Raw genomic sequence first — 57,671 nt, forward strand, 5'->3', positions numbered from 1 at the left:
AACGCTCGGTGAGTCCCCCGTGGTCAGGGATCACGGAGCTCCCGCCGACAGGGTGGCCGCGACGCTCTCGGCCAGTGGGTCGATGACATCGCAGGCGGCGGTGCTGGTCTCGCTCTCCGCGCCCAGGGACACGTAGCCCGCGGAGTCCGAGGAAAGGATGACCTGGCACCAGATGTCGTCCGTGATCCGGTACCCGCGCAGCCCCCCCACCGAGATGTCGACGACCGTGTACTGGTCGAGGTTCAGGCTCTCGGCAGCCTCCCCGACGGCCACGTCGACGATCACCCCCGGATCGCCGCGCTCGGTGGCCAGGAAGTCGCAGGAGTTCAGGACGCTGGAGTACTCCCCGGATGCGGGGTCCAGCCCGACATCACGCAGTTCGTCCTCCGTGAACAGCTCACAGGGATCCAGCGATGCCAGCCGGCCCGCACCGGGAGCACCACCGGCCGCGCTCGTGGCGGCCGGGCCGCCCGAGCCCCCGGGAGCGATCGCGGCGGGCGCGTCGACGGGTGCGGCGGTTCCCAGTTCGACCGCGCCGCACGAGGAGACGAGGAGCACCGAGACCGCCAGGCAGGACAGTGCGGCGGTCGTGGTGCCGGCGCGGCTCGCATCACGCATCGCCTCCTCCCCTGATCGTGTCAAGGGAGGACTCGACGGCCTCGTCGGTCTCCTGGGTGTGGCGCACGGCCGCGCGGACGGCGGTAGCCAGGTCGCTGATGAGGCCCTGGAACGTCGTGAGGATGTCTCTCGCGGAGCCCATCCCACCGCTGGCGACGAGCTCGTCGTGACGCGACATCCACTCGGCGGCCGGCCCGGAACCGAGCGGGACCTTCTGCTCCACCCGTCGAAGCTCGCGGAGCATTCGAGCCACTGAGTCCGCGATGTCGTCAAGCCTGGCTGCGGCGGCCTCCGCGCTCCGCTGTTCCACGTGGACCGAACCCGAAGCCACGCTCGTTCCGAGCTGGTCGACCTGGTTGGTCACCGCCGCCCCGACGGGTGCCAGGCGGGCGCCGCCGGCTCCGAGTGGTGTCGTCATCCCAAAGACCCCCGCACTGATCTCCCCGGACGAGTCGCGACTGGTCGACTCGTGCCCAGGGGCAAGCCGATCGAAAAGTAGCAGCGGTGATCAAGATTCGGAGAGTGTTCGACTCACTACCACCCGTGTGTAGTAGGTGGTTGCCGTCAGGCACCACGACGGAACACGGACCCGTCAGGCGCGTGGGTGCTGATCACGGCAGAGGTGCCGTCGTCGGGTGCCGCTGCTCGTCAGGGGAGCACGTTCCCCAGCCCGGGCCGTTGCGGCGGGAAGCGCTGTCGGAGAGCGCATCACCTGACGCTGGTTGCCGGGAGGGGCCGGGGCTGGGCCGTTCTCGGCGGTGGTCCCCGGTGGTCGCCCGGGCGCGTGCGGCAGGACGGCAGCGCGGCCGGGGGCCGTGTGCCGGACGCGGCGCAGCGACTCAGCGGGCAAGCGGCGGGGGCGAGGTCGCCGCCAGGCGGCTGACGACGGCCGGCGGCGGGAGGTGGGTGGTGTCGGCAGGCTCGAACACCGCGCCTGAGGGGCGCGGCCGGGGCCTGCCGGACGACGTGCCGGGCGGCCGCCCGACGGCAGGAGGGGGTGGCCGCTGTCGCGGCCACCCCCTCCGTCAGCGTGACGCGGGCTCAGGCGCTCTCGATGGCGTCGGCCTCGTCGCCCTTCTCCCCCTCGCGGCCCTTGCCGCCCTTGCGGGTGGCGCGGCGCTGCTGCCGGGGCAGCGGGGTGGGCGGTGGCGGCGGCGTGGGGGCCCCACCGAGGATCAGCTCGGCGAAGGTGGCCATCGCCTCGTCGAGCTGGGTGGCGTTGCGCCGTTCTGACTCCGCGTTGGCCTCCCGCACCATGCTGTTCACCGCGCCGGTGTCCGGGCGGTCGGCGAGGGTGCCGTCGATCCGGTCGAGGTGCGTCTCGACGGCGCGGTTCAGCTCGGAGATCTTCGACAGGACGTCGGAGTCGACCTCGCGCAGGCGGGTGTCCACGGCGTCGTTCAGTTCACCGATCCGGCCGAGGACGCTGTCATCGACCTTCTCCACCCGGCTGTTGACGTCCTGCACGCGGCGGGAGAGCTGTTCCAGGCGTTCGGCGAGGGCGTCGAGCTTCTCGGTCGGGTCGACCGCCGGGCGCTCCAGCAGGCTGTCGAGCTTGCGCTGGACCTCGTCCCGCGTCTCGCGCAGCTGGTCGCCCAGTGTCTCGCGGCTGGTCTCCACGCTCGCGCGCACGGCCTCGGACGACGAGGTGACCTCGCCGCGCACGGTCTCCGCGGACTCCGTGACGTGCCGCTGGAGGGCTTCCTTGGTCCCGTCCAGGTGCTCGTGCACACCCTCGTCGACCTCGTCGATGCGGCTGCGCAGCGACAGCTCCAGGCCGTCCATCCGCTCCCGCACCGGGCCGTGCACCGCGGCGGGCATGTTCTCCAGCCGGGTGTCCTGCTTGTCCAGGTGCAGGCCCAGGTCGTCCAGGCGCTTGTGGATGTGGCCGAGGCGGTCCTCCAGGCCGTCCATCCGCCCCGCGACGCCGTCGAAGCGTCCGGAGACCCCGTCGAGGCGGCCGTCGAGCTGGGCGAACGGCTTGGCCAGCTTGTCCACCAGGCCGTCGACCGCGTGCAGCAGCCCCGAGATAGCGGTGTCCTGGGACTCCAGTTTCGAGAGCGCCTCGTCCAGTCTCTCGGCCAGGACGCTGACCTCGGTGCGATCGGGCAGTTCGGACAGTCGCTTGCGGACGGAACCGAGCGACTCGAGGGGGGACAGTCGAGCGTGGATCTCGTCCAACGCGTCGAAGACCTGTTGCTGCTCGCTGTCGCGGATCTCGGCCGCTCGCGTCAACATCGAGCGCATCCGGTCGAACGACAACGCTGAGTGGTTGTTCTCGTTCACGGCGTGGGTGACCTTCGTCAGGGGGCGGGGGCGACACAGCGAGCCTAACCAGTCAGTGGCACGACCGGAAAGGACCCCCAGCGATAACGCGATTACTGGGTGTAGACGACCGCGTCGTCACGGAGCGGTACCGCGACGACCTGTCTTCTTCGGTTGTGTCCTCAGTGTAAGGAACGTCCCCCGACGGATGGCGGTGCCGGCGACGTGGCAGGCATCCGTGATCAACAGCTACGCGCCGTGTCTACCACGCGGGATGGCTCCCGGCCAGCCACCACGCCGAGCGACCTCCGTTCGCGGAGGTGTCGGACCGCCTGGTGAGCGGGGGGAGCGGGGGAGTCGGCCGTCGTGGCAGGGTGACGGACGATCAACCACCCCTTCGGACCACCGCGCGCGGTCCGATCCGGCGATCCTCACCTGGCCGGGGCCGTGGGTCACCTGGCTGATCCCAAGGGGCTGAACCCCGCTGGCCCACGCCGATACATTGGGGCCATGTCGACGCCGCTGACGTCGGAGAACCTCCGACTCGCCCCGAAAGTCGTGCTGCACGACCACCTCGACGGTGGTCTGCGGCCCCAGACCCTGATCGACCTCGCGAAGGAGACCGGGTACGACCGGCTCCCGAGCACGGACGCCGGCACCCTGGCGACCTGGTTCCGCGAGAGCGCGAACTCCGGTTCGCTGGAGCGCTACCTGGAAACCTTCGCGCACACCGTGGGCGTCATGCAGACCAGGGACGCCATCACCCGCATCGCCGCCGAGGCCGCCGAGGACCTGGCCGCGGACGGCGTGGTCTACGCGGAGGTGCGTTACGCGCCGGAGCAGTCCCAGCAGAAGGGGCTGGGGCTCGACGAGATCGTGGAGGCCACCCAGGAGGGGTTCGCGCTCGGCGCCTCGCGTGCCGCCGCCGACGGCCGCACGATCCGGATCGGGACCCTGCTGTGCGGGATGCGCCAGGCGGACCGTTCGCAGGAGATCGCCGAACTCGCGGTCCGCCACCGCGACTCCGGCGTCGTCGGTTTCGACATCGCCGGCCCCGAGGCTGGCTTCCCCCCCACCCGGCAGATCGACACCTTCGAGTACCTCCGCCAGGAGAACATGCACTTCACCATCCACGCCGGCGAGTCGTTCGGGCTCCCGTCGGTGTGGGAGGCGGTGCAACGCTGCGGCGCGGAACGGCTCGGGCACGGCGTCCGCCTCGCCGACGACGTGACCGTGGGCGAGGACGGTTCGGTGAAGCTGGGCGAGGTCGCCTCCTACGTGCGCGATCGGCGGATCGCGCTGGAGATGTGCCCGTCGTCCAACCTCCAGACCGGCGCGGCGAAGTCCCTGGAGGAACACCCGTTCCCCCTGCTGGCCGCCGAGCGGTTCCGGGTGACCGTCAACACCGACAACCGCCTGATGAGCGACTGCACGGTGTCGAGCGAGTTCGGACTCCTCGTCGAGGCGTTCGGCTACGGCTGGGAGGACGTGGAGCGCTTCACGCTGAACGCCGCCAAGGCCGCCTTCATCGACTACGAGGACCGCCGCGCCCTCATCGACGACGTCCTCATCCCCGCCTACCAGGCGCTGGCCGGGGACGGCAGCTGACACTTCCCGTCCCCGCCGGGGCCGGAGGGACGCGGGAACGCCGAGGGGGACGTCCGCCACGGACGTCCCCCTCGGGTGGCTGCGCGGGCGGTCAGCCCTCGTTGCGGTGCAGGCGTTCCTCGAACCCGTCGACCAGGTCGCGCCAGGCCGCCTGTTCCTTCTCGTACGGCGGGCTGGGCGCGAGCCGGGTCGGGTCGGGACGCAGCGCGAAGGACACCAACCACCCCAGGCTGGTCGACGGGGCCAGGGCCTCGGCCGCCGAGTCGTCCGCCGCCCAGTCGGCCGCGTCGGTGAGGAGCTCCACGGCGAGTTCCAGTTGGTTGGCGTCGATACCCTCCGGGCCCTCGGCGAGTTCCTCGTCGAGACCGACGAGGGTGTAGGTGTTGTCGCCGTCGACGTCCTCGATCGCCAGTTCGCCGGCCGAGGACTTCGCGAGCACCTCCGGCCAGGTCGACACCTCGGCGAGGTCCCCTCCCACCGCGGGCGTCTCCGCGGTGTCCTCGTCGGCGGCGGGACCCGAGGAGCGGATGTGCGCCAGCAGGGCCTCGGTGGAGGGGAACACCTCGATCGTGCCGTCCGTGCCGAGGAAGATCGGCTCGTCACCCAGGTAGCAGCGCAGCGTGTACCAGTCACCGCTCGCCGTCACGATCCGGATCGGGTCGATCCCCACCCCGCGCCAGAAACCGAGTTCCCCCGGGGTGGCATCCGGTTCGACGCCGGCGCCGGCCTCCTCGGCGGGGGACAGCTCGACCGACGGGTCCTTGGGGGTCACCGGCTCCGACTCGTCGACCGTGACCTCCGCGTCGTCCTCCGACGACTCCTCGTCCTCCGAGGGGAGCTCGGCCGACGCCCTGGCCACCGCCTCGGCGTCGACGTCGGGTGTGGCGACGACACCGTCGACGGCGTCCAGCACCTCGTCCCACCGGCTGACGACCACCCGCGCCAGGTCCGTCCACAACCGTTCCCCGTCCCGACCGGAGAACTGCACCGTGCCCTGGTCCAGGACGGAGAAGCCGGGGGAGGCGTCGAGGACCTCGTCGACCACGTCGAGCTCGCAGACCGCCGCGAGCGACCGGAGGATGGAGACGATGTCGGCCAGTTCGCCCAGCACCCAGGTGTCCGGATCCTGCGCGACCAGCTCCGGCACGCCGACCAGGTCGAACTGGTGGTCGGCGTCGGGCAGCAGTTCCCGCGCCGTCAGCTCGGGAACGACGTCCCACGCCGGGTGGTCCAACAGGTCGTGGTCGGCGTCGGAACGGATGAAGGCCGCCAGCTGGGCGCTGTCTGGGAAGAGGTAGAGGTCCTCCTCGTGCCCGAGGAACGCCTCCCACTCCTCGCCGTCCTCGCGCCAGCGAGGAGCCCACAGCGTCACCATGTCGCCCTGGGTGAGTCCGAGTTCGATCGGAACGATGTCCTGCGCCATCGGCTACCTTCCGGTGCGCCGGCCGCGGCTCCAACAGCGCAGCCGGGAACGTCTCGCCTCGCGGCAGCCTACGGGTTTCCCCCGCCAGTTCGCTCACCGGTCCGGGTGCCGGGCTCGGGAGGTCCACCGGTGTGGTCCGGGCCCCGCCGGTCCTGCTCCGACGGGGGGAGCGGTGGTTGGGCCGGTTGGACCGGCGGTGGCCACCCACCCTGTCCCGGGCCGGGTGCTGGCCACCCCGGCCACCCCGGCCGCCGCGGGACGGGGGCGCCGCCACCGCCGCCCGCCGGGCGTGGCCAGCGGGGGGCGGGGGAGTGCGGGGCCCCGGGGACCGCGCGGGGGTCCGCGCCGGGCCTGCCGGGTGGCGGGGGTGGTGGCAAGGTGGGGCGGTACCCCGGCCCCACCCTCGGACCCGCCTGGTAGGGCTGACCCGGCCAGCCGGGCGGGGGCTGGCGAGGCTGAGCCGGTGGTGGGGGCGGCGCGACCCGGTGGTCCGGTGCGGGGCGCACGGGGGAGGGGAGCCCGTTGGCCGGTCCCCGACCGGTGCTCCACCCGGGGCCGCCGGGCGGTTGGTCGGCTCGATCCCGTTCCGGGTGCCTGCCCGGCGCCGGCCCCCAGCCGCCCGGCCCCCGCGCGGGCGGTTCCGCCGGCGCCGGGGTGCGAGGGAGTTGGGCGGCTTCCCGGGGCGGGGCGGGGGGACCGGTCCACCGCGCGGGTGGGCTGGACCGGGGCTGGTGCGGGGCCGGGGGGTCAAGGCCGGGCCCGAGCGGTTCCCCCTGGGGGGACGCGGACCGGTCCGGGTCGACGGCACCAGGTTCGAGGTCGGCTCCGACCTGCTCGCCCGTTCTCGCCGGCGCCGGTGAGCCCAGGTTCTCGATCGCCGACGTCAGCTCGTCACCGAGGCTCCGCGCGAGCACGTTGTAGGAGCGTTGGGTGGCCTCCGCCGCCGCCTGGGAGGCGGCCCGTGCGATGCGGGCGCTGACCTCCGCCCCACCCGACGCGAGCGCCGCCGCGTCGATGCGCAGGTCGAGCAGCGCGCCTCGGGCGTCGACCGTCACGGTCACGGTGCCGTGTTCGTCCTGCCCGGTGCCCCGCACCTCGGCCAGCGCGGCGGGGAGGCCGCTGGTGCCCGCCCTGCGTTCCTCCGCGCGGCCGCGCAGCTCGTCCACGGTGGGCGGGACCGCCCACCTGCTCGCCGGGGCGGTCATCCGCGCCTCCTGTCCAGGACGGACCAGCCGTCCTCGTCGTCCACCTGGTCGTCCGGCTCCTCGTCCGCCCGGAGGCCGAGCCAGTCCAGTCTGGACTCGACTCGCGGGTCGAGGCCGGGGGACAACGCGCCGCGCATCCGCTGGGTGGCGCGGGAGCCGGCCTGGTCGGTGAGGCGGCGGATCTCGCGGGCGAGGCCCTCCGGGCCCAGCCGCAACGCCCGGTCCGAGACCCGGACGTCGACGAGCCTGCCCCCGGGACCGGCGGTGACGGTCACGGAGCCGTCCCCGGACTCGGCGGTGGCGGTGGCGCCGCCGAGGCGGGCGACCGCCGCGTCGGCCAGCTCGGTGGTGGCCGCGATCCGCTCGACGGCCCTGCTGATGCTGTGCTCGATCCGGTCGCTCATGGCTGCGCTCATCCCGTCGGCCGGTAGAAACCCGTGAACGGCATCCCGGAGTTGGTGGTGCGCAACGGACCGACCTGCACCGGATCGCCCGCCTCCACCAGCTGACCGTTGCCGATGTACATCGCCACATGACCCTGCCAGACGATCAGGTCGCCGGGGAGCAGCTGTCCGGGTGGCACCTCGGCCCCGATGGCCTGGGCGGCGGAGTGGCGGGGGATGTCGAGACCCGCCCCCGCGTAGGCCCACTTCGTCAGGCCGCTGCAGTCCGTTCCCGAGGGTGGGCTCGACGCGGCCCACACGTAGGGCGTGCCCAGCGCGGAGAGCGCGTTGCGGACCGCGGCCGCCGCGACCTCGTTCGGGGCCTCGGCTGAGGAACCGTCCGGCAGGTTGACACCGACGCCCTCACCGGGCTGCGGCGGGATCGCCACCGGTAGGTGTGGCTTCGTGGCGCCCCCACCCGAGCCCCCGGAGCCACCCCCCGCGCTCCCGCCACCTCCCGCGCTCCCGCCGCCTCCGCTGCCTCCGCCGCCGGCCCCTTCCGCGCCCCGGGACCCCGGGGTGGCCGGCGGGGATCCGTGCGGATCCGCGCCGCCACCGGCGGAGTTCGGGCTGACCGACGGCGGTCCGGCGGACTCGGCGCCGATGGGAGCCCCCAGGGCGCGCAGCGCCCCCAGGTCGACCCGCTCCGCACCGGAGAGGCGGCCGGCCAACGCCGCCAGCTCGTCCCGGACCCGGGCCAGTTCGTCCGCGCTGCGCACCACGTAGCCGTCCGCGATATCGGCGGCCGCGCCCATCGCGGTGGTGAACGCGAACGGGTTGCCGAAGCTCTGCGCGGTGAGACCCGACCGCAGGACCGGGGTCACCGCGTCCACGCACTCCTCGACGAGCTCCTCGACGGTCCGCCGGCCGCGTTCCAGCGCGGTGACCGCCTCGGCGGCCGCGTCCCGCAGCAGTGCGCAGTTCGTGCCGACGGCGGCCAGCGCGGTGTCCACGTCGGCCGCCCGCGCCTGGAAGGCGTTCGCCTTCTCGCCGTACCAGCCGGCCAAGGCCACACCTGTCGCCGCCGTGTGGTCGGCGGCGACGGCCTCCAGTTCGGCGAACGCGGACCCGGCGGCCTCCGAGGCCGCCGTCGCGCCGCCCAGGTCGCCGTCCATCTGCTCCAGGTGCTCCCGCATGGGAGCCACCAACCCGGCGACGACGCCGGCCACATCGCTCATCAGTCCCCCCGGCGCTCCTCGCCCTCCGCGAGGAGCCAGCTCACCACTCGACGGACGTACTGGGTGGAGGAATCCGCCACCCCGATGCCCCCCGGCACGTGGTGGCGTCGCCCGTCAGGCGCGCTCCGCCGCCCTGAGGTTGGCGGCTTCGTCCTCGTCCTGCCGCAGGTACCCGCTGAGCGAGTCCCCCACGGCGCCCGCGAGCCCGCCCAGGCCCTCCCCGGCGGCCGTCACGGCCGCCGTCGTCTCCCCCGCCAGCAGCGCGAAGGCACTCGTCAACCCGGCCTGCGCGCCCAACGGGGTGAAGGCGTCGCCCGCCGTCGCCGTGGCGGGAGCCAGGGTGCCGGACGCGACAGCTCCCAGGCGGGCGGCCAGATCTCCCGCCCTGCCCTGGTAGGAGGCCAGGGCCTCCTCCTCGACACCGAAGCCGGACTCCGCCATCGACCCGGTCCTCCTTCGACCTCGGCGTGGGGCGCGGACCCCTCCGCCGCGACCGGACACGGCGTCCGGCGCACTGACAGCCTGCCCTATCGCGGTGCCGGTGCGGGCGGGAACGGCGATACCGGGCAGTACTCGTACGACGACCGGGGGTGACGGACCGAGCGCGCGAGTGGCGGCGGGGATCAGGTCCGGTCGGGGGTGGGGCGAGTGCCGGGTGACTCACCCCGAGCGCCGGGTCGGGCGGGTGGTCGCGGGCGTCCCCCGGCCGGTCGCCGTCGTGAGCCGTGTGACCCGGAGGGGACGCCCGACGTGGTGCTCCTCGGCCCTGGCCGGAGGCCGGGCGGGATCGGGCCGGCGGTGCGGGCCGGCGGGGTGCCGTGCCGACGGACGGGCTCCCAGGCTGGACCCCACCCGGGGGCGGCCGGCAACCGCTGGTCCCCGGGGCTCCAGGGCCTCGGTGCCCTGGCCGACGCGTGCGGAGGCGGGCGCCCCATCCAGGCGCCCGCCTCCTGCTGCCCGTGCTCGCGCCCGCCCACAGCCAGGCATCGCGCTGAACAGGCGGCGCGGTCCTGGGAGGTGCGCGCGGCGGCCCTCCGGCTGGCGTGGCTGCCGCCTCAGCGGAACCGGCGCCCCTCGTCCCGGCGGAACGCGACCACGGCCAACACCGCCAGCACCGCCGTCCACCCGAGCAGCACCAGCAGGGCGGTGCCGTCCACCGGGCCACCGGTGAGGGCGTTGACCACGAGGTCGCGCCCGGCGCGGGTGGGCACGGCGTGGGAGGCGGTGTCCAGCCACGACGGGAAGATCTCCGGCGGCATGAACAGACCACCGACGAACGCCATCGGGAACACCAGCAGCTGCACCACCACCAGGGATGCCTTCACGCTGAAGTGGTACCCGACGGCGAGTCCCATCAGGAGGAAGGGCACGCCGCAGCCGAGCACGACCGCCACTCCGGCCAGGATCTGGGCCGGGCTGGCCTGGGCGCTGGTGAACAGCGCGGCGACCACGATCACCGGGATCAGACCGAGCAGGCAGAAGAAGAGCCCGGTGAGCAGGCGACCGCCGAAGCGGGGGCCGGCGCCCACGGGCAGGGTCCGCACGTAGGCGTCCCAGGGTTGCGCCCGGTCCTCGGCGATGCCGGCGCCGAAGGTGTACAGGCAGACGTTGATGACGGCGAACAGGCTCAACTGCCCCGCCGCCGCCGTCGCGGCGACGGGGTCCCCGCCCACCTGGCTCTGCGGCACGACGAAGAACAGCATGATCAACGCGGGGAAGACGAGGTTCCCCACCATCGCGATGGGGATGCGCGCGGTCTCCAGCAACTGGTACCGGGCGTGGAGCAGAAGCATGCGCATCAGGCCGCTCCCGTCGTGGTCGAGGTGGGCACGAGCGACTCGTCGTCACGGCGGCCGGTCAGGCTCCGGAAAGCCTCCTCCAGGGAGGCGCCCGACACCTCCAGGTCGGTGAACTCGGCCTCCGAGAGGACCAGCTCCCGCACCAGCGCGTCGCTGTCGTTGGTGAGCAGCTCGGTCCGGCCGTCGGGTAGGACGGCCTGGTCGAGGACCCCGTCGAGCGCGGGGAGGTGCGCGGCGCGCAGCAGGAGGCGGCGGGTGGGCACCCGCGATCGGACGGCGTCGAGGGTGTCGTCGACCAGCACGCGGCCGCCGGCGATCACCACGACCCGCTCGGCGAGCGCCTCCACCTCCTCCAGGTAGTGGCTGGTGAGCAGGAGGGTGCCGCCGGTGGCGTGGTAGTCCCGCAACGCGTCCCACAACTGGAGCCTGGCGTCGACGTCCAGCCCGGTCGTCGGCTCGTCCAGGACGACCAGGGCGGGCCGGCCGACCACGGCGAGCGCGACCGTGAGCAGGCGCTGCTGCCCGCCGGACAGGGCGCCGGTCTGCCGGCGCCGCAGGGCGGTCAGCCCGAAGCGGTCCAGCAGTTCGCCCGTCGGCACCGGATCGGCGTAGTGCGCGCCGACGAAGTCGACGACCTCACCCACCCGGAGGTTCTCCGGGAGCCCGGTGCGCTGGGGTGTCGTTCCGAGGCGGCGTCTGCTGGCGGGGTTCCTCGGGTCGCCCCCGAACAGTTCGACCCGGCCCGCCGACGGCCTCCGGAGCCCGGTCAGCAGGCTGATCATGGTGCTCTTGCCGGCCCCGTTGGGGCCGAGGAGACCGACGATTCCCCCCTGGGGGATGTCGAGGTCGGCGCGGTCGAGCGCCAGGGTGTCGCCGAAGCGCCGACTGACGCCGACGGCCCGCGCGAGTAAGCCCGTCATTCATGGTTCCTTCGTGTGTGGAGCGCGCCCGTCGTGGGCCGGGGAGGACACCCGGTCGACGTGTCCGCTCGGGGTGAGCAGGTCGTGCAGCGCGGCGAGGTAGTGGTCGAAGGCACTCTTGCCGCGCGGGGTGATCTCGACGAAGGTGGTGGACGTGCGCCCGCCGCGTTTCTCCGTGTTGACGTAGCCGGCCGCCGTGAGCTTGCGGAGATGGGTGATCAGGTTCCCCGGCGTCATGTCCAGGAGCTCCTGGAGGCGGGAGAAGGTGATCTGGTCGCCGGGGCCGAGGGTGGACAACGTGGCCATCACCCGGAGCCTGGCCTGGGCGTGGATGACCGGGTCGAGTTCGGGGGGCGTGGGGATCACCCCTCCCCACGCGCGCGACCGGACCGCCGGAGGGCGGCGACGAGCGCCGCGACGAGCAACACCCCGCCGCCCAGCAGGGAGAGCAGCAGGTTGGTGGTGGGTGGGCTGGTGAACGCGCTCGCCGTCCCGAGGACGGCGAACCAGCAGCCGAGGCCGAAGTCGACCCGGGAGTCCCACAGGGCCGCGCCGGCCATGAGCAGGACACCGGTGAGGACGGCGGGCAGGGTGGCGAAGAGCATCCCGGCGAGCGGGTCCGGGAGGCCGTGCGCCCCGGCTGCCACGACGACCAACGAGACCGCCGTCATGCCGATCGGCCACGTCAACCCGTACAGGATCCCGAATCGGCGGGAATCGCCCCGCAGGCCGTGGAAGGCGCGGACCAGCTCGACACCGACGACCGCGTTGCCGACGACGAGCATCCCGAAGAAGACGGCCAGCGCGGCCGACAGGGGGAGGAGCGGGTCGGCCAGCCCGCCGAGGAACAGCAGGAGGTGACCGGCGAACCAGACGACACCCCAGGTGCCGTACATGACCCTCGGGTCGGGGGTGGTCAGGTGCTCGGTGCGGCGCTGTTGACCCTCGACCAGCGCGAGGAGCAGCTCCGGGGACGGCGGGTCCGAGGACACCACGTCCTGGGAGCGGTCAGTCATGGCAACCCCTTGACTTTGCGACACAAAGTTCCACCTCCTCTTTGTATCGCAAAGTCAGGATGGGGGGCAAGCCAGGCGCACGTCACCGATGCCGCCACCGGCCGAACGGCCCGGCGCCGGGAGGAACCCCGACGGGGGGCGATCCGGGAGCGGGGAGCGCGCGGGTCACCTCAGCGCCGCGACCGGGACGACCGCCGACGAGGCGGGCGCGGGCACTCCCTCGTCGCCGGCCGGCGGATGTCGGGGCGGCACCCTACCCTCCGCGCATGGCTTACGACTTCCAGGTGGTCATCGACTCGACGAATCCGCACGAACTCGCGGACTGGTGGGCGGAGGCGTTCGGCTGGGACGTGGAACCGAGCGACGAGGACTTCATCCGCGACATGGTGCGGCAGGGGTTCGCGACCGAGGAGGAGACCACCACCCATCGGGGGACCCTGGTCTGGCGGGTGGGGGCGGCCATCCTCGGTCCCGAGTCGGCCACCGGTGAGCGGCGCCGCATCCTCTTCCAGCTCGTCCCCGAACCGAAGACGGTCAAGAACCGCGCGCACCTGGACATACGGGTCGGACAGGACCGGATCGACGGCGAACTGCGGCGGTTGCTCGACTCCGGCGCGCGACTGCTCCACCACGGCCGCCAGGGCCCCCACCACCGCTGGGTGACGATCGCCGACCCGGAGGGCAACGAACTCTGCCTGACCTGACCTGGCACGCGTTCGTCGCCCGCGCTCGCTCCTCCCGGACCCGGTCGGCAGGGCGTGGCCGACCCGGCGAACGGTCCGCCGGTGGGACGGGGAGCGGGGCGAACCCGCCGGGTGCTGGGGGAGCACCCGGCGGACGCCATCACACCCCCTGGGGGTGCCAGACGGTCTTGTGCTCCAGGAACGCGCGCAGCCGCTCCATGCCGGGGGGACGGGTCCAGTCGGGCTCCTGCCCCGCCCGCCCGGCCCCGAACACCCGCTTGACCGTGCCGGCGGCGGCCCGTTCGAGCTCGGTGCCCAGGATCTCCGGGGCTCCCACGAGGTCCACGGCGTTGACGTCGGCGTGCGCCGCCAACCACGGCGCCAGCTCCACGGCGTTCCCGGTGACCAGGTTGACGACCCCACCGGGGAGGTCCGAGGTGCCCAGCACCTCGGACAGCGAGATCGCCGGCAGCGGCCGTTCCCGGCTGGCCACCACCACCGTCGTGTTCCCGGCGGCGATCGCCGGGGCAACGGTGCTGACCAGCCCGAGCAGCGACGAGTCCTGCGGCGCGAGGACCCCCACGACGCCGGTGGGTTCCGGGACGGTGAAGGAGAAGTAGGGGCCGGCCACCGGGTTGGCCGCGCCGAGGACCGTGGCCAGCTTGTCCGTCCACCCCGCGTACCAGACCCAGCGGTCGATGGCCTGGTCCACCAGGGCCTGTGCCCGCTTGGCCGGCACACCCTCGGCGGCGGTGACCTCGGCGACGAACTGCTCCCGGCGGCCCTCCAGCATCTCCGCGATCCGGTACAGCACCTGGCCCCGGTTGTAGGCCGTCGCGCCGGACCAGCCGGGGAAGGCCTTCCTCGCGGCGGTGACCGCCTCCCGCAGGTCCTTGCGGGAGCCCTGCGGCGCGTTCGCGAGGAAACCCCCCTTGGCGTCGTTCACCCGGTAGACGCGACCCGACTCGGAGCGGGGGAACTTCCCGCCGATGTAGAGCTTGTAGGTCTTCGCGACCGCGAGACGATCAGACATTGAGGTAGGCCTCCAGTCCTGCGCGACCGCCCTCACGGCCGAAACCCGATTCCTGGTATCCACCGAACGGCGCGGTGGGGTCGAAGCGGTTGAAGGTGTTGGCCCAGACGACTCCGGCGCGCACCCGGGAGGCGGCCCACAGGATGCGGGAGCCCTTCTCCGTCCAGATCCCCGCCGACAGGCCGTAGGGGGTGTTGTTGGCCTTCGCGATCGCCTCGTCCGGCGTGCGGAAGGTCAGCACCGACAGCACCGGGCCGAAGATCTCCTCCCGGGCGATCCGCATCGACTGCTGGACGTCGGAGAAGACCGTCGGGGCGAAGAAGTAACCGCGCTCGGGGACGGGGCAGGGACTGGTCCACCGGCTCGCGCCCTCGGCGTCGCCGGAGTCGGCCAACTCGGTGATCCGGTCCAGCTGGGCCCGCGAGTTGATGGCCCCGACGTCGGTGTTCTTGTCCAGCGGGTCACCGATCCGCAGGGTGCCGATCCGGTCTCGCAGGCGCGCGACCAGCTCCTCGGCCACCGACTCCTGCACGAGCAGGCGCGACCCGGCGCAGCACACGTGCCCCTGGTTGAAGAAGATCCCGTTCACCACGCCCTCGACGGCCTGGTCCAACGGGGCGTCGTCGAAGACGATGTTCGCGGCCTTGCCGCCCAACTCCAGGCTGAGCCGGCGACCGGTGCCCGCCAGGCCGCGCTGGATCCGCTTGCCCACGTCCGTGGACCCGGTGAACGCGACCTTGTCGACGCCGTCGTGCGCGACCAGCTCGGCCCCGACCTCGCCCGCGCCGGTCACGATGTTGACCACGCCGGGCGGCAGCTCGGCCTGCTGGCAGATCTCGGCGAAGACGAGCGCGGTGAGCGGCGTGGTCTCGGCGGGCTTGAGCACGACCGTGTTGCCGCACGCCAGGGCCGGCGCGATCTTCCACGCCAGCATCAGCAGCGGGAAGTTCCACGGGATGACCTGGGCCGCCACCCCCAACGGCTGGGGGTCGGGCCCGTACCCCGCGTAGTCGAGCTTGTCGGCCCACCCCGCGTGGTGGAAGAAGTGCGCGGCGACGGTCGGCAGGTCGGCGTCCCGCGACTCCCGGATCGGCTTGCCGTTGTCCAGGGTCTCCAGCACCGCGAGTTCCCGCGACCGTTCCTGGATGAGCCGGGCGATGCGGAAGAGGTACTTGGCCCGTTCCGCGCCGGGCATCCGGCCCCAGACGCGGTCGTAGGCACGACGGGCGGCGCGCACCGCGCGGTCCACATCGGAGGCGGCCGCCGTGGTGACCTCGGCGAGGACCTCCTCGGTGGCGGGGTTCACGGTCTTCATGGGCTCCCCGGCGCCGTCGACGAACTTCCCGTCGACGAACATCTGGTACGCCGGTCGCAGGTTGGCGATATCGGCGGACTCGGGAGCCGGGGCGTACTCGAAGGGAGTCTCGGACATTCCAGTGCTCCAGCGGTAGGTGGTTGGGAGGGGCGGCGGGGGACTCCTCAGTCGACCGAGACGTAGTCGGCGCCGCTGTAGTGGCCGGTCAGCTGCCGCCGACGCTGCATCAGCAGGTCGTTGAGCAGGCTGGACGCCCCGAAGCGGAACAGGCGGGGGGTCAGCCAGGCCGGACCGGCGACCTCGCGGACGGCGACGAGGTAGCGGATGGCGTCCTTGGTGCCCCGGATGCCGCCAGCCGGCTTCACGCCCCGGTGTTCGCCGGTCAGGGCGTGCCAGTCACGAACGGCCTGGAGCATCACGTGGGTGACCGGCAGGGTCGCGGCCGGCGAGACCTTCCCCGTCGAGGTCTTGATGAAGTCGGCGCCAGCGAGGAGCGCCAGCCAGCTCGCCCGCCGCACGTTGTCGTAGGTGGCCAGCTCACCGGTCTCCAGGATGACCTTCAGGTGGGCGTCGCCACAGGCCGCCTTCACGGCCTGGATCTCCTCGAGGACGAGGCCGTACCGGCCGGTGAGGAAGGCGCCCCGGTCGATGACCATGTCGATCTCGGTGGCTCCCGCCTCCACCGCCATCGCCGTGTCGGCCAGCTTGACCTGCCGGTTCGACCGGCCGGACGGGAAGGCCGTCGCGACCGAGGCCACCCCGATCCCGGTGCCCGCCAGGTCGCGGACCGCCACCCCGGCCAGGTCGGGGTAGACGCAGACCGCGCCCACCGGGGGCACGTCCGGGTACTCGGGGTCCGGCCGGCGGGCCTTCGCCGTCAACGCGCGCACCTTGCCCGGCGTGTCCGCGCCCTCCAGGGTCGTGAGGTCGACCATCGAGATGGCGGCGTCGATGGCCCACCTCTTGGCGTCCTTCTTGACGCTGCGGGTGGCCAGCGTCGCGGCTCGTTGCTCCAACCCCACCTGGTCGATGCCGGGCAGTGCGTGCAGGAAACGGCGGAGCGAGGTCTCGTCGCGGCTCGCCTCGGTCAGTTCGGGGGGTGGCCCGCCGCTGACCGCGTCGGTGGCCTGGGCTGTCGTGGTCGACCCGGATGGCATGCCCGAAGTCTAGGCGTCGCCCTGGACGGTTCCGCGACGCTCGCGGTGCCCGCCGGGGCCCACCCGAGGCGCACCCGTGCGGACGGGGAGGAACGACCGACCACGGCGGACGAGGGCGGGAGCGGACGGCCGCCGCCGCGCGGTCGGGCGGTGGGCGGCGGGCTGATGGGCTCCGACGAGCCGACGGTTACCGTGGGCCGCTATGGACGTCTTCGTCGTCGAGCACCCCCTCGCGAGAGCCCGACTCACCACGATGCGGGACGCGCGCACCGACAGTGCCGCCTTCCGCTCAGCCCTGCACGAGCTCACCCTCATGCTGGTGTACGAGGCAACCAGGGAAGCACAGGTCAGGACCGAGAAGGTGCACACCCCGGTGGCGATGGCCACCGGCTACCGGCTGGCCAACCCGCCGCTGCTGGTCCCGGTGCTCCGCGCCGGCCTGGGCATGGCGGACCAGGCGCACCTGCTGATCCCCGAGGCGCAGATGGGATTCGTGGGGTTGGCCCGCAACGAGGAAACCCTGCGGCCCACGCCCTACCTGGAGTCGCTGCCGGAGAGCCTGGAGGGACGGGCCGTGCTGGTCCTGGACCCCATGCTGGCCACCGGGGGTTCGATGGAACACACCATCCGGTTGCTGGCCGACCGGGGAGCGACGGACATCACGGCGGTCTGCGCCTTGGCCGCGCCGGAGGGCGTGGAACACCTCAGGAGGAGCGGCCTGCCGCTCCGCGTCGTCACCGCCAGCATCGACCAGCGCCTGAACGACTCCGGGTACATCGTGCCCGGTCTCGGCGACGCGGGTGACCGGCAGTACGGCCCGGCCTGACGCGCCGCTCGTCGCGGGGCGCCGGCCCGGGCCACCCAGGCCCGCGGCTCGCCGGGCACAGGGGGCTACGGGGCGCCCGCCACCTCCCGCCACGGTGGGGGAGGGCGCCCCGGTGCCGGCGCCCGGTCAGCGGAGCCAGCCTCGGGCGTTCGCGCGAAGCGCCCGCTCGTAGCTCGCCTCCACGTCCAGGTAGGGCGGGACCCGGTGACCGAGCTCCAGCGACACCAGTCCGTGGACCTGCCCCCAGCAGCCCATGACGATGGTCTCCGGTGGGGCCTCCGCCAGCACGCCCCGCTCCAGCCCCCTGCGAACCGCCTCGAACAGCGGGCGCAACGCGCGTCGGCCGCGCTCGCGGGAGTCCTCGCCCAGCGGGCTGGGGGCCGTGCCCTGGCTGAACATGACCCCGTAGAGGTGCGGGTCCGCCAGTGCGCTGCGGCGGTAGGCGAGCCCCAGCTGGATCAGGTCCTCCACCGGGTCGTCGGTGCTCGGCACCTCGGCGAGCCAGACGGCGAAGCGGTCGAACGCCTCACCCAGCAGGGCCTGCACGAGTTCGGGCTTGCCACCGAAGAGGGAGTACACCGCCGTCGTCGACGTTCCGACGTCGTTGGCGAGGCGGCGCAGGCTCAGGCCCTCGGGGCCGTGCGCCGAGAGTAGTTCCCCGGCGCGGTCGAGCAGCCGGATCCGTAAGGCGTCGTCGTGAGTCCGTGGTCGCGGCACGGCGACAGGCTACGACAGGATCCCGAGGTCGGCGCGCCACGGTCCGTCTACCTGCGACGGTGCGCGGCGGAGGTGACCGTCCGTCCACTGTGGGACGCGGCCCGACCTGTTCCCGGTCGGGCCGCGTCGGCTCAGCCGGACTTCCCGGTCCCCTCCTCGCGGGCCAGCCGCTCGCCGAGCTCGTCGACGACCAGGCTCTCCTTCCTCATCGCTCCCGTCCGGTAGGCGACCCGGCCCACCATCTGCGAGATGACGGGAGCGGTGATCATCTGGAACATCGCGACCATGATCAGGCCGGACCCGTACAGGAAGTCCAGCTGGATCGCGGTGCCCACCAGCAGCATGATCAGGCCCAGTGTCTGCGGCTTCGTCGCCGCCTGGAGCCGCGCCGTGACGTCGGGGAACCAGAGGACACCGAGCGCGCCCAGCAGGCAGAAGACCGCACCGCCGATCAGGAGGACGGCGGAGATCACGTCACCCACGCTCATCGGTGCGTCCCCTTCTTCTCGACCAGTCGGACGGCGGCCATCGATCCGATGAACCCGAGCAGTGCCACGGCGGCCAGCAGGGCGATGTTGGAGCCGTCCTGTTGGATCGCCATGCCCACGGCGGTTCCGCCGACGATGAGCACGACCAGGACGTCGACGGCGAGGATCCGGTCGAGGGTCGTCGGGCCTCGGACCAGCCTGATGACGATGACCAGGCCCGCGGCGCACAGCAGCGCCAGGGTGATGGCGAAGACGATCTGCATCAGCGGTCCTCCTCTGGCGGCGTCGGCCGGGCCCCGGCCGACGGTGGGGCCGACGGCGGCGCCGGCTGGTCGGCCTCGGTCGGGCCGAGGTGGTCCAGCGCCCGGACGTCCTCGTCGGAGCCGATGGCCCGGACGACCCAGGACTGCATCTCCAGCACCTCACGGCGGATCTTCGCGGCGTCCTCCTCGCCCTGCATCCCCAGGGCGTAGACGTAGAAGACCCGCTGCTCGCGGTCGATCTGGAGGACGAACTTCCCCGGCCCCAGCGAGACCAGGTTGGCGGCGGTGGCCACCACGTGGTCGGTGTCGGCCGGCACCGGCACGGCCACGATCCCGGCCTTCGTCCTGGGGCCGTAGCTGATCGATTCCCAGGCCACCTGGAACGCCGAGGTGAACAGGTCAGCCAACAGCCACCACAGCAGCTGGAGCACCCGCAGCGGTCGTAGGCGGCCCCGGCGCGTGATGGGGGGCATCGGGAACACCAGGACCACCACCGAGGCGACGATCACGCCCCCGAGCACCGTGGCCACGTCCAGGGTGCCCCACAGCATCAGCCAGACCAGCGTCAGCCACACCACCAGCGGCGCCCGCCGCCAGGCGTGCCGACGGGTCGCGAGCAGGGCAGTCATCTTGCTCATTCCGCCTCCTCACCGAGCACCGCGGTGCGATAGGGGCCGCCGTCGAGCAGGTCGGTCGCCGCACGCGTGCTGATCTCCGACAGCGGTCCCGCGAACACGGCGATCAGCACACCGAAGACCACCAGCGCGGACGTGGCCGAGACCATCGTGCGGGAGGTCGAACCGGTGCCGATGATCAGCTCGTCGGTGGGATCCGGATCGGGGTGGGGCGGCTTCGACTTGCCCCAGAACGCGAAGACCCACACCTTGGCCATCGCGTACAGCGTCAGGAAGCTGGTCAGCACCGCCGCGCCGGTGGCCACGTAGGCCATCGTGGTGCCGACCTCGGCCCCCGCCTCCAGCAGCGCCAACTTCGCGACGAAACCGGAGAACGGCGGGATCCCGGCCAGGTTCAGCGCCGGGATCGCGAACAGGAGGGCGATCGCCGGGTACAGCTTGGCCAGGCCGCCCATCCCCCGGAGCGCGACCGTCCCGGTGTGCCGGGTCAGCAGACCGCTCACCAGGAACAGCGTCGCCTGCACCGTGATGTGGTGCACCACGTAGAGGATCGCGCCAGCCAGGCCGGTCACGTCGTACAACGCCAGGCCGAACAGCATGTACCCGATGTGGCTGACCAGCAGGAAGGACAACAGCCGGTTCAGGTCGTTCTGCGCGATGGCTCCCAGGGCACCGATGATCATGGTGATGACCGAGAACCAGAGCAGCAGGGTCCAGCTCTCCCCGTGGTCGAAGACCAGGGTCTGGGTCCGGATCAGCGCGTAGACGCCGACCTTGGTCAGCAGGCCGGCGAACACGGCGGTCACCGGGGCCGGGGCGGTCGGGTAGCTGTCGGGCAGCCAGAAGTGCAGCGGCACCATCGCGGACTTGATGCCGAAGACCACGATCATCATCAGCGCCATCGCGGACTGCACGCCCACCGGCAACGCCTCGACCTTGCCGGAGAGGTCGGCGAGGTTCACGGTGCCCGTCGCCGCGTACACCAGCGCGATCATCGTGATGAACAGCAGCGAGGACGTCAGGCTGACGATCGTGTACGTCATCCCGGCCCGCACCCGGGTCGCCGTCGTCCGGCGGGTGATCAGGACGTAGGACGCGCCCAGCATGATCTCGAAGGCGACGAAGAGGTTGAACAGGTCGCCCGTGAGGTAGGCCATCGAAACGCCAGCGCCCAGCACCAGGTACATCGGGTGGAAGGCGGTGCTGGAGGTGCTGCGGCCGTAGTCGGTGATGCGCTGGCCGATCGAGTAGACGAGGACCGCGAGCATCACCACCATCGAGATGAGCATCAGCAGCGCGGACAACCGGTCCGCGACCAGGGTGATGCCGACCGGAGCGTCCCAACCCCCGAGCTGGAGCACCACGGGGCCCGACTTGTCCGCCTCGGCGAGCAGGACCACCGCCAGCACGGCGTTCGCCGTGAACACCACCACGCCCAGCAGCCGCTGGAGCGTCGCGAACCGGCCGAGCACCAGCGAGAGCCCGGCGGCCAGCAGCGGCAGAAGGATCGGCAGCGCGACCAACATCGTCACCGCGTGGCCTCCTTGTCGTTGTCGGTGCCGAACTCGAACTTCCGGTCGGCTCCCGGCTCGTCTGGTTCCTCCCGCTCGTCGATGCGCTGCTGCTGCCGGCGGATGCGCCGGTCCTCGACGTCGTCACGCACCTCGTCGTGCCCGAGGAGCACGGAGGACCGGTAGGCGAGCGCGAGCAGGAAGGTGGTCAGGGCGAAGGTGATGACGATCGCCGTCAGCGCCATCGCCTGGGGCAGGGGGTCCGTCATCTCCTCCGCCGGTGACACGCCCACGATCGGGGAGCGTCCGGGAGGGCCACCGGCGAGCTGGAGGAACATGTTGGCGGCGTGCCCGACGATGACGATGCCGATGATGATGCGCATCAGGGAGCGCTGGAGCAGCAGGTAGAAGCCGACCGCGTAGAGCCCGCCGATGGTCAGCGCCATCGTCAGGTTGACGGTGACGTTCACGGTGTTCATCCGGAGGGCCTCCTCCTCGGTCGTGGCGACTGTTCCTCGATGCCCGCGCCGAGCGTGCGGAGCAGGTCGCACACCACGCCAACGATCAGCAGGTAGACCCCCATGTCGAGGAAGAGGCTGCTCACGACGTGCACGTCGCCGAGCACCGGCAGCGTCATGCTCACGTAGGCGCTGGTCAGCGGCGCCTCACCCCAGAAGATCGGAGCGAGGCCGGTCAGGACGGCCAGGCTGAGCCCGGCGCCGATGATGACCGGCGGGCGCAGCCCGACCGCCGCGCGCACCTCCATCGGCCCGCCGGCCAGGTAGCGGACGACGAAGGCCTGCCCGGCGACCAGGCCACCGGAGAACCCGCCCCCGGACCGGTTGTGGCCCGCGAACAGCAGGTACAGCGACAACACCAGCACCGTGGGGAAGATGATGCGGGCGGCGACCTCCAGCAGGAGCGACCGTTCCCGGCCGTCCCGGTGGCTTCCGACCAACAGCCAGTGCTCCTGCGGGGTGTCCCACTCCTCCCACAGGCTGGTCCGGCGCTTCTTCTCACCGGAGGGCTGGGAACGCGGCGGTCCCTCGCTCACTTGCGCACCTCCCTGGACTTGCGCGGTCCCTCCGTCTCCTCGGCCGCCGAGGGGCGGCGCGCCCTCCTGGTGGCGAGGATCAGGCTGGCGACGCCGGTGGCGGCGACCGCGAGGACGGAGATCTCGCCGACGGTGTCGAAGGCGCGGAAGTCGACGAGGATCGCGTTGACGACGTTGTTGGCGTGCGCCCCCTCGGGAGCGGCCTCGACGAAGCCCTCACTGGCCTCGGGTGGCGCCTGCCTCGCCCCGCTGAACACGAGGGCGGACACCGCCACCAGGGCACCGGCCGCGACCGAGACCGCCACCTTGGGCCAGCGCGGGGAACGGGTGGATTCGACCTGGGTGAACCGGCTGGGCAGGCGGCGCAGCACGAACACGAACGCCACGAGGGTCAGCGTCTCCACCAGGAACTGGGCCAGCGCCAGGTCGGGGCCACCGTCGAGGACGAAGAACGCGCCGATGCCGTATCCGACCACGCCGGTCAGGATCACGGCCGTCATCCGGCGTTTCGCCATCGTCACGGCGATCGCGGCGGTGAGCACCAGGATGGCCACCGGGACCTGGACCGCCGAGTCCCACAGCCGGAGCTCCTCCGGCATCGAACCACCGGTGAGGACCGCGCTGCCGGGCACCAGCACGAAGGTCAGCAGGATGATGGCCAGGTAGGTCGGGAGGGAACCGGCCTGGAACCGGCCGGTCACCGCGTACGACACCGTGTCCAGCCCGGCGACGGTGCGTTCGTAGCCGGGCTGTGCCTGGAGGAAGTCCGGCAGCCACCCCCCGAGGCGAACCACCCGGTCCCTGGCCAGGTGCAACCCGACACCGGAGGCCACGACCACCGCGGAGAGCAGCAGCGGGAGCGAGAACCCGTGCCACAGCGCCAGGTAGTAGGGGTGGTCCCCGGCCGGGTAGGGCTTGGCGTAGGTGGTGGCGAGCGCGTTGAACAGCGAGGCGACCACCCCGAGGAGCAGGGTCAGCGCCGCGGGCACGGCCGCCGGCACCATCAGGCCGAGCGAGGGCTTGGGGGCCGAGGAGTCCTCGACACCCGGCTTGGTGCCGAACGCCCCCCACAGGAACCGGAAGCTGTAGGCGGCGGTGAGGGCGGACCCGAGCACGAGACCGACCAGGACCACGAGGTCACCGGTGGTACCCGACTCCAGGAACCCCTCGAACGCCGCCTCCTTGCCGAGGAACCCGAACAGCGGGGGGATGCCAGCCATGGACAGCGCGCCGATGGCGCCGATCACGGTGAGCACCGGGAAGCGCCGTCGGATCCCGGAGAGCTCGTCGATGTTCCTGGTGCCCGCCTGGTGGTCGATGATGCCGACGACGAGGAACAGCGTCGACTTGAACAGGCCGTGCGCGATCAGCATCGTCGCCCCGGCCATCGCGACCGTGTGCGAGCCGGCGCCCATCAACACCATCAGGAACCCGAGCTGGCTGACGGTGCCGTAGGCGAGCAGGGTCTTGAGGTCACGTTCGAACAGCGCCCGGTAGCCGCCGATGAGCATCGTCCAGATCCCGAGCGTCGCGATCAACGGCCACCAGGGCGTGTGGTCGGAGAACGCGGGGGAGAGCCTGGCGACCAGGTAGACGCCGGCCTTGACCATCGACGCGGCGTGCAGGTACGCGCTGACCGGGGTGGGCGCGACCATCGCGCCCGGCAGCCAGGTGTGGAACGGGACCTGGGCGGACTTGGTGAACGCCCCCAGGAGGATGAGCACCAGCGCGGTGCTGGTGAGAGCGCCGGCGGCCGGCGGGCTGGCCACGATCTCGGAGATCCGGTACGTCCCGGCCTGCTCGCCGAGCAGGACGAAGCCCAGCAACATCGACAGCCCACCGAGTACGGTGACGAGCAGGGCCTGGATGGAGGACCGCCGCTGCTGTTTGGTGTTGCCGTCCTGCCCGACCAGGAGGAACGAGCAGACCGTGGTCAGTTCCCAGAAGATGTAGAGGGTGAACAGGTCGTCGGCGAGGACGAGGCCCAGCATCGCCCCGGCGAAGGCGACGAGCAGCGCGGACGTCCGGGAGTTGCTCTGGGCGTCCGGCTTGAAGTAGTAGACGCAATAGCAGAGGATCAGGACTCCGACCCCGGAGACCAGGAAGATCATCAACAGGGAGAGGATGTCGAGTCGCAGCGTGAACGTCAGCCCGAGAACGGGCGCCCACGCCACCGACTCGTCAACGGTCCCGCCGGCCAGCACCTCGGTGAGGCTGGTCAGCGCCCAGCCGAGCGAGACGGCCGGCAGGATGGCGCCCACCGCGAACGCCCAGCGCCCAAGCCACCTGCTGACGGTCGGGAGCAGGGCCGCCAACACCAGGTGGGCGGTCACCAGGAGCAGCATCGGGACCTCCCCGACCTCGGGACGACCGCCGGCTTGCGTTCGCTCATAAGCTCCTCCGGGACGCGGGGCTGACCTTGCCACGACCCGCGCCAGCGGCGGGCGGCCCTCCATCCGGGCCGCTCGCCGAACGCGCAAGACGGGAAAATCGTACGGACGGACTCACGTGCGCCTCACAACTCCTCCGCTGCCGCGTGGCGCCCGCGCCCGCTGTCCGCGATTGGTACAGCGGGTGTCCTTCCTGGTGTGGTGCTCAGCTCCCTAGGTCGACGTTCTCGGTGGTGCCTGCCGGACAACCGCCCCGACTGATCGCCCGTTCCGGGCGAAACCGGTTGCTACCAGTGGCAAGCCGCCGGAACAACCGTACCGGTTCTCCGGGGTGCTTCCCGCGATCCTCGGGGGTGCGTACCGGGCGCACGCCCTCGCCGCGCCGCCCGTGGTCGACCGCGTGGCACCAGGGGCGGACGGTGGGCCGGGGGGTAGATCGGCAGTGGTACGCCGCCGCGTCTTCTCCCTGCTTACCCCGTACTTAGCGGACATTTCACACCGTCGTGGGCGGGGGGCCGCCCGGCGGCCGGACCGGGCCGGGTGGCCCCCGGATGGCGTGGGGATCAGAAGACGTCCGACGGGGTGTACCGTCCCCACACCTCCCGGAGACAGTGACAGACCTCACCCACGGTCGCCCTGGCGGCGAGGGCCTTCCTCATCGGCGGCAGCACGTTCTCCCGGCCGCTGGCCGCCTCCCGGAGCTCCGCCAACGCCACGCGCACCGCCTCGCCGTCACGCTCCGCACGCAGCTCCGCGAGCCGTCGGGACTGCGTCCGCTCGATGTCCGGATCCACCCGCAGCGGCTCGTAGGGCTCCTCGGTGTCCACCGTGTACCGGTTCAGGCCGACGACGACGCGGTCGCCGGAGTCGATGTCCAGCGCGTTCTGGTAGGCCGTCCGCTCGATCTCGCCCTTCTGGAAGCCCTGCTCGATGGCGGCCACCGCCCCGCCCCGGTCCTCGACCTTGCCCATCAGCTCCACCACCGCGCGCTCCACCTCGTCGGTCATCGCCTCGACGGCGTACGAACCGGCGAAGGGGTCGACGGTGGAGGTCAGGTCCGTCTCGTTGGCCAGTACCTGCTGGGTGCGCAACGCCAGCCGGGCGGCCTTCTCGGTGGGCAGCGCGATGGCCTCGTCGTAGGAGTTGGTGTGCAGGGACTGGGTGCCGCCGAGCACGGCGGCGATCGCCTGGACCGTGACCCGCACCATGTTGACCTCGGGCTGCTGCGCGGTCAGCTGCACGCCGGCGGTCTGCGTGTGGAACCGCAGCGTCCAGGACTTGGGGTTCGTCGCCCCGAACTCCTCCCGCATCAGGCGGGCCCAGATCCGCCGTGCCGCCCGGAACTTCGCCACCTCCTCCAACAGGCTGGTCCTGGAGACGAAGAAGAAGGCCAGTCGGGGGGCGAAGTCGTCCACCCGCAGCCCGGCGTCGATGGCCGCCCGCACGTACTCCACGCCGTTCGCCAGGGTGAACGCGATCTCCTGCGCGGGAGTGGCCCCGGCCTCGGCCATGTGGTAGCCCGAGATCGAGATGGTGTTCCACCGGGGGAGCTCGGTACGGCAGTACGCGAAGATGTCGGTGATCAGCCGGAGCGAGTGGGCCGGCGGGTAGATGTAGGTCCCCCGGGCGATGTACTCCTTGAGCACGTCGTTCTGGATGGTGCCGGTGAGGGTGGCGGGGTCGACGCCCTGCTCCTCGGCGACCAGTTGGTAGAGCAGCAGCAGCACGGCGGCCGGCGCGTTGATGGTCATCGACGTGGAGACCTCGCCGAGCGGGATGCCCGCGAAGAGACGCCGCATGTCCTCGATGGAGTCGATCGCGACGCCCACCTTGCCGACCTCGCCGTGGGCGACCGGCTCGTCCGAGTCGTAACCCATCTGGGTGGGCAGGTCGAACGCCACCGAGAGACCGGTGGTGCCCGCCCTGATCAACTGGTGGTAGCGGGCGTTCGACTCGGTGGCGGTCCCGAATCCCGCGTACTGCCGCATCGTCCACGGCCGCCGCGTGTACATGGTCGGGTACACGCCCCGGGTGAAGGGGTAACCGCCCGGCTCGCCGACCCTGTCGGCCAGTCCGTCCCGGACGTCGGCCGGCCCGTAGACCGGTTTCACCTCGAACCCGGACTCGGCTCGTTTCTCGGCGGACATCGGACGCCTCCTCGTGGTGGGTGTGCTCTGGCGGGGCGGGACGGGCGGTACCGAGGCGGCGAGGGTAACGCCGCCTCCCGGTCCGGCGGCCCGGTCGGGGGCCGGCCCGGAGGACCACCGGGGTGACCAGCGTTCCTGGGTGGGCGTGGCGGGGTCGGACGGCCGTCGGCCGGTGGCGGGCGGACGGGGCCCAGCTGGCGGGCGGCACGAGGTGGTCATCGCGACCACCTCCCGATCTTGTCTCCACCGCGACGCCGCCAGCACAATGACGGCGGGCGACGCGTCCACCCCTGCGCCCTGGTCCGGGATCACCCCGCTCGGACCATCGATCCAAGAACAGGCTCGTACCGTCGTCTGTATCGCACAGTGCACAGTCGAGTACAACGCATGGAGAATGTGTCCGTGGCCACCACAGACTCGGAAGATCCCGCAACTCCTCGTGTGATCGCCGGCCGATACCGGCTCCGCCGGGTGTCGGGGAAGGGCGCCACCGGCATCGTCTGGGTCGCCTACGACGAGTTCCTGCGCAGACAGGTCGCGCTGAAGGAGGTGCTGCTGCCCCAGGGCGTGCCAGCTCCCGAAGCCGACGCCATGCGGGAACGCACGATGCGGGAGGCACGGGCCAACGCCGTGCTCTCGCACCCGAACGTGGTGACCCTCTACGACGTGGTGCGGCACGAGGGCGAGCCCTTCGTCGTCATGGAGCTCGTGCTCGCGCACAGCCTCGCCGCCGTGCTGCGGCACCACGGGCCGATCAACGAACAGCAGGCGGCCGTGGTGGGAGACGCCATCGCGGCGGCCTTGGAGGCCGCGCACCGGGCCGGCATCACACACCGGGACGTCAAACCCGGGAACGTGCTGGTCAACCAGGACGGGTGGACCAAGCTCACCGACTTCGGCATCGCGCGCAACGTCACGGAGAGCACCCTCACCGCCACCGGCCTGCTGTTGGGAACGCCTTCCTACATCGCACCCGAGGTCGCCACGGGGCGCGGGGTCAGCCCGGCCGCCGACCTGTGGGGGCTGGGAGCGACGCTGTACGCGGCGATGGAGGGGCGACCACCCTACGACGCCGGCGGCGACCCGCTGGCCACGGTCACCGAAGTGGTGCACGGCCCGGTTCCCCAGGCGAGCCGGGGAGGCACCATCGCCGAGATCATCAGCGGTCTGATGGTCAAGGCGCCGGCCAAGAGGATGCCGTTGGCCGAGGTGCGCCGGCGGCTCGCCCCGTTGCTCCCCAAGTCCGGGGTGAACGTGTTCGAGGACGTCCACATGCCCGATCCCGGCGCGGCCGAGCCGCCGTCGACGGGAACCCGGGGCGCCGGGGGGACCCGGTCGGGCACCCGGGGAGCCGGCGGAACACGGTCCGGCACGCGTGGTGGCGCGGGCACCCGCGCGCAGGCGTCGCGGCGCCCACCGACGGCGACGGGCGCGGCCAGCCTGAACCCCCCGACCGCGGGGGCGACGGGCGGCTGGTCCCCCGGCGGTCGACGCCCCGGCGGACGCCGTCCCACCGCGCAGTCCACCGGCACGCTCGGAGCCCACACCGGGGCCCTGGGCGGACTCGGAGCCGACGACGATTCCTCGCCGATCCGGGCGATCGACGACTCGGCGCCGTTGGCCGCCGATCCAGGTCCGCTCCCCTTCCCCGTTCGGGACACCGGCACCCAGCCGGCGGTCGAGGAGACGTCCCCGCCCGCGCCGTTGGCCGCCGACCCAGGTCCGCTGCCCTTCGCGCCGCCCCCCTCCTCCGGTGGGCCGGGCGCGACCTCCGACGACCGGGGCGGTCGACCGCCGGCTCCGTCCGACACGGCGGGCTCCCGACCGGGACGCCGGACGGGCGCTCCCCGCATCGGCAGGGGCGGGATGATGCTCGCGGTCCCGCTGTTCCTCGTCGCGGCGCTCGTGGGCTTCGCGCTCGTCAGGACCGTCGCGGGCGAGTCCGTGCTGCCGACCGAGGTCGCCGGGGCGCCCGCGCCGGGGCAGGGGGTCGGCAGCCCGACGCTCGACCTCGCCTCGGACCGCGCCGTGGGCGCGGACACCGAACCCACTGAGGGACGCTTCGAGCTGATGCTCCCCGAGGGGTGGGGCCGGTTCCAGGAGCAGCGGCAGTACCCGGAGCTGCCCGACAGCTCCATCACCCGGTACGTCTCCGAGGACGGTTCGAGCACGGTCGCGGTGGAGTGGTTCGCCGACTACTTCCAGGAACACAGCGTTGACGACTACGTGAGCCGCCTGCCGGAGCTGACGGCGGGCAGCGGCGGGCAGTTCGTCCCGGGTCTCGACGTCCCCGCCGAGACCGACCGGGAACAAGCTGGGCCCGAACCCGCCCGCGAACTCACCTACCGGCTCGTCGACTCCGGCCTGCTGCGGGAGTCGGCGGGGGCGGAGCAGCGGCGGACGGTCTACGTGCGGCTGCTGCCCAGGGACGACGACCTGTGGTTGGTCTCGGTCTCGGTGGACACCCGGTCGGAGACGGTCGGTCGCACCGAGCTGTTCAACCAGATCGCCCCGAGTTTCACCACCCTCGCCTGAGCCGGGGAACCCGGTGGCCCCGGACTCGGGGTCGGAGGCCTTAAGCTTCGCCCTGTGACGGCGAGTGACGCAGGCACCGCGACGGTGCGGACCGACGAGTCAGCGGCGACGGGCGGAACCGCCCCGGCCGACCAGGCCAGCCCCGAGGCAGCGGCCAGGCGGGCGGCGGCCGAGCTGGCGGCCAGGACCGGGGTGGAGGAACACCAGGTGGCCGTGGTCCTCGGCTCCGGCTGGCGCCCGGCGGCCGAGGAACTGGGCGACCCGGTCGCCGAGGTGCCGATGGCGGAGCTGCCCGGTTTCGTGCCGCCGGCCGTCGCCGGCCACGGTGGCTCGATCCGTTCGGTGCGCCTCGGTGACTCCCGGGTGCTCGTGCTGCTCGGCCGTACGCACCTCTACGAGGGTCGGGGTGTCGCGCCGGTCGTCCACGGGGTGCGCACCGCCGTGGCGGCGGGCGCCCGCACGGTCGTCCTCACCAACGCGGCCGGTGGCCTGCGCGGTGACCTCGACGTCGGCCAGGCCGTGCTGATCCGGGACCACCTCAACCTGACCGCGCTCTCCCCCCTGGTGGGGCCCCAGTTCGTGGACCTCACCGACCTGTACACCGCTCGGTTGCGCGCGCTGGCCGCCGAGCTCGACCCGACGCTCACGGAGGGCGTGTACGCCCAGCTCCCCGGGCCCCACTACGAGACGCCGGCCGAGATCGGGATGCTCCGCACGCTGGGCGCCGACCTGGTGGGCATGTCGACGGCCCTGGAGGCCATCGCGGCCAGGGCGGCCGGGGCCGAGGTGCTGGGCCTGTCGCTGGTGACGAACCTGGCGGCCGGCACCACCGGCGAGCCCCTGAACCACGAGGAGGTCGTGGCGGAGGGACGCGCCGCCGCCACCAGGCTCGGTGGTCTGCTCGCCCGTCTGGTGGGCCGGTTGTGAGCGGCCTCGACCCGGCGCTGCGCACGGCTGCCATGCGGTGGGCGGCCGAGGACGTGGACGAGGACGACCGCGTCGAGCTGCAACGCGTGCTCGCCTCGGCGATGGCCGGCGACGAGTCGGCGAAGGCGGAGCTGGCCGACCGGCTGGCCGGTCCGCTGACCTTCGGCACCGCCGGGCTGCGCGGCCCGCTGCGCGCTGGTCCCAACGGCATGAACCGGTCCGTCGTCATCCGGGCCACGGCCGGCGTCGCCGCCTGGCTGACCGCCCACGGCCATGCCGGTGGGGTGGTCGTCGTCGGGCGGGACGCCAGGCACGGGTCCGAGCGGTTCGCGACCGACGCGGCGGGGGTGCTGGCCGCGGCGGGTTTCGACACCCGGCTGCTGCCCGGCCCGCTGCCCACCCCGTTGCTCGCCGGCGCGGTCCGCCGGTTGGGCGCGGTCGCGGGGATCCAGATCACGGCCTCGCACAACCCGCCCGCCGACAACGGGTACAAGCTGTACGACGGCGAGGGCACCCAGATCGTGCCCCCGGCCGACTCCGAGGTGGAGGCCGCCATCGAACGGGTCGGGCCCGCCTTCACGGTGCCCCTGTCGCAGGGCTGGCGGGTGGAGGACCGCGACCTCCTCGGCGAGTACCTCGCGCACGTCGGGACGCTGCCGAGGGGAAGCGCCCGGGACCTGCGGATCGCGGCCACCCCGATGCACGGCGTGGGCGGCGAACCGCTGGTGCGCGCGCTGGCCGCCGCCGGTTTCCACGACGTCCACCTCGTCCCCGAACAGGCGGAACCCGACCCCGACTTCTCGACGGTGGCCTTCCCCAACCCCGAGGAGCCCGGGGCCACCGACCTGCTGCTGGCCCTCGCGGAGCGGGTCGAGGCCGACCTGGCGATCGCCCTGGACCCCGATGCCGACCGCTGCGCGGTGGGTACCCGTGAACCCGGCGGCGGTTGGCGGATGCTGCGCGGGGACGAGACCGGTGTCCTGCTCGCCGAGCACGTGCTGGCCGCGCTGGACCGCGCCGCGCACCCCGATCCGCTGGTGGCGACGACGATCGTGTCCTCGTCGATGCTGGCCTCGGTCGCCGCCGCCCACGACGCCCGGTACGACGAGACGCTCACGGGTTTCAAGTGGCTGGTGCGGGCGGGGGACGGCAGGGGGACCGGTCTGGTCTTCGCCTACGAGGAGGCCCTGGGGCTGTCGGTCGATCCCGAGGTGGTTCGGGACAAGGACGGCCTGTCCGCCGCGGTGCTCGCGGCGGACCTGGCGGCCACGAGGAAGGCCGAGGGCAGTGACCTCCTGGCCGCGTTGGACGAGCTCGCCGCGCGGCACGGCGTGCACCTGACCGACCAGGTGTCGATCCGGGTGACCGACCAGGCGGAACGGGCGAGGCTGGTGGCGGGGGTGCGCGGGCGCCCGCCGGCGGAGTTGGCCGGAGTGCCGGTGTCCCTGGCGGAACCGAGGGCGGCCGACATCGTCGAACTCCGCGCCCAGTCCCTCCGCGTCGTGATCCGGCCCTCGGGGACCGAACCGAAGCTGAAGGCGTACCTCCAGGTGGTGGAGCCGGTCGCGGACGCGGCCCCGGACGGCGGCGCCGACAGGTCCGACCGCGTGGCGGCGGCGCGGGAACGCGCCGAGGCCCGACTCACCGAGCTCCGCGACCAGGTCGCGGAACTGCTGCGCTGAACCGGAACCGGCTCCGTCCCGCTCCCGATCGGGACGGAGCCGGCCTCGCGTCAGGGGCGTGGACCTCTCCCGAGGACGCCCGGGCACCCGGCGGAGGGCCGGTCGCCGTTCTCCCGGTTCCCTCGGTTCTCCCGCCGTGCGGAATTGCCCGCCCCGGGGCCGCCGCCGAGTCGCGGAACCGTTCGAGGTGGGGAACGCGAGGCGCTCCCTTTTCGCTACCGGCGGAGCTGGCGAGGGTTTTCGACCGGCGGCGCGGTAGTCGGGGAACCCGCCACGACCCCGTCGCCCCCGCTGCTCCCAGTTCGCATCCTCCCAGTTCAGCGCCCGGAAATGTCGGTCGTTGCCGGTATTCTCGGTGGTGACGGTGAAAGCCCCGGGGAAACGGTGGAAACCACTTCGCGGGGTTCCGGCGGGAATCGGCAGGGGAGTTCGGACATGCCTGAGAACAGCGGTCTGGAATCAGCCAACGACACCAATCCCTTCGACTCGGTCCGGCGCGTGGACGACACCGGTGAGTGGTGGTCCGCCCGCGATCTCATGCCACTGCTCGGCTACTCGGACTGGCGGCACTTCGGCGAGACCCTGGCGCGGGCCAAGCGGTCGGCCGCCAACACCCGGGTGAACGTGGGCACGTTATTCGTGGCGGCGGGCGGTGCCGCCGCCACGGGTGGGGAACCGTCGGACGACCACCGCCTCACCAGGTACGCCTGCTACCTCGTCGCGATGAACGGCGACCCGGCGAAGCCGGAGGTGGCGGCGGCCCAGCGCTACTTCGCCGTCCGCGCCAGGGAAGCCGAGATCGTGCTGCCCTCGCCGAGGATGCCGGAGGACTACCCGTCGGCGTTGCGGGCGTTGGCGGACCAGTTCGAGGAGGCCGAGCGCACCCGCAGGGAGCTGGCGGTCGCCGCTCCGAAGGCCGAGGCCTACGACGCCCTGTTGGAGACCGACGGCACCTACCTGGTGGGCAACGTGGCCAAGATGCTCGGAGTCCCCGGGATGGGCCAGAACAAGCTCTTCGAGTTCCTGCGCGCCGAGCACGTGCTGATGTCGGCCGAGCACCGCCGCAACGAGCCCTACCAGGAGCACGCGCACCACTTCCGGGTGGTGCCGAGCGTGTTCGACACACCGGACGGGCGTCGTGGCGGGTTCACCACCAGGGTGCGGCCCTCCGGGATCGAGTTCATCCGGTCCCTCCTGGCCAGGCGGGGGTACCAGGTGCGGGCCGAGCTGGCCCCGGTCCGCGAGTCCGACACCGGCTGACCCAGTCCTCCCCGGGTGCCGGTGGAGGACCACCGGCCGTCGGCGCCCGGGGAGCCGCCGAGCTGGTGGAACGCGTCCGGAGCTACGAACGAGCGGCGGCCGAGCAGGTCGCGAGACCGCGGGTGCAGCTGTCCCGGGCTGAGGAGTTCGCCGCCACGCTCCGGACGCGACTGGACGCCCCGTCCGGGCCGCCGGGGTGAGGGTCGCCTGGCGGGGGCGCCCCTGGCTACTGGTGGCAACCGGGTGGGTCCACTCCGACGCGGGCGGCACGACGGAGTGGACCCGCGCTCCTCGCGATGCCACGCGGATGCGCCGCGGCGAAGGGGGCGCCCGCGCCGGCGAGGGAGCCCGGGCACCGGAGCCCCGGAGGGCCGGGAATCCGACGTTCGCCGGGAACCGGGAGCGGGCGGCGTTCGTCGGAACGGCGTGCCGGCGACGCCCGCCGACACCAGGTGCTCGCCGTGAGCGTCTCCCGTTCCGCGGTGTCGGGCTCGCTCCACCACGCGGGGGGCGGCCGACCGATGAGGGGATACAGTCCGTAAGTGACCGCGACAACCGGTGAGCAGTCGTTGAGAGTGGAGACCGTGGAGCAGTCCCGACTGCTGGCGCTGCTGCGTGACGAGGGGCCGATGTCCCGGGTCGAGCTGGGTGAACGGCTCGAACTGCCACGCGCCCGCCTGACCGCGGAGGTCAGCCGGCTGGCGGACGCGGGCATGGTCGAGTCGGGGGGACCCGCCGCGAGCCGGGGTGGCCGGCGGTCCACGCTCGTCCGACTGGCCTCCGACCTGCGCCTGCTCGCGGTGGACATCGGCGCCACCTCGGTGGGGGTGGCGGTGACCGGACCGAGGTGCGACGTGCTCGCCCACGTGGTGGAGGACTGCGACGTCCGCACGGGGCCGGTGGCTGTGCTCGAACGGGTCGCCGCGCTGGCCGATGTCGTGCTCGCCAGCAACCCCGGGCGGCTGCTGGCGTCCGGGGTGGGGCTTCCCGGCCCCGTCAGCTTCCGGGAGGGGCTGCCGGTGGCGCCCCCGATCATGCCGGGGTGGGACCGCTTCCCGGTTCGGGACCAGCTCGCGAGCCGGTGGCGCCGTCCGGTCGCGGTCGACAACGACGTGAACGCGATGGCGATGGGCGAGCGGCACGCGGGCGTCGCCCAGTCCCTCGACGAACTGATCTTCGTGAAGATCGGAACGGGTATCGGGTGCGGGATCGTCCTCGGGGGGCGCGTCTACCGGGGCGTGGCCGGGACGGCCGGCGACATCGGGCACGTCCGGATCGACGAGTACGGGCCGGCGTGCGCCTGCGGGGAGGTCGGCTGCCTGGAGGCCTACTTCGGCGGCGCCGCCCTGGCCAGGGACGCGCTGACCCTGGCCCGCAGCGGCCGGTCGACCCGGCTCGCCGAGCTCCTGGAGGAGCGGGGGAGCCTGACGGCCCAGGACGTGGGCGCCGCCGCCGGCGCGGGCGACTTCGCCGCCGTGAACCTGATCCGGGAGGGTGGCAGGCGGCTGGGGCAGGTGATCGCCTCGCTGGTCAGCTTCATCAACCCGGGCATGGTCGTCATCGGGGGAGGCGTGGCCGGCCTGGGGCACCAGCTGTTGGCCGAGGTCCGCAGTGCCGTGTACCGGCGATCGTTGCCCCTCGCGACCGGGAACCTCCCGATCGTCCTCTCCGAACTCGGGGACCAGGCCGCCGTGATCGGCGCGGCGTGGTCGGCCAGTGAGCGCGCTTTCGCCCTGACGCACTAGTCCTCCGCCGCTCACCGGTCCCCACCAGCGGGGTGTCGACCAGGCGCTCCCGGCGGCGGCCAGGTGGCGGGCGCGGCTCCAGGTGTGTTCCGAGGGCCCGACGCCCGTGCCGCCCGGCCGCTCGACGGAGCCCCCGCTCCGGTGCGGGCGGCGCTCTCCTCCCTGGCTCGGGTGACGTGGTGCCGTGCGCCGGGCAACCGGCGCCGGTAGCCCACATCCTGGTGGCATGCCTGGTGAGAACAAGACCCTCGTCTGGCCGGTGCTGGCGTACGAGGACGCGCCCGCCGGTATCCGGTTCCTGGTGAACGCCTTCGGCTTCCAGGAGAACGTCGTCTACCCGGGCGAGACCCCTGACGTGGTCCTGCACGCCGAGTTGCTGTGGCCAGAGGGTGGCGGGGTGATGCTCGGTTCGGCCAGCGTCGGGGAGGGACACGCGATCCGGCCGGGTGGTTGCGCCGTGTACCTGGTGACCAGCACCCCGGACGAGTTGTTCGACCAGGCCGTGGCTGGGGGTGCGGAGGTCGTGGTGGCTCCGGAGGACAAGGACTACGGGGCGCGAGGGTTCACCGTCCGTGATCCCGAGGGCAACGAGTGGAGCTTCGGCACCTACTCGGGGGGCTGAGCGCGCCGACGGTGCGGAGCCGGGCCGTGCGGGCTCGGCCGGCCGCGACGGGATGGTCGCTCGGTTCGGGTGAGGGCAGGGCGGCCGGTCTGCCGTGGACAGCGCCGGAACGCCGGACCGCCGCGACGTGCCGGTTCCGGCCCGTCCCCTGCCACGGCGCCCCGGCGCTGGCGTGGCGGCGGCGCACAGGAGCGCAGCCGGACGCGGCTCCCCCGACCACCACGTGTCGTCCCCGAACCGGCACCGGCCGGCGTCCGGCGGCTGGGTCGGCGAGGTCGGCGAACCTCCCAGGTTCTGACGGAGAGTGACGGCGCTCGGATGCCGGCGGCCCCACGGGCCCACCGACGGGGGACTTGGAGGGCTGCCACCACCCCGGTGACGGGTGCTCCGGAGCGGAACCCCCGGCCTCGCCCCCACCGGTGCGGTGGGCTCGGCCAGCGCCGGCCCCGGGCGGCTCGCGCCACCGTCGCGCGCCCAGTGGGTGGCGCGACCGCCTTCCCGTCCCCGGGCACGACGGTCGTCCCAGGTCAGCGCGCGGTCGGGCCCGCTGGGGACCTCAAGCGGAGCTCGGTCCCCGGCCCGGGTCGCGAGAGCTGCGAAGGATCTTGTCGAATCGCTTAAACTGAGCAGACTTTCGTGTGGAGAATGCCAAAGTTGCGGCCGAAATCTGGGCCGAACGAGTGAAAACCTGGGATTTTGGTAGCCCGAAGGGGTTGACCAGTGATGTGGAACACCTTATTTTGATGAACCACCCAACGAAGTGAGGTTGCTGTGCGGAACGGTCACGTGCCGCCGGCCGATCAGGCCGGCCTGCGCCGAGCGAACCTCGCGTTGGTCGTGCGAACCCTGCGTGAGCACGGGCAGCAGTCCCGGGCGCAGCTGTCGGCCCTCAGTGGACTGAGCAAGGCGACCGTCTCCAACCTCGTGAGCGAACTCGAGTCCCGCCGCCTGGTGCGGGCCGCCGGGCTGACCGCCGGCCGCCAGGGGCGCCCGGGCCAGCTGGTGGAGCTGTCGCCGGGGTCGGTGTGCGGCATCGGCCTCGAGATCAACCTCGAGTACCTGCGAGCCACGGTGCTCGACCTCGCGGGAACCGTCGTCACCGAGCAGCTGGTGCCCCTCCGGGTCGTGGAACTCGGCCCGCAACGGTGCCTCGACCAGCTCGCCGAACTCGCCAGGTCGATGCTCGCCACGGTCGCCGCCGTCGGCGCCTGGCCGGCCGGCATCACGGTCGCGGTTCCCGGCCTCGTGGACACCCAGGCCGGCGTGGTGCGCTTCGCCCCGAACCTGCGCTGGCGGCAGATCGCCCTCGTCGACGGGCTCGCCGCCCGCGTCGACCTCCCGCTCGAACGGTGCGCCGTGGACAACGACGCCAACCTCGCCGCCCTCGCCGAACACACCAGCGGTGCCGCCAGCGGCACCGACGACCTGCTCTGCATCGTCGGCAGCAGCGGAGTGGGAGCTGGTCTCCTCGCGGCGGGGGTGCCCGTGCGCGGGGCGTCCGGCTTCGCCGGAGAGGTCGGCCACCTCTCGCTCGACCCGCTCGGCCCGTCCTGCCCCTGCGGGAACCGGGGCTGTTGGGAGCGGCAGATCGATCTGGGCACGCTCCTCGAGGTGATGTCCAGCCCGGACGACCCGGTGCGGGACCCCAGCCTCGCGGTCTCCGACCGGTTGCGCATCATCCGGGTCCGGGCCGAGGCCGGCGACCGCCGCACGCTCGACGCGCTCCAGCAGGTCGGGGACGCCCTGGGGGTCGGTCTCGCCCTGCTGATCAACGTCCTCAACCCGGCAGCCGTCGTGCTCGGCGGCTACTTCGCCGAGCTGTACGAGTGGCTGGTCGAGCACGCCCGCATCCAGATCGCCTCCCGCGTCCTCTCGCCCGAGGCGGCCCGGGCGGCGATCCTGCCGTCCACCCTCGGGTTCACCGCCGCCATCCGAGGCGGCGCGCAGCACGCGATGCGGATGGTGATGGACAACCCCACCCTCGCCCCGGTGGTGGCGAGCGAACCGACGGAGGCACCGGCATGAGCCGAACCGACGGGCCCACGGGGCCGCGCGCCGCCGGCCAGGAGGAGGCCGGGGAGGTCCTGCTGCGCATGGAGGGGATCGTCAAGGTGTTCCCCGGGGTGCGGGCGTTGGACGGAGTGGACCTGGAGGTGCGGCCCGGCGAGGTGCACTGCCTGCTCGGGCAGAACGGGGCGGGGAAGTCCACCCTCATCAAGGTCCTCGCCGGCGCCCACCAACCCGACGAGGGCGTCATCACCTGGCGGGGGACCGAGGCCAGGCTGCCGTCACCGGTCGCGGCCCTCCGGCTCGGCGTGGCCACCATGTACCAGGAGCTGGACCTGGTCCCCGACCTGTCGGTGGCCGACAACATCTTCCTCGGCCACTGGCGGTCCCGTTGGGGGTTCACCCGGGCCCGCGCGGCGGCGGCGGAGGCCACCCGGTTGCTCACGCGCCTCGGTCACCCCGAGATCCGCCCGCACCGGGAGGTCGGCGGCCTGTCCGCCGCCGGGCAGCAGCTGGTGTCGATGGCCAGGGCACTGGCCCACGACGCCGGGCTCATCGTGATGGACGAGCCGACGGCGGCGCTCGCCGCCGACGAGACGGAGAACCTCTTCCGGGTCGTGGAGGACCTCACGGCGTCCGGGGTGGCCGTCGTCTACATCTCGCACCGCATGGAGGAACTCCGGCGCATCGGTGACCGGATCACGGTCATCAAGGACGGTCGCACCGTCGCCAGGAACCTCGACGCGAAGACCACACCCACCTCGGAGCTGGTGTCCCTGATGACCGGGCGTCGGGTCGACGCGGCCTTCCCGAAGCGGGAGGAGAACACCACCGACGCCTCGGTGGAGGCGCTGCGGGTGGAGGGGCTCACCAGGCGAGGCGAGTTCAGGAACGTCGACTTCACCCTGCGCGCGGGCGAGGTCCTCGGCATCGCCGGGCTCGTGGGCGCCGGGCGCAGCGAGATCCTGGAGACCGTCTTCGGCGCCAGGAAACCCGACAGCGGGCGGGTCCTGGTGCACGGCCAGCCACTCCGGCCGGGCAGCGTCCCGGCGGCCGTGCGCGCCGGCATCGGACTGGCGCCCGAGGAACGGAAGAGCCAGGCACTCCTGCTCGACCTCCCCGTCGCCCACAACGTGACCCTGGCCAGCCTGCCGGAGTACAGCCGACTCGGCTTCTCCCAACGGGCGAGGGAGATCGACGACGCCACGGAGAAGCTGCGGGAACTGGACCTGCGGCCGGCGGACCCCCGACGCCTCATCCGAACGCTCTCCGGCGGCAACCAGCAGAAGGCCGTGGTGGCCCGCTGGTTGGTGCACGGGTGCCGCATCCTGCTGCTCGACGAACCGACCAGGGGCGTCGACGTGGGAGCTCGCAGCGAGCTGTACCGGCTGATCCGCGAACTCGCCGCCTCCGGCGTCGCGGTCGTCGTGGTCTCCAGCGAGGTCCCGGAGGTGCTCGGCCTGGCTGACCGGGTGCTGGTGCTCCGCGACGGCGACATCGTCCACGAGGCGCCCGCCGACGAGCTGACCGAGGCCGACGTGCTTGATCTGGTGATGGAAGGGAGTGCGGCGTGACCGACAAGAAACCGGGCTCGGTGCTCGGCGCCGGCAGCGCCGAGGACAGATCCCCCAACGAGACTGCGGGCTCCCCGAGCTCCGCCGGTGGAACCGGCGGAGACGGGCGGTCCGCACCGCAGCCCACCGCCCCCGCCGCCACGAAGGGCGGTGGGCTGCGACTGGACGTCCGGCTCACGGGACTGTTCGCGGTACTGGTCCTGCTGTGCGTCGTCGGGTACCTGACCCGGCCGGACGCGTTCCTCACCGAGGGGAACCTGTCCACGATCCTCCGGCTCGCCGCCGCCATCGGCGTGGTCAGCGTCGGCATGACCTTCGTCATCACCACCGCCGGGATCGACCTCTCCGTGGGTTCGATGGTCGCGCTCGCCAGCGTGTGGATGACGACGGTCGCCACCCAGTCCTACGGGGTGGGGGTGATGGTGCTCTGCGCCCTGCTGGTGGGACTGGGCGCCGGTCTGGTCAACGGCATACTGATCGCCTACGGCAGGGTCGTGCCCTTCATCGCGACCCTCGCGATGATGGTCGCGGCCCGGGGCCTCGCCGAGCGCATCAGCGGGCGGCAGACGCAGGTGATCAGGGACACCGCGTTCCTGGACTTCTTCCGGGGCAGCTTCCTCGGCGTCCCGGTCCTGGTGTGGATGTTCCTGCTGGTCTTCGCGGCCGGCTGGGTCCTGCTCAACCGCACCACCTTCGGCCGGCGCACCTTCGCCGTCGGGGGCAACCCGGAGGCGGCCCGCCTCGCTGGCATCAACGTCAAGCGCCATGTCGCGCTGGTCTACGGGCTGGCCGGCCTGTGCTGCGGGATCGCCGCCATCATGGTCGCGGCCAGGACCACCTCGGGCGCGTCCACCAACGGGCTCTACTACGAGCTCGACGCCATCGCGGCCGTCGTGATCGGCGGCACCCTGTTGACCGGTGGCCGAGGCAGCCTCCTCGGCACCCTCATCGGTGTGTTGATCTTCACCGTGCTCAGCAACATCTTCACGCTGAACAACCTGGAGACCGACATCCAGAACATCGCCAAGGGCGTGATCATCGTGGTCGCCGTGCTCCTGCAGTACCGCACCATGAACCACCCGCGAACGACCTAGCACCGCAGTCCGTCGTCGGGGCGGTCACCGCCGCCCGCCCCGACGAGGTCCACCGGCACGAGCCGGTGGGCCCGTGAGCCGTCGGCGGCCAACACACCCCAGGTCCGCCGCCGCCAAGTCCGGCGGTCCACGTCTCGTGCTCGGGAGTCCTCGATGTCAAGACAGCCACTGTTCGCCCGCCGCCGCTTCCTGCTCGGCGGCACCGCCCTCGGCGCGGGGGTCGTCCTGTCCGCCTGCACCTCCAACGACGCCGCCCAGGAGGCCCCGCGGAACGTCAGCGTCGGTGCCGGCGACAACGCCGAACCCGGGCCGGAGGTGACGATCGGCTTCTCCGCGCCCGCCGCCGACCACGGCTGGATGGCGGCCATGACCGCCTACGCGCGGTCGCAGGCCGAGGCGTTCGAGGACGTCACCTTCACCGCCACCGAGGGCACCAACGACTCCAGCCAGCAGATCGCGCAGATCGAGACCCTCATCAACGACGGTGTCGACGTCCTCGTCATCCTGCCGCACGACGGCGCGCAGCTGACCGCGGTCGGCCAGCAGGCGATGGACGCCGGCATCCCGGTGGTGAACGTGGACCGCGTCTTCGACAGCCCGCTGGCCTACCGCTGCTGGATCGGCGGCGACAACTACCGCATGGGCGTCAACGCCGGGGACTACATCGCCGAGCAGATGCGGGAACAGGGCAAGGACGACCCGGTGATCGCCGAGGTGGCGGGAATCGACTCGCTGCCCCTGACCCAGGAACGCAGCCAGGGGTTCGCCGACGCGCTCGCCCGGCATGGCTTCGAGGTCTCGCACCGGGTCGCGGCCGAGTTCACGGTGGAGAGCGGTGAGCGGCAGACCTCCAACCTGCTCCAGTCCGCCAGCTCCCTCGACGCGCTGTGGAACCACGACGACGACCAGGGCATCGGCGTGCTCGCCGCCATCGAGAACGCCGGACGAGACGAGTTCATCATGGTGGGCGGCGCGGGCTCACTGGACATGATGGACCGGATCGAGTCGGGCGAGAGCGTCGTCAAGGCCACGGTCCTCTACAGCCCGTCGATGTGCGCCTCGGCGATCTCGCTGGCCCGCCTCCTCGGACAGGCCAAGGGCCTCGGGGACATGGCCGAGCACGAGATCCCGGCGTCCATCACCACCTACTCGGCAGTGGTCACCAGCGACAACGTCGCGGAGTACCGGGACGTGGGCTTCGCGTCCTGACCTGGACGGCACCAGCCGGCCCCACCGGCGGAGGCCGGCACGGTAGTCCTCTCGGCCACGCCGAGATCGTGAGGACATCGAGAATGTGAGGGATCACAGCATGGCAGCCAGCGAGACGATCGGCGTCGGGATGGCGGGGTACTCCTTCATGGGTGCCGTCCACTCCCAAGCCTGGCGCACCGTCCACCGGTTCTTCGACGTGCCGGTAGCACCGGAACTCGTCGCACTCGCGGGCCGCGATCGGGCCAGGACCGAGGCCGCCGCCGCCCGGATGGGGTGGTCGGCCGCGGAGACGGACTGGCGGCGTTTGGTCGAGCGGGACGACGTCGGCCTGGTCGACATCTGCACGCCGGGGGACACCCACGCCGAGATCGCGATCGCCGCGCTGGACGCCGGCAAGCACGTCCTCTGCGAGAAACCGCTGGCCAACACGGTGGCCGAGGCGGAGGCGATGGTGGCTGCGGCGGAACGGGCCGCCGCCTCCGGGGTCCGCTCCATGGTCGCCTTCAACTACCGTCGCGTCCCGGCCCTCGCGTTGGCGCGCGAGCTGGTCGCGAACGGTCGCCTCGGCACCGTGCGGCACGTGCGGGCCGTCTACCTCCAGGACTGGCTCACCGACGAGAACTCGCCACTGACCTGGCGGCTCGACCGCACCAAGGCCGGCGCTGGCGCGCTCGGCGACATCGGTTCGCACATCATCGACGCGAGCCAGTTCGTCACGGGGCAGGCGATCACGGGGGTCTCGGCCATCACCGAGACCTTCGTCCGCCGCCGCCCGGTGGCCACCTCATCGGCGGGGTTGTCCGCCTCGGCCGGCACCGAGTACGGGGACGTCACGGTCGACGACGCCGCCCTGTTCCTCGCGCGGTTCACCGGCGGGGCCGTGGCCACCTTCGAGGCGACCCGGTTCGCCGCCGGTCGGAAGAACGCCATGCGGCTGGAGGTCAACGGCTCGCGGGGCAGCCTCGCGTTCGACTTCGAGTCCATGAACGAACTGTGGCTGCACGAGGAGGACATCGACGCGGCCGAGGGCGGGTTCCGACGCATCCTCGTGACCGAGGCCACGCACCCCTACCTCGGGGCGTGGTGGCCGCCCGGCCACGGGCTCGGCTACGAGCACACCTTCACCCACGAGGCAGCGGACTTCCTCACCGCCGTGGGCACGGGGACCGACCCGGAGCCGAGCTTCGCCGACGGACTGCGGGTGCAGCGGGTGCTGCGGGCGGTGGAGGACAGCGCCGCCGCCGACTCCCGTTGGACCCCGGTGCCGTAGTCGACCACGAGACCAGCCGGCCGAACGGGTCGGCGAGACGGTTCCGCCCGGCTCCTCCACGGAGCCGGGCCGGGAACCGGGAGCCCCGGCGGCTCCACGAAGGACCTGCCCCGGCCGACACCGGGGCGGATGGGTTCACACCGCGACGGGGAAGCGCAACAAGGAGGTTGGCACTCAACGTCGAGTAGTCCCCGGCTCGTCGAGAACGCGCTGTTGTTCGGGCGACGAACCTTGGTGAGAACAGGAGAAACATACCAGTGCGACGATCATTACGGGGGCGCGGCGGGAGTTCCGCGACCACCGGGCACAGAACCAGATCCAGGGGCACGGCGGCCCGCGCGGGCACCCTGTCACTGGCGCTCCTGACCGCTCTCGGTGGCAGCGCGATGGCTGCGGCCCCGGTCGCGGTGGCGGCCGACCAGCCGGCCGAGGCGGCCACGGCCGCGAACACCTTCCAGCCCAAACCTCCCATCGGTTTCCCGGTCTTCGACGAGGACGAGCACGACCACCCCGGCGATGACCACGAGCACGACGACCACTTCCACGCGTTGGTCTTCTCCAAGACCGCCGGGTTCCGGCACGACTCCATCGAGGCCGGTGTCGCCGCCATCGAGGAGCTCGGTGCGGAGCACGGCTTCCACGTGGACCACACCGAGGACGCCGAGGACTTCACCGAGCAGAACCTGGGCCACTACGACGTCGTCGTCTGGCTGTCCACCACCGGTGACGTCCTCAACGAGGAGCAGCAGGCGGCCTTCGAGGGCTACATCCAGGACGGCGGCGGCTACGCCGGCGTGCACGCCGCGTCGGACACCGAGTACGACTGGCCGTGGTACGGCGAGCTGGTGGGTGCCTACTTCGACTCCCACCCGCAGATCCAGGAGGCGACGACGGTCGTCACCGACCACGTCCACCCCTCCACCGCCCACCTCGACGAGGAGTGGGTGCGGACGGACGAGTGGTACAACTTCCAGGACAACCCGCGCGGCGACGTGCACGTCCTGGCGGCCCTCGACGAGGACAGCTACGACGCCGGCAGCGGCGCGATGGGCCACGACCACCCGATCGCCTGGTGCCAGGAGTTCGACGGTGGCCGCTCCTGGTACACCGGCGGTGGCCACACCATCGAGTCGTTCTCCGAGCCCGCGTTCCTGGAACACCTGCTCGGCGGTCTGCGCACCGCCGCCGGGGTCGCCGAGGCCGACTGCAAGGCGACCGTCGACTCCTCCTTCGACCAGGTGACCCTGGCCAAGGGTGCCGACCAGGCCGGCGAGCCGATCGCCCTGGCCGTGCTGCCCGACCGCAGCGTGCTGCACACCGCCCGCGACGGCCGGGTGTTCCACACCACCGCCGACGGCCTGAACACCCTCGCCGCCCGGATCCCGGTGTACGACCACGACGAGGACGGCCTCCAGGGCATCGCCGTGGACCCGGACTTCGAGGACAACCGCTGGGTCTACCTCTACTACTCCCCGGAACTGGACACCCCGCCGGGCGAGGCGCCGGAGAACGGCACGGCGGAGGACTTCGCCCCCTTCATCGGGCACAACACCCTCTCCCGCTTCCAGCTCACCGAGGACAACACCCTCGACCTGGACAGCGAGCAGGAGATCATCCACGTCGAGGCGGACCGGGGCATCTGCTGCCACGCCGGTGGTGAGATCGACTTCGACTCCGAGGGCAACCTCTACCTGTCCACCGGGGACGACACCAACCCCTTCGCCTCCAGCAACTACACGCCCATCGACATCCGCCCGGACCGCAACCCGGCCTTCGACGCGCAGCGTTCCTCCGCCAACACCAACGACCTGCGGGGCAAGCTGCTGCGGATCACCGTCCAGGAGGACGGCAGCTACACGGTGCCGGAGGGCAACCTCTTCGAGCCGGGTACGGACAAGACCCGTCCGGAGATCTACGCGATGGGCTTCCGGAACCCGTTCCGGTTCGCCATCGACCGGGAGACCGACTGGATCTACCTGGGCGACTACGGTCCCGACGCCGGCTCGCCCGACCCGAACCGGGGTCCGGAGGGCCTGGTCGAGTTCAACCTGATCAAGGAGCCCGGCAACTACGGGTGGCCCTACTGCCACGGCGACAACCAGGCGTACAACGAGTACGACTTCGCCACCGGCGAGTCCGGCCCGCTGTTCGACTGCGACAACCCGGTCAACAACAGCCCGAACAACACCGGTCTGACCGAGCTGCCGCCGTCGGTGCCGGCCTGGATCGAGTACACCGACGACTCGATCCCCGCCTTCGGTGGTGGCAGTGAGTCCCCGATGGGGGGCCCGACCTACCGGTACGACCCCGAGCTGGAGTCCGACACCAAGTTCCCCGAGTACTACGACGGCAAGAACTTCGCCTACGAGTGGGGACGCGGCTGGATCAAGGAGCTCCACCACGACGCCGAGGGCAACCTGCTCAAGATCAACCCGTTCTTCGACTCGATGGACCTCGTCCAGCCGATGAACATCGAGTTCGGACCGGACGGTTCGCTGTACGTGCTCGACTACGGCAGCGAGTGGTTCGGCGGTTCGGACGACTCCGCGCTCTACCGGATCGACTACACCGGCGGCGAGCGGACCCCGGTGGCCACCATCAGCGCCAGCGTCACCTCCGGGCACGCGCCGCTGACCGTCGAGTTCGACTCGGCCGGTTCGGTCGACCCGGCCGGCGGCGAGCTGGCCTTCGAGTGGGAGTTCGGTGACGGCGCGACCGCCACCGGCGCCACCGCGGAGCACACCTACACCGAGGAGGGCGTCTACACCGCCCGGCTGCGTGCCACCAACGACGACGAGCGGGTCGGTACCGCCGCCGTCTCCATCTCGGTGGGCAACACCGCCCCCGTGGTGGAACTGAACGCTCCCGTGCACGGCGGTGTCTTCGCGTTCGGTGAGCGGGTGCCCTTCGAGGTGACCGTGACCGACCCCGAGGACGGCGAGATCGACTGCTCCAGGGTCGTCGTCGAGTACATCCTCGGGCACGACAGCCACGGCCACCCGCTGACCCGGGTCAACGGTTGCAGCGGGCTCATCGAGACCCCCGGCGAGGGCGGTCACGGGGACGACGCCAACGTCTTCGGCATCATCAACGCCAGCTACACCGACAACGGCGCCGGCGACCTGCCCCCGCTGACCGGGTCGGACGAGGTCGTCCTCCAGCTGAAGAACAAGCAGGCCGAGTTCTTCACCGACAGCGAGGGCGTCACGGTCCTGAGCAAGGAGGGCGCCGGCGGTGGCCGGGTCGTGGGTGACATCCACGACGGCGACTGGATCTCCGTCGACCCGGTGAACCTGCACCAGGTCGACCAGATCGGTTTCCGGATCGCCTCCGGCGGCATCGGCGGCACCATCGAGGTGCGGGTCGGCGCGCCCGACGGCGAACTGATCAGCAGCGTCGACGTCGCGAACACCGGCGGCTGGGAGAACTTCGAGACCGTCGGCCCGGTCGACATCACCGACCCGGGCGGCACGAACGCGCTGTACTTCGTGTTCACCGGCGACGGTGACGAGGCGCTCTTCGACGTCGACATCATCCACTTCCACGGCGACGGTGTCGCCGACCCGGGTGCCGGGCAACCGGGCTGCGAGCCCGCCGAGCCGGAGGAGGGCTACCGCATGCTCTTCGACGGCACCGAGGACAGCCTCGGCGGCTGGAAGCAGGCGGGCCCGGGCGAGTTCGTGCTCCAGGAGGACTGCACCATCCTGTCCACCGGGGGCATGGGCCTGTACTGGTTCGAGGAGGAGTTCGAGGCCTACAGCCTCAAGCTCGACTGGATGATGCCGGGCGACGACAACTCCGGTGTCTTCGTCGGGTTCCCGGACCCGGGTGACGACCCGTGGCTGGCCGTCAACCACGGGTACGAGATCCAGATCGACCCGACCGACGAGCCGGACCGCACCACCGGTGCCATCTACGGTTTCCAGGGCGCTGACCTGGAGGCCCGTGACGAGGCGCTCAACCCCGAGGGCGAGTGGAACAGCTACGAGATCGTGGTCCAGGGGCAGACCATCAAGGTCTACCTCAACGACGTGCTGATCAACGACTTCACCAGCACCCACCCGGACCGCGACCTCACCAGCGGTCACATCGGCCTCCAGAACCACGGTGACGTCGACGACGTGTTCTTCCGGAACGTCCAGATCCAGGAGATCGTCGACTCCGAGGCGCCGACCACGTCCCTGAGCACCGACCCGGCGGAGGCCGACGGCGCCGAGGGCTGGTTCCTGACCTCCCCCGAGGTCACCCTCGACGCCAGCGACGAGGGCAGCGGTGTCGCCACCACCGAGTACCGGATCGGCGACGGCGACTGGACCGAGTACACCGAGCCGTTCGCGCTGCCCGGTGACGGCGTCCACACCGTGGAGTACCGGTCGACCGACGTGGCCGGCAACGTGGAGGAGCCCGGCACCGCCGAACTCCGGGTCGACACCACGGCCCCGCTGACCACGGCCGACTTCGCCGACCCGAACGAGGCCGGTTGGCACGACGCCGACGTCGTGGTCGAGCTCGCCGCCGAGGACGGCACGTCCGGGGTGGCCAGGGTGGAGTGGACCCTCGACGGGGAGGACTGGGCGGAGTACACCGAACCCGTCCAGGTCAGCGGCGACGGCGAACACACCCTGCGGTACCGGGCCGTGGACGTCGCCGGGAACGTCGAGGCGGACAAGGCCGCGACGATCATGATCGACGCGACCGCGCCGACGCTGCTGGTGTCCGGAGTGGCCAACGGCGTGGTCTACGGCAACGCCACGGACCTGGTGCTCTCCTGGCACGCCGAGGACGAGACCTCCGGGATCGACTCGGTGAGCGGCACGCTCAACGGGGAGGCCGTGCTGTCCGGGCGGGTGCTCCCGCTCTACCAGCTGGCCCTGGGCACCCACACGTTGTCGGTCAGCGCGACCGACAACGCCGGCAACACCGCCGAGCAGTCGTTGGTGTTCGCCACCACCACCTCGCTGCGCGACGTCGGCCAGCTCGTCGACAGGTTCCGGCTCACCAACCGGCTGTCGCTGAGCGGGCACGCCGCCCTGGCGGGTCAGCTCACCGCCGCCAGGATCGCCGAGGCGACCGGGGACGAGCTCGGCGCGATCAACGAGCTGCGCGAGTTCGTCGCGCTGGCCGGGGACGCCGAACTGGTCCGCGACGCCGAGGTGCGCTCGGTGCTGGTGCGTGACGCGGAGGCGATCATCGCCTCCATCGAAGGGGTGGCCGTGCTCGACATGGCCGTCAACGCGGTCGACCGCGACTGACGACCCGCGGTCACCCACCGTGGTGGCTCATATCCGCCAGCGGATGTGAGCCACCGCACACCCTGCTGTTGGTCGGTGGCGCGGTGCGGTCTCCTCGAACGAGGTCACCAGCGCCGCGCCGCCCCAGCGGACTCGACGGAACGCTCGGCGAGCCGCGTGCGCCGCAAGGAAGGGGTTCGACGATGAACACCACTGGAAGACCGGGGCGTACCGGGTTGTGGCTGATCGGAGCCAGGGGCTCGGTGGCCACCACCGCCGTCAGCGGTCTCGTCGCGCTACGACACGGCCTGGTCGAGGCCACCGGGTGCGTGACCGAACTCCCCGAGTTCTCCGCCTGCCCCCTGCCCACCTGGGACGAGATCGTCGTCGGGGGGCACGACATCGTGAACACGTGCCTGCCCAAGAAGGCGGAACTGCTCGCCGACGCCGGGCTGCTGCCCCACCGATTGCTGCCCTCCATCGAACCCGGCCTGGCCGCCGTCGACGCCGAAATCCGGGCGGGGCACGACCCCGTCTCCCACCGGGGAGCCCAGGCCGACGCCGCGCGCCGACTCGCCGACGACCTCACCGAGTTCGCCGAGCGCCACGCGCTCGACCGGGTCGTCGTGGTCAACGTCTCCTCCACGGAGGCCCCGGTCACGCTCCTCCCCGAACACCAGGACGCCGCCGCGCTGACCGCCGCGCTGACCGACCCCCAGCGGGCTCCCCTGCCACCGAGTTCGCTGTCCGCCTACGCGGCGCTGCTCGCCGGCTGCCCCTACGTCGACTTCACCCCGTCCACGGGTATGCGGCTCCCCGCGCTGCGCGAGCTGGCGGCGGAACGCGGGCTGCCCTACGCCGGATCGGACGGCAAGACGGGGGAGACCCTCCTGCGGACCGCGCTCGCGCCGATGTTCACCACCAGGGCGCTGCGGGTGCGTTCCTGGGCGGGCACGAACCTGCTCGGCGGCGGGGACGGCGCGACCCTCGCCGACCCCAGGTCCGCCGCCAGCAAGCTGGAGTCCAAGTCCGGGGTGCTCTCCTCCCTGCTCGGCGAGGACGTGACGGCCCCGCTGCACATCGACAACGTGCCCGACCTCGGGGACGTCAAGACCGCCTGGGACCACGTGTCCTTCGAGGGGTTCCTCGGCGCGCGGATGACCATGCAGGTCACCTGGACCGGATACGACTCCGCGCTCGCCGCTCCTCTCGTGTTGGACCTGGCCAGGCTGACCGCCGCCGCGCACGCGGACGGGCGGAGCGGGCCGCTGGGCGCGCTCGCCTTCTTCTTCAAGGACCCGGACGGCAACCGCGAGCACGGGCTCGGTGAGCAGTACCGGCAACTGCTGAGCTGGGTGGACGAGCTCGGGGAGCCGACGCGGGGGGAGGGGGAGACCCGGTGAACCCCGCACCCCACGACCGCCCGCAGCCTCCCGCGCCCGGCGGCGTCACCGTCGACGAGCCCACCCGAGCGGGCACGGCGCCGAGCGGCGACGCCGGCGGCGGACACGGGCGAACCACCGGCACCACCGGCGCCGGGACCGGCCCTCCGACCGCACCCGAGGCCGACCCACACCGCCAACCCGCCGCCACCGGGGACGCGGGGGACACCGGGCCCGGCACGGCCCACCCCGGTCCCGAGCTGGCCGGCCCGGCGGCGCGACTGCGGACCCTCGCCGAACTCGTCCGCCTGCCCGCCGCGCTCTCCGTGCTCGGGGACACCGCCGTCGGCGCCGCGGCCGCCGGCCGCCCGTTGACCGGGCGGCGGCTCGGACTTCCCCTGTCCTCCGCGGCCCTCTACCTCGCCGGGATGGCGCTGAACGACTGGGCCGACCGCGACCTCGACGCCGTCGAACGACCGGAGCGGCCGATCCCCTCCGGTCGGATCAGCCCGGGTGCCGCGCTGGGAGTCGCCACGACCCTCACCGGCGCGGGCCTCGCCCTCGCCGCCCTGGGCGGCGGCCGCGACGCCCTCCGGATCGCCGTGCCGCTGGCCGCCTCGGTGTGGACGTACGACACGCTGCTCAAGAACACCCCGGCCGCGCCCCTCGGGATGGCGGTGTGCCGTGGGCTGGACGTGCTGCTCGGCGCCGGCGCCCGCTCGGCCCGGGCCGCCGCGCCCGGCGCCCTGGCGATGGCCGCCCACACGGCGGGCGTCACCACCCTCGCCCAGGGCGAGGTGCACGGCACCAGTCGCGTCGCCGCGGGTGTCGCCCTCACCACCACCACCGCGTCCACCGCGCTCGCCGTCCTCGGCCCGGCCCGCGGCGGGTGGCACCGCGCCGGCGCGGTCCTCGCCGCCGCCGGCTACGCCCGCACCGTCGGCGGGGCGCAGCTGACCGCCGCCCGGGACACCTCGGCGGCCAACGCCAGGGCCGCGACGGGAGTCGGGATCCGAGGCATGATCCCCCTCCAGGCGGCCCTGGTGGCCAGGCGGGGCTCGTTGGCCGTCTCCGCGGCCCTGGCCGGGCTGGTGCCCCTGGGACGACGGCTGGCCCGGCGGGTGAGCCAGACATGACCGGCGTGGAGCCACCCAGCGCCGGCGGTGCCGCCTTCCCCCTCGGGTACGGCACCAACGGCTTCGCCAACCACCGGCTCGGCGACGCGCTCCGGGTCATCGCCGACCTCGGCTACGAGGCGGTGGCGCTCACCCTCGACCACCAGCACCTGGACCCCTTCGCACCGGACCTCGGCGCCCGGGTCGACCGGGTCGCGGCCACCCTCGCCGACCTCGGCCTCCGGGTCGTCGTGGAGACCGGCGCCCGGTACCTGCTCGACCCGTGGCGCAAACACCACCCCACCCTCGTGTCCCCCGACGCCGCACCCCGGGTCGACTTCCTCAGGCGCGCCCTGCGGGTCGCCGAGGGCCTCGGCGCGGACTGCGTGTCCTGCTGGTCGGGCGTCGCCGAACCCGGCACCGGCGAACGGGAACCGACGGACGCGGAGGAGCCCGCGTCGCGGGGCGCGGCCGCACCGGGTGACCCCGCCTGGCGGCGCCTGCGGGACAACCTCCGGCCCGTCCTCGCCGAGGCCGAACGCCGCTCCACCCCCCTCGCCCTGGAGCCGGAACCCGGGCACCGGGTGTGGAACCTGGGCCAAGCGCTGGACCTGCGCACCGCACTCGGCGAGCCGGAGTGGCTGCGGCTCACCCTCGACGTCGGGCACTGCGTCGCGGTCGAGGCGGACACCGCGGCCGACTGCGTGCGCCGGGCCGGGACCCTGCTGGCGAACGTGCAACTCGACGACATGCTGCCCGGCGTCCACGAACACCTGGAGTTCGGCGAGGGACAGCTCGACCTCCCCGCCACCCTGGCCGCGCTCGTCGAGGTCGGGTACACGGGCATCGCCGCCGTCGAGCTGCCCCGCCACTCCCACGCGGCCCCGGACACCGCCCGCCGCGCGCTGACGGCCCTCACGGCGGCGCTCCCCACCAGCGACGGGCGGTCCGAACAGGACCGGCGCGAGTTCACCGACGGGAGGTCAACATGACCGGGCAGGACCAGGCGGAAACCTGGCTGAACGAGGCCGTCCACCGCGTCACCAGCGGTCCCACCGCCGTCCGCTCCCTCTTCCCGGCCGTCGGCCGGGAAGTCGGTCGAGCGGCGCTGAGACCGGAGGAGGACCCGGGTGGCCTCGTGCACGGCACGGTGGACGACCAGGCCAGGACCCTGATCGTCGCCGCGCTGGTCGCCGCGCTGGAGGCGGAGCCGGAGGCACTCGCCAGGGAACTGCGGGAGCTGTACCGCTACGGCGACGACGCCGAGAAGCGGGGTCTGCTGCGGGGGCTCGCGGCCGTCGCGGGCCGGGCCCCGGACCCCGCCGACCCGGTCGTCGCGGCCGGCCTGCTCGCCGTGCGGGACGCGTTGCGCGCCAACGACGTCCGCCTGGTCGCCGCGGCGATGGGGCCCTTCGCCGCAGCGCACCTCGACGACCACTCCTGGCGCCACGGCGTGCTGAAGTGCCTGTTCGTGGAGGTCCCGCTCGCCGCCGTCGCCGAGCTCACCAGGCGGACGGACCCCGAGCTGCTGCGGATGGTCGCCGACTACGCGGCCGAACGCCGAGCCGCCGGCCGGGAGGTCCCCGCCGATGCCCTGGCGTTGCTGGCCACCGACGAGGGCCGGCCGCCGACCAGTGCCGCCGACCCCGGAGAGGGAGCCTGACCGATGCGCATCTTCGACCCGCACATCCACATGACCTCCCGCACCACCGACGACTACGAGGCGATGTACGCGGCGGGGGTCCGAGCCCTGGTGGAGCCCGCGTTCTGGCTGGGACAACCGCGCACCAACGTGGGCTCCTTCACCGACTACTTCGACGGGCTGATCGGTTGGGAGCGGTTCCGGGCGGCCCAGTTCGGCATCCGGCACCACTGCACGATCGCGCTCAACCCCAAGGAGGCCAACGACCCGAGGTGCGTCGAGGTGCTCGACGTCCTGCCCCGCTACCTCGCCAAGGACGGCGTCGTCGCCGTCGGCGAGGTCGGCTACGACTCGATGACGCCCGAGGAGGACCGGGTCCTGGCCCGCCAGCTGGAGTTGGCACGGGAGCACCGGCTGCCGGTGATGGTGCACACCCCGCACCGGGACAAGCTCGCCGGCACCCGCCGCACCCTCGACGTGGTCCGGGAGTCCGGCCTCAACCCCGAGATGGTCGTGGTCGACCACCTCAACGAGGTCACCGTGGAGCTCGTCGCCGACTCGGGGTGCTGGATGGGTTTCTCCATCTACCCGGACACGAAGATGGACGAGCACCGGATGGTCGAGATCCTCCGCCGGTACGGCCCCGACCGGAAGCTCGTCAACTCGGCCGCCGACTGGGGGCGGTCCGACCCGCTCAAGACCGCGAGGACGGGCGAGGCGATGCGGGACGCCGGCTTCGCCGAGCACCAGGTGTCCACGGTGCTCTGGGACAACCCGGTGGCCTTCTACGGGCAGAGCGGTCGCCTCGTGCTCGACCCGCTCCCCGGTTTCACCGGCGACGCCGCCACGTTCTCGGGCAACTCCGTCCTGCGCGGGGCGCGACCAGGCACGACGAGCCCCTCGGCCGAGGGGAGCGCTGTCTGAGGATGGTGTTGTCCTACTGCACCAACGTGCACCCCGCGGAGGACCTGCCGGGGATCCTCGCCCAACTGGACCGGTACGCCGGGCCGGTCCGCGACCGCCTCGGCGAGGACCGGTTGGGCGTCGGGCTGTGGTTGGCAGCCGAGGTCGCCGGCCACCTCGCCGCCGATCCGGGCGGCCTCCGCCGGCTGCGGGCCGAACTCGACGCCCGAGGCCTCGACGTGGTCACCCTCAACGCCTTCCCCTACGGGGGTTTCCACGACGCGGTCGTCAAGCACCAGGTCTTCGCGCCGCCGTGGACCGACCCCCGCCGCTCGCGGTACACCCTGGACTGCGCCAGGGTGCTCGCGGCGCTGCTGCCCGCCGACGCCGGCCACGGCAGCATCTCCACCCTCCCCCTCGGGTGGCGGGAGCCGTGGTCCGAGCGGGACGACGCGGTGGCCACCACCGCCTTCGCCGAACTCACCGCCCGGCTGCGGGAACTGGCCGGCGACGCGCCCCCGATCAGGATCGCGGTCGAGCCGGAACCCGGGTCCCGCCTCGACGACGTGTCGGCCGCGGTGCGGTGGCTCGCCGGACGCGTGGACCCCGCGCACGTCGGCCTGTGCCTGGACACCTGCCACCTCGCCGTGTCCTGGGCGGAGCCCGCCGCGACGGTCCGCGCGGTCGCGGCCGCCGGGCTCGACGTCGTCAAGGTCCAGGCCTCGGCCGCGTTGGAGGTCCCCGACCCGGCGACCCCGGCCACGAGGAGCGCGCTGGCGGCCTTCGCGGAACCCCGCTACCTGCACCAGGTCCGGGAGCGCACCGGGGACGGGCGGGTGCTCCGGGTCGACGACCTGCCCGCCGCGTTCGACGAGCTGCCCGCCGAGGGGCCGTGGCGGGTGCACTTCCACGTGCCGCTGCACGCCACCCCGGCACCACCGCTCGCCTCGACCACCCCCGTGCTGCTGGCCGCGACCGCCGCGCTCGACGAACTCCGGCAGCCGCACCCTCCCCACCTGGAGGTGGAGACCTACACCTGGGGCGTGCTGCCTCCCACCGCGCTCGCCGGCGGTCAACCGGAAGGGTCGGCCGGATCGAGGTCGAACGGCCACGACCTGGTGGAGGGCATCGCCGCCGAGCTGCGGTGGGCACGCGACAACCTGCTCCCCGACCCGGACCGCGCACCACGCCGGACACCGCCGTCCGGAGAACCGAAGGAGGCCGCCTGGTGAAGCCGCTCATCGTCGTCAACGTGGTGGGACTGACCCCCCGGCTGCTGGAGCACATGCCCGGGCTGTCCAGACTGGCGAAACGCGGCTGGCGGGCTGAACTGGGAACCGTGCTGCCCGCCGTCACGTGCAGCGCGCAGAGCACCTTCCTCACCGGGCTGATGCCCGCCGAGCACGGCGTCGTCGGCAACGGCTGGTACTTCCGCGATCTCGGCGAGGTGCACCTGTGGCGGCAGCACAACCGCCTGGTGCACGGGGAGAAGGTCTGGGAGACCGCGCGACGGCTGCGCCCCGGCTACCGCGCCGCGAACATCTGCTGGTGGTACGCGATGGGGGCCAGCACGGACCTGCTGGTCACCCCGAGGCCCATCTACCATGCCGACGGCAGGAAGTCCCCGGACTGCTACACCCGTCCGCCGGCGCTGCACGACGAGCTCTCCTCGGACCTCGGGGACTTCCCCCTGTTCCACTACTGGGGGCCCACGGCCTCCATCGAGTCCAGCCGCTGGATCGTCGGCGCGGCCCGCCGGGTCCTCGCGCGGCACGCGCCGGACCTGATGACCGTCTACGTCCCACACCTGGACTACGACCTGCAGCGGTTCGGCCCCGACTCCTCCGAGGCCGTCATCGCCGCGGGCGCCGTGGACGACGCGCTGGCCCCGCTGCTGCGCGACGCGGCCGAGGCCGACGCGACCGTGCTCGTGCTCAGCGAGTACGGCATCACGTCGGTCCGCCGGCCGGTGGACGTCAACCGGGCCCTGCGGCGTGAGGGCCTGCTGGAGGTCTACCGGCAGGCCGGCATGGAGTACCTCGACCCGTGGGCGTCCCGCGCCTTCGCCGTCGCCGACCACCAGGTGGCCCACGTCTACGTCGCCGATCCCGCCGACCAGCCCAGGGTGCGTCGCCTGCTGGCCGAACTGCCCGGCGTGGACGAGGTCCTGGACCGGGAGGAACAGGCCCGGTACGGGATCGACCACCCGAGGGCCGGGGAACTCGTCGTGGTCGCCGAACCCGACTCCTGGTTCACCTACTACTACTGGTTGAACGACGACCGGGCACCGGACTTCGCCAAGGGCGTCGACATCCACCGCAAGCCCGGCTACGACCCGGCCGAGCTCTTCCTGGACCCGAAGGACCCGCTGGTGAAGGCGAAGGCGGCGGGCAACCTGGTCAGGAAGAAGGTCGGTCTGCGCTACGCGATGAACGTCGTGCCCCTCGACCCGTCCCCGGTCAGCGGTTCGCACGGGCGACTCCCGGACAGCCCGCTCGACGGACCCGTCCTGCTCTGCTCCGGTGGACCGGCACCGGAGGCGGCCGAGCGGGGCGGCCGGGTCGCCGCCACCGATGTCCGGGACGTGATGCTGCGCCTCCAGGGGCTCGACGGTGGACCGAAGACGCGGTGGCCGCTCGGCTCGGTTCCCGGCCTCGGCACGGATTGATCCCGATCGGCAGGTGATGTGGACGGCCAGGACCGGCAGACTCGACGGCGTCGGATCTACACGGTGTCTCAGCGAGCACGACCGCTGATCACACGACGGAGGATTACTGATGCGCGCGACGTTCCGCAGCCTGCTGGCGGTTCCGCTCCTGTTCCTGCTGATCGCACTCGGCGCCGCCCCAGCAGCCCTGGCGGCCCCACCGCCGGCGGTGGGCGCCGCCGACCTCGCCCCGTGGGCGGCGGGAGCCGCCGGGGACACCGGGACCACCGGCTCGGCGGAGACGCCCGCCGAGTCGGACGCCCCGGACGGGGAGACCGATCCGACGGCGCTGCGCGACTCCAACCGGCAGATCGCCGCCATCGTGGGAGCAGCCGCGCTGTTCGGCGCGGTCTTCCTGGGAAGGCGATACCGCAAGAAGAAGAAGTAGTAGCGCGACCCCCGCGCTGGCACACCGAAGGGAATCCGACGATGACCCGACCCATCACCCTGTTCACCGGCCAGTGGGCCGACCTGCCCTTCGAGGAGGTCTGCCGGCTGGCCGCGGACTGGGGCTACGACGGTCTGGAGATCGCCTGCTCCGGCGACCACTTCGAGGTGGACAAGGCCCTCGCCGACGACGAGTACGTGCCGGCGAAACTGGCCCAGCTCGAGCGGCACGGTCTCCGGGTGTGGACGCTGTCCAACCACCTCGTCGGGCAGGCAGTCTGCGATGACCCGATCGACCACCGGCACCAGAACATCCTGCCGGCCCGGATCTGGGGCGACGGCGAGCCGGAGGGGGTGCGGCAGCGCGCCGCCGCGGAGATGGCCGACACCGCCCGCGCGGCCGCGAAGCTGGGTGTCGGCACCGTCGTCGGATTCACCGGGTCGAAGATCTGGAAGTACGTGGCCATGTTCCCGCCCGTCTCCCAGGACGTCATCGACGACGGCTACCAGGACTTCGCCGACCGCTGGAACCCCATCCTCGACGTGTTCGACGAGGTCGGCGTCCGCTTCGCCCACGAGGTGCACCCCTCGGAGATCGCCTACGACTACTGGACCACGAAACGCGCGCTGGCGGCGGTCGGGAACCGGGAGGCCTTCGGGCTGAACTGGGACCCCTCGCACTTCGTGTGGCAGGACCTCGACCCGGTCGGCTTCATCCTCGACTTCGCCGACCGCATCTACCACGTCGACTGCAAGGACACGAAGAAGCGCTTCGACGGGCGCAACGGCCGGCTGGGATCGCACCTGGCGTGGGCCGACGCCCGACGGGGCTGGGACTTCGTCTCCACCGGGCACGGCGACGTGGACTGGGAGGAGGCGTTCCGCGCCCTGAACTCGATCGGGTACTCCGGTCCGATCTCGGTCGAGTGGGAGGACGCCGGGATGGACCGGCTGCGGGGCGCGGCAGAGGCGGTCACCTTCATCAGGAACCTCGTCTTCGACAAGCCCTCGGCGGCGTTCGACGCCGCGTTCAGCAACCAGAAGTGACGCGGCCATCCCATCCGACCGGATTCCCCGAGGAGACCAGATGAGACCCGACGACGACGTCGCCCTGTCCAGACGCGGCCTGTTCCGGGGCGTGGCAGGAGCCGCCCTCGGAGTGGCGGCGCTCGGCCTGGCCGCCGGCCAGGCGACCGCGGCCCCGGTCCCGGCCGGCGGCCCCGGCGGCCGCGTCCCCCGGAACGCGATCAGCGTCCAGCTGTACACCCTGCGTTCCCTGCTCGAACAGGACGTCCCGGGCACCCTCGCCGAGCTGTCCGCGATCGGCTACCAGAAGGTGGAACTGGCCGGGACCTACGGTCGCACCGCCGCCGAGTTCCGCGCCCTGCTCGACCGGTTCGGGCTCCGCGCGACCTCGAGCCACAACGGCGTCGAGGGCGACTTCGACCAGGTGGTGGCCGACGCGCTGACCCTGGGGCAGACCTACGTCGCCGCCCCGTGGGCGATGTTCGACACGGCGGAGGAGTGGCGTTCCTACGCCCGCCAACTCGACGAGGCCGGCGCGAAGGCGCGACGGGCCGGCCTGCGCTTCGGCTACCACAACCACGGCCACGAGTTCCAGCTCGTCGACGGGGAACGTCCCATCGACATCATCCTCGAGCACACCCAGCGCCAGAACGTGT

At 72.5% G+C, this 57,671-nt stretch carries 48 protein-coding genes and 1 pseudogene (2 of these 49 running past the window's edge); 24 read left to right on the forward strand and 25 right to left on the reverse strand.

What is annotated here, in order from left to right:
- The 4 genes from C1701_RS14130 to C1701_RS14145 all read right to left on the reverse strand — a co-directional run.
- Positions 1-34: the beginning of a hypothetical protein gene (locus C1701_RS14130; protein ID WP_103056017.1), read on the reverse strand. The gene continues 1,307 nt to the left of window position 1, outside the view; 34 of the gene's 1,341 nt are visible here — the first part of the coding sequence; its start codon is at positions 32-34; its stop codon lies beyond the left edge, outside the window.
- Positions 31-618 carry a DUF3558 family protein gene (locus tag C1701_RS14135; protein WP_103056018.1) on the reverse strand — a complete coding sequence of 196 codons (588 nt, stop codon included), beginning with the start codon at positions 616-618 and terminating at the stop codon, positions 31-33. The genes C1701_RS14130 and C1701_RS14135 overlap by 4 nt, the downstream gene beginning before the upstream one ends.
- A complete protein-coding gene (locus C1701_RS14140) occupies positions 611-1,036 on the reverse strand; it encodes a hypothetical protein (protein WP_030105607.1) in 426 nt (141 codons plus the stop codon). The genes C1701_RS14135 and C1701_RS14140 overlap by 8 nt, the downstream gene beginning before the upstream one ends.
- Before the next feature lie 623 nt (positions 1,037-1,659).
- Entirely contained in the window at positions 1,660-2,904 is a 1,245-nt protein-coding gene (locus C1701_RS14145) for a hypothetical protein (RefSeq protein WP_026419394.1), read from the reverse strand.
- A gap of 489 nt (positions 2,905-3,393) precedes the next feature.
- Here C1701_RS14145 and C1701_RS14150 point away from each other — a divergent pair, with 489 nt between their 5' ends.
- Complete coding sequence (locus C1701_RS14150) at positions 3,394-4,491, forward strand: adenosine deaminase (RefSeq protein WP_030104761.1); 1,098 nt, start codon at positions 3,394-3,396, stop codon at positions 4,489-4,491.
- A 91-nt stretch (positions 4,492-4,582) separates the two neighbouring features.
- Here the strand turns inward: C1701_RS14150 and C1701_RS14155 are convergent, their stop codons facing one another.
- The 9 genes from C1701_RS14155 to C1701_RS14195 form a co-directional block, all read right to left on the reverse strand.
- Positions 4,583-5,914 carry a primosomal protein gene (locus C1701_RS14155; RefSeq protein WP_103056019.1) on the reverse strand — a complete coding sequence of 444 codons (1,332 nt, stop codon included), beginning with the start codon at positions 5,912-5,914 and terminating at the stop codon, positions 4,583-4,585.
- Between the two features lie 68 nt (positions 5,915-5,982).
- Positions 5,983-7,119, reverse strand: coding sequence for a YbaB/EbfC family nucleoid-associated protein (locus C1701_RS14160; RefSeq protein ID WP_103056020.1), 1,137 nt, complete (start codon positions 7,117-7,119; stop codon positions 5,983-5,985).
- Entirely contained in the window at positions 7,116-7,523 is a 408-nt protein-coding gene (locus C1701_RS14165; RefSeq protein ID WP_051314105.1) for a YbaB/EbfC family nucleoid-associated protein, read from the reverse strand. Before C1701_RS14165 ends, C1701_RS14160 begins: the two co-directional genes overlap by 4 nt.
- 8 nt (positions 7,524-7,531) lie before the next feature.
- Entirely contained in the window at positions 7,532-8,740 is a 1,209-nt protein-coding gene (locus tag C1701_RS14170; RefSeq protein WP_035292482.1) for a C40 family peptidase, read from the reverse strand.
- Between the two features lie 114 nt (positions 8,741-8,854).
- On the reverse strand, positions 8,855-9,181 hold the full coding sequence (locus tag C1701_RS14175) for a hypothetical protein (RefSeq protein WP_026419388.1): 327 nt from the start codon (positions 9,179-9,181) through the stop codon (positions 8,855-8,857).
- Between the two features lie 614 nt (positions 9,182-9,795).
- The gene (locus C1701_RS14180; protein ID WP_016698284.1) at positions 9,796-10,539 is read right to left on the reverse strand and encodes an ABC transporter permease; all 744 of its coding nucleotides are present in this window, start codon (positions 10,537-10,539) and stop codon (positions 9,796-9,798) included.
- A complete protein-coding gene (locus C1701_RS14185; RefSeq protein WP_026419387.1) occupies positions 10,539-11,459 on the reverse strand; it encodes an ABC transporter ATP-binding protein in 921 nt (306 codons plus the stop codon). The genes C1701_RS14180 and C1701_RS14185 overlap by 1 nt, the downstream gene beginning before the upstream one ends.
- Entirely contained in the window at positions 11,460-11,825 is a 366-nt protein-coding gene (locus C1701_RS14190) for a transcriptional regulator (RefSeq protein WP_103056021.1), read from the reverse strand.
- A complete protein-coding gene (locus C1701_RS14195; RefSeq protein WP_051314104.1) occupies positions 11,822-12,475 on the reverse strand; it encodes a hypothetical protein in 654 nt (217 codons plus the stop codon). The genes C1701_RS14190 and C1701_RS14195 overlap by 4 nt, the downstream gene beginning before the upstream one ends.
- A 266-nt stretch (positions 12,476-12,741) precedes the next feature.
- Between C1701_RS14195 and C1701_RS14200 the strand changes: the two genes are divergently transcribed.
- Complete coding sequence (locus tag C1701_RS14200) at positions 12,742-13,179, forward strand: VOC family protein (protein WP_103056022.1); 438 nt, start codon at positions 12,742-12,744, stop codon at positions 13,177-13,179.
- 139 nt (positions 13,180-13,318) lie between these two features.
- Here C1701_RS14200 and C1701_RS14205 read toward each other — a convergent pair whose 3' ends face one another.
- From C1701_RS14205 to deoC, 3 genes are read right to left on the reverse strand one after another with little or no spacing between them, the layout of a single operon-like run.
- Positions 13,319-14,191 (reverse strand): aldehyde dehydrogenase family protein, encoded by an 873-nt coding sequence (locus C1701_RS14205; protein ID WP_026419386.1) that lies wholly within the window; start codon positions 14,189-14,191, stop codon positions 13,319-13,321.
- Complete coding sequence (locus C1701_RS14210) at positions 14,184-15,623, reverse strand: aldehyde dehydrogenase family protein (protein WP_026419385.1); 1,440 nt, start codon at positions 15,621-15,623, stop codon at positions 14,184-14,186. The genes C1701_RS14205 and C1701_RS14210 overlap by 8 nt, the downstream gene beginning before the upstream one ends.
- Before the next feature lie 47 nt (positions 15,624-15,670).
- Positions 15,671-16,663 (reverse strand): deoxyribose-phosphate aldolase, encoded by a 993-nt coding sequence (gene deoC / locus C1701_RS14215; protein WP_051314103.1) that lies wholly within the window; start codon positions 16,661-16,663, stop codon positions 15,671-15,673.
- 202 nt (positions 16,664-16,865) lie between these two features.
- Between deoC and upp the strand changes: the two genes are divergently transcribed.
- A complete protein-coding gene (gene upp, locus C1701_RS14220; protein ID WP_026419383.1) occupies positions 16,866-17,489 on the forward strand; it encodes a uracil phosphoribosyltransferase in 624 nt (207 codons plus the stop codon).
- Positions 17,490-17,615: 126 nt separating this feature from the next.
- Here upp and C1701_RS14225 read toward each other — a convergent pair whose 3' ends face one another.
- The 9 genes from C1701_RS14225 to C1701_RS14265 all read right to left on the reverse strand — a co-directional run bounded on the left by C1701_RS14225 (position 17,616) and on the right by C1701_RS14265 (position 26,694).
- Complete coding sequence (locus C1701_RS14225) at positions 17,616-18,206, reverse strand: TetR/AcrR family transcriptional regulator (RefSeq protein WP_016700151.1); 591 nt, start codon at positions 18,204-18,206, stop codon at positions 17,616-17,618.
- A gap of 131 nt (positions 18,207-18,337) precedes the next feature.
- On the reverse strand, positions 18,338-18,694 hold the full coding sequence (gene mnhG / locus C1701_RS14230) for a monovalent cation/H(+) antiporter subunit G (RefSeq protein WP_016700150.1): 357 nt from the start codon (positions 18,692-18,694) through the stop codon (positions 18,338-18,340).
- On the reverse strand, positions 18,691-18,957 hold the full coding sequence (locus C1701_RS14235) for a monovalent cation/H+ antiporter complex subunit F (RefSeq protein ID WP_016700149.1): 267 nt from the start codon (positions 18,955-18,957) through the stop codon (positions 18,691-18,693). The genes mnhG and C1701_RS14235 overlap by 4 nt, the downstream gene beginning before the upstream one ends.
- On the reverse strand, positions 18,957-19,595 hold the full coding sequence (locus C1701_RS14240; RefSeq protein WP_016700148.1) for a Na+/H+ antiporter subunit E: 639 nt from the start codon (positions 19,593-19,595) through the stop codon (positions 18,957-18,959). Before C1701_RS14240 ends, C1701_RS14235 begins: the two co-directional genes overlap by 1 nt.
- Positions 19,592-21,124 carry a Na+/H+ antiporter subunit D gene (locus C1701_RS14245; RefSeq protein WP_016700147.1) on the reverse strand — a complete coding sequence of 511 codons (1,533 nt, stop codon included), beginning with the start codon at positions 21,122-21,124 and terminating at the stop codon, positions 19,592-19,594. The genes C1701_RS14240 and C1701_RS14245 overlap by 4 nt, the downstream gene beginning before the upstream one ends.
- Positions 21,121-21,582 (reverse strand): Na(+)/H(+) antiporter subunit C, encoded by a 462-nt coding sequence (locus C1701_RS14250; protein WP_016700146.1) that lies wholly within the window; start codon positions 21,580-21,582, stop codon positions 21,121-21,123. The genes C1701_RS14245 and C1701_RS14250 overlap by 4 nt, the downstream gene beginning before the upstream one ends.
- Positions 21,579-22,157 (reverse strand): MnhB domain-containing protein, encoded by a 579-nt coding sequence (locus C1701_RS14255; RefSeq protein ID WP_016700145.1) that lies wholly within the window; start codon positions 22,155-22,157, stop codon positions 21,579-21,581. Before C1701_RS14255 ends, C1701_RS14250 begins: the two co-directional genes overlap by 4 nt.
- The gene (gene mbhE / locus C1701_RS14260; protein ID WP_103056023.1) at positions 22,154-24,502 is read right to left on the reverse strand and encodes a hydrogen gas-evolving membrane-bound hydrogenase subunit E; all 2,349 of its coding nucleotides are present in this window, start codon (positions 24,500-24,502) and stop codon (positions 22,154-22,156) included. Before mbhE ends, C1701_RS14255 begins: the two co-directional genes overlap by 4 nt.
- A gap of 608 nt (positions 24,503-25,110) precedes the next feature.
- Entirely contained in the window at positions 25,111-26,694 is a 1,584-nt protein-coding gene (locus C1701_RS14265) for an acyl-CoA mutase large subunit family protein (protein WP_026419381.1), read from the reverse strand.
- Positions 26,695-27,081: 387 nt separating this feature from the next.
- Here C1701_RS14265 and C1701_RS27395 point away from each other — a divergent pair, with 387 nt between their 5' ends.
- The 21 genes and pseudogenes from C1701_RS27395 to C1701_RS14375 all read left to right on the forward strand — a co-directional run.
- A complete protein-coding gene (locus tag C1701_RS27395) occupies positions 27,082-29,229 on the forward strand; it encodes a protein kinase domain-containing protein (protein WP_443098152.1) in 2,148 nt (715 codons plus the stop codon).
- Positions 29,230-29,403: 174 nt separating this feature from the next.
- The gene (locus C1701_RS14275) at positions 29,404-30,156 is read left to right on the forward strand and encodes a purine-nucleoside phosphorylase (RefSeq protein WP_035273963.1); all 753 of its coding nucleotides are present in this window, start codon (positions 29,404-29,406) and stop codon (positions 30,154-30,156) included.
- A gap of 32 nt (positions 30,157-30,188) precedes the next feature.
- Positions 30,189-31,838 (forward strand): phospho-sugar mutase, encoded by a 1,650-nt coding sequence (locus C1701_RS14280; RefSeq protein ID WP_051314179.1) that lies wholly within the window; start codon positions 30,189-30,191, stop codon positions 31,836-31,838.
- A gap of 435 nt (positions 31,839-32,273) precedes the next feature.
- The gene (locus C1701_RS14285; RefSeq protein ID WP_337662272.1) at positions 32,274-33,098 is read left to right on the forward strand and encodes a phage antirepressor KilAC domain-containing protein; all 825 of its coding nucleotides are present in this window, start codon (positions 32,274-32,276) and stop codon (positions 33,096-33,098) included.
- Positions 33,099-33,727: 629 nt separating this feature from the next.
- Positions 33,728-34,843: an ROK family protein gene (locus C1701_RS14295; protein ID WP_245588881.1), complete on the forward strand. Its 1,116-nt coding sequence runs from the start codon at positions 33,728-33,730 to the stop codon at positions 34,841-34,843.
- Between the two features lie 226 nt (positions 34,844-35,069).
- Positions 35,070-35,465: a VOC family protein gene (locus C1701_RS14300; protein ID WP_103056026.1), complete on the forward strand. Its 396-nt coding sequence runs from the start codon at positions 35,070-35,072 to the stop codon at positions 35,463-35,465.
- Positions 35,466-36,236: 771 nt separating this feature from the next.
- Positions 36,237-37,490, forward strand: coding sequence for an ROK family transcriptional regulator (locus C1701_RS14305; protein WP_026419374.1), 1,254 nt, complete (start codon positions 36,237-36,239; stop codon positions 37,488-37,490).
- Positions 37,491-37,558: 68 nt separating this feature from the next.
- Complete coding sequence (locus C1701_RS14310) at positions 37,559-39,046, forward strand: sugar ABC transporter ATP-binding protein (RefSeq protein ID WP_026419373.1); 1,488 nt, start codon at positions 37,559-37,561, stop codon at positions 39,044-39,046.
- Between the two features lie 155 nt (positions 39,047-39,201).
- On the forward strand, positions 39,202-40,140 hold the full coding sequence (locus C1701_RS14315) for an ABC transporter permease (protein WP_051314178.1): 939 nt from the start codon (positions 39,202-39,204) through the stop codon (positions 40,138-40,140).
- 153 nt (positions 40,141-40,293) lie between these two features.
- Positions 40,294-41,349: a substrate-binding domain-containing protein gene (locus C1701_RS14320; RefSeq protein ID WP_026419371.1), complete on the forward strand. Its 1,056-nt coding sequence runs from the start codon at positions 40,294-40,296 to the stop codon at positions 41,347-41,349.
- 100 nt (positions 41,350-41,449) lie between these two features.
- Positions 41,450-42,622, forward strand: a complete 1,173-nt coding sequence (locus C1701_RS14325) for a Gfo/Idh/MocA family protein (protein ID WP_026419370.1) — start codon at positions 41,450-41,452, stop codon at positions 42,620-42,622.
- 386 nt (positions 42,623-43,008) lie between these two features.
- Positions 43,009-47,874 carry a ThuA domain-containing protein gene (locus C1701_RS14330; protein WP_103056027.1) on the forward strand — a complete coding sequence of 1,622 codons (4,866 nt, stop codon included), beginning with the start codon at positions 43,009-43,011 and terminating at the stop codon, positions 47,872-47,874.
- A 182-nt stretch (positions 47,875-48,056) separates the two neighbouring features.
- Positions 48,057-49,256 carry an inositol-3-phosphate synthase gene (locus C1701_RS14335; RefSeq protein ID WP_051314101.1) on the forward strand — a complete coding sequence of 400 codons (1,200 nt, stop codon included), beginning with the start codon at positions 48,057-48,059 and terminating at the stop codon, positions 49,254-49,256.
- Between the two features lie 260 nt (positions 49,257-49,516).
- A complete protein-coding gene (locus C1701_RS14340) occupies positions 49,517-50,371 on the forward strand; it encodes an SCO3242 family prenyltransferase (RefSeq protein WP_026419367.1) in 855 nt (284 codons plus the stop codon).
- A pseudogene (locus tag C1701_RS14345) lies at positions 50,368-52,013 on the forward strand (EboA domain-containing protein). The gene C1701_RS14340 and the pseudogene C1701_RS14345 overlap by 4 nt, the downstream one beginning before the upstream one ends.
- Positions 52,014-52,016: 3 nt before the next feature.
- Positions 52,017-52,916: a TatD family hydrolase gene (locus tag C1701_RS14350; protein ID WP_051314100.1), complete on the forward strand. Its 900-nt coding sequence runs from the start codon at positions 52,017-52,019 to the stop codon at positions 52,914-52,916.
- Positions 52,917-52,921: 5 nt separating this feature from the next.
- Complete coding sequence (eboE, locus tag C1701_RS14355; RefSeq protein WP_051713319.1) at positions 52,922-54,127, forward strand: metabolite traffic protein EboE; 1,206 nt, start codon at positions 52,922-52,924, stop codon at positions 54,125-54,127.
- Positions 54,124-55,563, forward strand: a complete 1,440-nt coding sequence (locus tag C1701_RS14360) for an alkaline phosphatase family protein (protein WP_026419365.1) — start codon at positions 54,124-54,126, stop codon at positions 55,561-55,563. The genes eboE and C1701_RS14360 overlap by 4 nt, the downstream gene beginning before the upstream one ends.
- Positions 55,564-55,672: 109 nt before the next feature.
- Entirely contained in the window at positions 55,673-55,990 is a 318-nt protein-coding gene (locus tag C1701_RS14365) for a hypothetical protein (RefSeq protein ID WP_026419364.1), read from the forward strand.
- A 41-nt stretch (positions 55,991-56,031) separates the two neighbouring features.
- Entirely contained in the window at positions 56,032-57,036 is a 1,005-nt protein-coding gene (locus C1701_RS14370) for a sugar phosphate isomerase/epimerase family protein (protein ID WP_026419363.1), read from the forward strand.
- A 40-nt stretch (positions 57,037-57,076) separates the two neighbouring features.
- A protein-coding gene (locus C1701_RS14375) for a sugar phosphate isomerase/epimerase family protein (RefSeq protein ID WP_030227616.1) crosses the window boundary here: on the forward strand, positions 57,077-57,671 show its 5' portion. The gene runs 278 nt beyond the window's last position; the window shows 595 of its 873 coding nt (coding positions 1-595); its start codon is at positions 57,077-57,079; its stop codon lies beyond the right edge, outside the window.

Origin of the sequence: Actinoalloteichus sp. AHMU CJ021, from assembly GCF_002895405.1 — a bacterium.
GTDB classification, from domain to species: Bacteria; Actinomycetota; Actinomycetes; order Mycobacteriales; family Pseudonocardiaceae; genus Actinoalloteichus_B; species Actinoalloteichus_B caeruleus.

Coding starts and splice junctions, on each gene's coding strand:
- C1701_RS14370 (WP_026419363.1), top strand. CDS start 56,032: ATGACCCGACCCATCACCCTGTTCACCGGCCAGTGGGCCGACCTGCCC.
- deoC (WP_051314103.1), bottom strand. CDS start 16,663: ATGCCATCCGGGTCGACCACGACAGCCCAGGCCACCGACGCGGTCAGC.
- C1701_RS14365 (WP_026419364.1), top strand. CDS start 55,673: ATGCGCGCGACGTTCCGCAGCCTGCTGGCGGTTCCGCTCCTGTTCCTG.
- mnhG (WP_016700150.1), bottom strand. CDS start 18,694: ATGAGCGTGGGTGACGTGATCTCCGCCGTCCTCCTGATCGGCGGTGCG.
- C1701_RS14350 (WP_051314100.1), top strand. CDS start 52,017: ATGCGCATCTTCGACCCGCACATCCACATGACCTCCCGCACCACCGAC.
- C1701_RS14180 (WP_016698284.1), bottom strand. CDS start 10,539: ATGCGCATGCTTCTGCTCCACGCCCGGTACCAGTTGCTGGAGACCGCG.
- C1701_RS14160 (WP_103056020.1), bottom strand. CDS start 7,119: ATGACCGCCCCGGCGAGCAGGTGGGCGGTCCCGCCCACCGTGGACGAG.
- C1701_RS14330 (WP_103056027.1), top strand. CDS start 43,009: ATGGCTGCGGCCCCGGTCGCGGTGGCGGCCGACCAGCCGGCCGAGGCG.
- C1701_RS14235 (WP_016700149.1), bottom strand. CDS start 18,957: ATGCAGATCGTCTTCGCCATCACCCTGGCGCTGCTGTGCGCCGCGGGC.
- C1701_RS14285 (WP_337662272.1), top strand. CDS start 32,274: ATGCCTGAGAACAGCGGTCTGGAATCAGCCAACGACACCAATCCCTTC.
- C1701_RS14295 (WP_245588881.1), top strand. CDS start 33,728: ATGTCCCGGGTCGAGCTGGGTGAACGGCTCGAACTGCCACGCGCCCGC.
- C1701_RS14320 (WP_026419371.1), top strand. CDS start 40,294: ATGTCAAGACAGCCACTGTTCGCCCGCCGCCGCTTCCTGCTCGGCGGC.
- C1701_RS14165 (WP_051314105.1), bottom strand. CDS start 7,523: ATGAGCGACCGGATCGAGCACAGCATCAGCAGGGCCGTCGAGCGGATC.
- C1701_RS14205 (WP_026419386.1), bottom strand. CDS start 14,191: ATGTCTGATCGTCTCGCGGTCGCGAAGACCTACAAGCTCTACATCGGC.
- C1701_RS14155 (WP_103056019.1), bottom strand. CDS start 5,914: ATGGCGCAGGACATCGTTCCGATCGAACTCGGACTCACCCAGGGCGAC.
- C1701_RS14310 (WP_026419373.1), top strand. CDS start 37,559: ATGGAGGGGATCGTCAAGGTGTTCCCCGGGGTGCGGGCGTTGGACGGA.
- C1701_RS14170 (WP_035292482.1), bottom strand. CDS start 8,740: ATGAGCGATGTGGCCGGCGTCGTCGCCGGGTTGGTGGCTCCCATGCGG.
- C1701_RS14265 (WP_026419381.1), bottom strand. CDS start 26,694: ATGTCCGCCGAGAAACGAGCCGAGTCCGGGTTCGAGGTGAAACCGGTC.
- C1701_RS14175 (WP_026419388.1), bottom strand. CDS start 9,181: ATGGCGGAGTCCGGCTTCGGTGTCGAGGAGGAGGCCCTGGCCTCCTAC.
- C1701_RS14200 (WP_103056022.1), top strand. CDS start 12,742: ATGGCTTACGACTTCCAGGTGGTCATCGACTCGACGAATCCGCACGAA.
- C1701_RS14335 (WP_051314101.1), top strand. CDS start 48,057: ATGAACACCACTGGAAGACCGGGGCGTACCGGGTTGTGGCTGATCGGA.
- C1701_RS14140 (WP_030105607.1), bottom strand. CDS start 1,036: ATGACGACACCACTCGGAGCCGGCGGCGCCCGCCTGGCACCCGTCGGG.
- C1701_RS14280 (WP_051314179.1), top strand. CDS start 30,189: ATGCGGTGGGCGGCCGAGGACGTGGACGAGGACGACCGCGTCGAGCTG.
- C1701_RS14210 (WP_026419385.1), bottom strand. CDS start 15,623: ATGTCCGAGACTCCCTTCGAGTACGCCCCGGCTCCCGAGTCCGCCGAT.
- upp (WP_026419383.1), top strand. CDS start 16,866: ATGGACGTCTTCGTCGTCGAGCACCCCCTCGCGAGAGCCCGACTCACC.
- C1701_RS14300 (WP_103056026.1), top strand. CDS start 35,070: ATGCCTGGTGAGAACAAGACCCTCGTCTGGCCGGTGCTGGCGTACGAG.
- C1701_RS14325 (WP_026419370.1), top strand. CDS start 41,450: ATGGCAGCCAGCGAGACGATCGGCGTCGGGATGGCGGGGTACTCCTTC.
- C1701_RS27395 (WP_443098152.1), top strand. CDS start 27,082: ATGGAGAATGTGTCCGTGGCCACCACAGACTCGGAAGATCCCGCAACT.
- C1701_RS14250 (WP_016700146.1), bottom strand. CDS start 21,582: ATGAACACCGTGAACGTCACCGTCAACCTGACGATGGCGCTGACCATC.
- C1701_RS14240 (WP_016700148.1), bottom strand. CDS start 19,595: ATGAGCAAGATGACTGCCCTGCTCGCGACCCGTCGGCACGCCTGGCGG.
- C1701_RS14185 (WP_026419387.1), bottom strand. CDS start 11,459: ATGACGGGCTTACTCGCGCGGGCCGTCGGCGTCAGTCGGCGCTTCGGC.
- mbhE (WP_103056023.1), bottom strand. CDS start 24,502: ATGCTGCTCCTGGTGACCGCCCACCTGGTGTTGGCGGCCCTGCTCCCG.
- C1701_RS14195 (WP_051314104.1), bottom strand. CDS start 12,475: ATGACTGACCGCTCCCAGGACGTGGTGTCCTCGGACCCGCCGTCCCCG.
- C1701_RS14135 (WP_103056018.1), bottom strand. CDS start 618: ATGCGTGATGCGAGCCGCGCCGGCACCACGACCGCCGCACTGTCCTGC.
- C1701_RS14150 (WP_030104761.1), top strand. CDS start 3,394: ATGTCGACGCCGCTGACGTCGGAGAACCTCCGACTCGCCCCGAAAGTC.